The organism is Methylophaga pinxianii, from assembly GCF_020447225.1.
GTDB lineage: Bacteria > Pseudomonadota > Gammaproteobacteria > Nitrosococcales > Methylophagaceae > Methylophaga > Methylophaga pinxianii.
This window is the reverse complement of sequence record NZ_JAJAEO010000176.1, coordinates 1-57,671: the sequence shown is the minus strand read 5'-3', so window position 1 is coordinate 57,671 and position 57,671 is coordinate 1. Positions and strand designations below refer to the sequence as shown.

The window sequence follows — 57,671 nt, the reverse complement described above, 5'->3', positions numbered from 1 at the left end:
ATACTTTCGGTATCTGAAAAACCAATCAGCTCAATTTTCCGTAATAGCTCACCGGTTTTACTCAGCACCACAATTTGTTCAGGGTTATTAACTATGCCGAGGAGATTTCCGGATTCAGGATGATAGGTCAGTCCAGATAAATTATTCTTGATTCCAGCAATCGTCAGTGTTTTGCTGAACTGATACTGTTGCAAATCCCATATTTCATCCTGCGTGATTCTGGCGGAGCTGACACTGCTAAACCAAAGACAACCACTTAAAATCGTGCTGGCAAGCAATGTAACAAACAGTAATCTCGATTTGCTTTTCTTTGAGAAAAAAGCCATGGGTAAGCATCCTTCAACTAAGTTAAATACCAATGTCGTGCATTGGTATAAGGTTCAGATGAAGATAATGCTTACGGCTTAACTCAAACTGAAAAGTCGTTTTGGTGTTAGGTGTTTGACGACGTTATTTGCAATCACTAGATTGATCATTCATCAACATCATCCATATCGGCTTGCCCGGACAGGCGTCGACGAATGTGGGACCATGACATACCCACTGCCAGCACGGCAGCAATTAGGAATAAGATGATGTAAGTAAAGGCCGCGTGATGACGAAGTTCCAAAATACCCAAATCAAATAGCCACCAGATAATAATGGCGAAAAAAGCAAAGGCGAGAATGAGACCAAAACCACCTAAAGAGCGGAAGGTGGCTCTCAGATAAACCGTCCAGCCTATCAGAATAATAACGGTGGCCATGGCAAAAGGTGGTGTGATATTCATACCGCTGCTGCCAAACAAGGCTGCAGTGGCCCAATGATAATAACTGTAACCGCTGGGGTTATAACTAATGTAAACCAACAACACGGCAAACAACAATCGTAATAAAAAGCCTTTACTGTTAAAGCGTTGTGCCATGGCTGTCTCCTTCGTTATTTATCCGCTAGCGAATATCGAATTGGCTAAATTCACCAGTAGCTGTTTGTTCAGTCAATTGAATATCGGTTACTTTTGCAAATTCCGGTCCCTGCCACGCCCATTCGAGCAACTGGCTGAGTTGACTGGTATCGCCTTCAGCCAGCATTTCAACTTGCCCATTAGGCAGGTTACGTACCCAGCCAGTGACGCCCGTTTTCTGTGCTGATAATTGTGCCGACATGCGATAACCGACACCTTGAACGCGACCTTCAATCAAAAAATGATAACGTGTTATTCCCATTCAATCGTAGCTGGTGGCTTGCCTGAGATATCGTAAACGACTCGTGAGATACCATTGATTTCATTAATAATCCGACGTGACACCAGATCCAGAAACTCATAGGGTAAGTGTGCCCAGCGTGCCGTCATAAAATCGATGGTTTCAACTGCACGTAATGCGACCACATAGTCATAACGACGACCATCACCCATTACACCGACGGACTTCACTGGTAAAAATACGGCAAAGGCCTGACTGGTTTTGTCATATAGATTATGAGCGCGCAGTTCTTCGATAAAAATGTTATCGGCTTTACGCAATAAATCGGCATATTCTTTTCTGACTTCACCAAGAATGCGAACCCCCAAACCCGGGCCCGGGAAAGGATGGCGATAAACCATATCACTAGGCAGGCCTAGCTCTACCCCTAATTTGCGAACTTCATCTTTGAACAGTTCGCGTAAAGGCTCAATTAACTTGAGTTTCATATGCTCAGGTAGGCCGCCCACATTATGATGGGTTTTAATCACATGAGCTTTACCGGTTTTAGAAGCAGCTGATTCGATAACATCAGGATAAATCGTGCCTTGAGCCAGCCATTGCACATTGGTCAGTTTTGATGCTTCTTCATCAAAGACTTCAACAAATTCACGGCCGATAATTTTGCGTTTGATTTCGGGATCATTTTCTCCCGCCAACGCGGACAGGAAACGATCTTCGGCATCAACACGAATGACCCTTATTCCCATATGCTTGGCAAACATGGCCATGACCTGATCGCCTTCGTTTTCCCTCAGCAGACCATTGTTTACAAATACACAGATCAGTTGATCGCCAATCGCACGGTGCAATAAAGCAGCCACTACAGAGGAATCGACACCACCTGATAAACCCAGCAACACTTCATCTTTGCCAACTTGCTGGCGGATGGTTTCAATGCTGTCTTCGATGATATTGGCTGAAGTCCACAAGGTTTCACAGCCACAGATTTCGGTGATAAAGCGCGAAATCATCCGTTGGCCCTGTGTGGTATGGGTCACTTCAGGATGGAATTGCACACCATAGAACTGACGCGCTTCATCAGCCATACCAGCGATCGGTGCACTGTCGGTGCTGGCAATGATTTTAAATCCATCAGGCAATTGGCTAACCCGATCACCGTGGCTCATCCACACATCCAGCATGCCAAATCCTTCAGGCGTGGTGTGATCTTCAATATCTTTCAAAAAAGCAGAATGACCATGGGCACGAATTTTGGCGTAACCAAATTCACGATGTGATGAAGATTCAACCTGCCCACCCAGCTGGGTAGCCATCGTTTGCATCCCGTAACAAATGCCCAGCACAGGCACATTCATCTCAAATACACAGCGAGGCGCTGCAGGGGCTGACTCACCAATGGTTGAATCTGGACCACCGGAAAGGATAATGCCTTTGGGAGCAAAATCACGAATCTCGCTTTCACTGATATCGGGGTTGCGTAACTCACAATAAACGCCGGCTTCACGTACACGGCGCGCTATAAGCTGAGTGTATTGTGAACCAAAATCAAGGATCAGAATGCGGTGGTCGTGAATATGGCTGCTCATGAATTTCTCTTACAATCAGATAAGTAAATACCGACCCTTGAGAAAGAGCCGGTATTCAAAATTAATTAACCCGGTAATTCGGTGCTTCTTTAGTAATGGTCACATCGTGCACATGGCTTTCATTCATGCCAGCAGAAGTGACGCGGACAAACTCCGGTTTGGTACGCATTTCTTCAATAGTGCGGCTTCCGGTATACCCCATCGATGCACGTACACCGCCCATTAGTTGATGAATGACCGGGCTCAGGTTACCTTTGAATGGCACACGACCCTCGATGCCTTCAGGAACTAATTTGTCGGCTTCACTGGATTCCTGAAAATACCGATCGCTGGAACCCTGCTTCTGCTGCATCGCACCCATGGAACCCATACCGCGATAGGATTTGTAGGCACGACCCTGGAATAATTCCACTTCACCTGGCGCTTCTTCCGTTCCGGCAAACATACCACCGACCATAATTGCGTGAGCACCAGCTACAATTGCTTTAGCGATATCTCCAGAATAACGCACGCCGCCATCAGCAATCAGGGGGATGCCGGTACCAGCTAATGCTGCGGCGACATTACTGATAGCGCTGATTTGCGGTACACCCACTCCAGCGACGATACGAGTAGTACAGATAGACCCCGGGCCGATACCGACTTTCACTGCGTCTGCACCCGCTTCAGCCAGGGCTTTGGCTGCTGCGGCGGTAGCAATATTGCCACCAATGACCTGAACTTGCGGGTAGTTTTGTTTTACCCAGCGAACTTGATCTAAAACACCCTGTGAATGCCCGTGGGCCGTATCAACAACAATGACATCGACTCCGGCAGCAACCAGTGCATCGACGCGGGCTTCACTCTCTGAACCGATACCAACTGCAGCACCAACACGTAAACGTTCCTGCGCATCTTTTGAAGCCAGCGGGTTGTCGGTTTGTTTTTGAATATCCTTAACGGTAATCATGCCTTGCAGATGAAATTTTTCATCAACGACCAGTACTTTTTCAATGCGGTTGGTGTGCAATAAATGCAGAACTTCTTCACGGCTGGCATCTTCTCCCACCGTCACCAGTTTATCCTTGCCGGTCATGATAGAAGAAACCGGATTGTCGAAATGTTTTTCAAAGCGTAAATCGCGGCTGGTGACAATCCCGACCAAATCATCTCCATCAACCACGGGAACACCCGAAATGTTATGGGCGCGGGTCAGTTCAACCACGGCGCCGATAGAGGTGTTTGGACTGACAGTGATAGGATCGCGTACAACGCCGCTTTCGAATTTTTTTACCTTACGGACTTCGTCCGCTTGTTGTTCGATGGTCATATTTTTGTGCAAAATACCCAGACCACCTTCCTGCGCCATGGCAATGGCCAGACGACTTTCGGTGACAGTATCCATGGCAGCGGATAACAATGGGATGTTAATGGTGATATCACGTGTCAGTTGTGTCGTCAGACTGACATCGCGCGGCAGAACATTTGAATAGGCGGGGACGAGTAAAACGTCATCAAATGTCAGGGCTTCTTGCGCAATTCTCATGAGGCGGGTTCCCGAATTTACTGTAATATGATCGACAAATTATATCAGGAACTTAGTGGTTTATGGCATCACTTATGACATCGGATTCGCAAGTAAAACTCGCTGCCCGTGCTGTCAAGGATGTATATCCGGTATCGCGATTGGTCAGAGAAGTCCGGCTGATGCTGGATGGTTCGTTTCCGCTTTTATGGGTGGAAGGGGAAATCTCCAATTTAGCAATGCCGGCTTCAGGGCACATTTATTTCACGTTAAAAGACTCGGCTGCGCAAGTGCGCTGTGCCATGTTCCGTGGTCGTAACCAACAATTACGTTTTACTCCGGAAAATGGCATGCAGGTATTACTGCGCGTCAAGGTAACGTTGTATGAAGGCCGCGGTGAGTTTCAGCTGGTTGTTGAACACATGGAAGAGGCCGGTAGTGGCGCTTTACAGCGGGCTTATGAAGCTTTAAAAGCTCGTTTGGGACAAGAGGGGTTGTTTGATACGGCACATAAAAAAACATTACCGGTTTTGCCGCAAACCATCGGTATTGTCTCATCACCGGATGGCGCTGCTGTGCATGATATTTTGCATGTATTGAAGCGTCGTTTTCCAGCCATAAAAGTAATTTTGTATCCGGTTGCGGTTCAAGGGGAAGCGGCTCCACGGCAAATAGCTGCGGCTATCCAGACTGCCGATCAACGACAGGAATGTGATTTGTTGATTGTGGGGCGGGGTGGCGGTTCATTGGAAGATCTCTGGAGCTTCAATGATGAGCTGGTTGCCAGAGCATTGTTTGCCTGTCAGATACCGACCATCAGTGCTGTGGGACATGAGATAGATTTTACCATCGCGGACTTTGTAGCGGATGTAAGAGCGCCTACGCCATCTGCCGCTGCAGAATTGGCCGTGCCGGAAGCACGCCAATTAGCATTGAATTTACGTAATTTGTTGCAAAACCTGAGTAGCCGAATTCAACAAAAACTCGCAAACGAACAGCGACATATTCGTTATCTGTCACAACGCCTGCCACGACCACAACAACAGTTAACCCTTCAGCAACAACAGCTGAAACGGTTAAAAACACAGCTGGATTACAGTATTCAGCGGCATTTACAGGGCAAGCAACAGCAGCTGGATTATCTGTCAGTAAGATTACCGCATCCACAGCTGCGAATCAGCTGGCGGCAAACCCGGTTGCAGGACTTAACCCAGCGTTTTGAAAAAGCTTTCTCAGTACAGCAACATCAATTCAGATTACAAAGTCAGAATTTGCATGATCGATTCAAACGCTTGTTACCGGTTACCCGATTAAAGCAACAGCAGCAGCGTGTGGAAGCACTTTCTGCACAATTAAACCGTTTGACCAGACAACAAATCACTGATCATCAAAAACAACTCACTCAATTGATGCGGACCTTAGCTGTAGTCAGCCCATTAAATACACTTGAACGTGGTTATAGCATAACTAGTGATACCCAGACCGGTAATGTCATTTATCGTTCAGATGAAGTGGTAATCGGACAATCCGTGCAGATTCGTCTATTTGAGGGACAATTAGACTGCGAAGTACGACGTAAGAAATGAAGTACATATTTAGCGTGATTTATTGGTTGATGCTTTTCGTCTGCTCAACTGCCTGGGCATTACCACAACAATTGCCTGTACCTGGCGGCGTGGTTGTATTGCCGTTAGATAGCAATGCGAATGTGCCACCAGAAGTTACCTATGATGCGCAACGGGTGCTGGTGGTAAGGCAGGATGCACAATGGTTGGCCATTGTTGGGATTCCTCTTGCCAGTAAACCGGGAACACATAAAATTCTGGTAAATAATCAGGGGACGATAAATAGCGTTTTGTTTGAAATAAAAGACAAATCGTATCCCACGCAACATATCACCGTAACAGATGATCGCAAGGTCAATCCTTATGCTAATGACATGAAACGGATTGAAGCCGAAACAGCAAAGATAAACAGCGCCTTACGGCATTGGCGTGTCAGTGACAGCGTCCCTTTGAATTTTGTCTGGCCAATTGAAGGTCGGGTAAGCGGACTGTTTGGCCGTCGCAGAGTGTTTAACGGGGAAGAGCGTAATCCCCACAGTGGGATAGATATTGCAGCCGCCACTGGTACCAAAATTATGGCGCCTGCCGATGGTGTTGTGTCGGATACAGGGAATTATTTTTTTAATGGTAATACCGTAATGGTAGATCATGGTCAGGGATTGGTGACTATGTTTTGCCATCTGGATCGGGTTGATGTCAAAGCAGGGCAAAAAATTCAACAGGGCGAGATTATCGGCACTGTTGGTGCCACTGGCCGTGTTACCGGTCCACACCTGCACTTGGGGGTGAGTTTGAATAATGCCCGTGTTGAGCCCTTATTATTTTTTCCAGAGCGGGAAGGTTATCCTTCAGTTGAATGAACCTCTGGCTTACTGTATTGATTTAATAATTCCGTCAGCAGGATAAAATTGACCGGTTTGGTGAGATAGGCGGTAAACAAACCTTCGGCTTGTTGTAAATCATAAGGCATCGCCGCCGCCGTTACTGCAATAACGGGGATATGCTGCAATCTGGGGTTGGCCATGATTTGTTCAGTGGCCTGTAAGCCACTGATTCCCGGAAGGTTGATATCCATCAAAATGACTGCCGGAATATTATGTTCCAACCATTCCAACCCGGCTTCAGCGGTTTTGCAGGTTTGTAGCTGGTACTGAGGTAATCGATCAAAAAAGGCTTCCATCAATTTTATATTGGCCGGATTATCCTCGATATGCAAAATGAGGGTAGAGGAATCGGCTAGAAAGGGATTATCGGCTGTAGACACAGGCCCTTGATGATTTAAGCTTTCGCTATGGCTTGCTTGGTTCGTTATCGGTAACTCTACCCAAAAGCGACTGCCTTTATTTTCAGTACTTTCAAAACCAATATGGCCACTCATCGCCTTAATCAGCCTTTGTGTCACAATTAAGCCGACACCTGTGCCTTCAATGCCAGAATTTTCCTGTCCCAACCGATCAAAAGCGGTAAACAGATAAGCTTGTTTGTCCTGAGGGATTCCCATCCCATTATCTTGCACCGTAATACGCAATCTGTTGATAGGCGACATGATTTCCCCGGTGACCAGCACTTCCCCTTTGGGTTGATTGTATTTAATGGCATTACTGATCAAATTAATCAGTACCTGTTTGAGTTTGGTTAAATCAGCAAGTACTAACTGTTGTGGGATCTCGCCGGTGCGAATCGTGACCTGATAGCGATCCGCCAGATTATTCAACATGGGTAAACAATATTGAATGGCATTGCTGATACTCACCGGCTCAATGGAAACTTCGACTGAGCCGGTTTCGATTTTTGCCAGTTCCAATACATCATTGATTAGCTTAAGCAAATGTTCACCACTTTGAATAATCAGTTTTAAACTATCTTGTTGAGTATCGGTAAGCGGATCTTGTTTATCACTTTGCAAGAGCTGAGCAAACCCTAAAATAGCATTCAGTGGGGTGCGTAATTCATGGCTCATTACCGAAAGAAATTCCGATTTTGCCTGGTTGGCTTTTTCGGCTTCTTCCTTGGCGGCTATCAAAGCTAAATGTTCTGCTTTTTGTAAAGAAATGTCTCGGACAATACCGGTGAAAAAATACTGATCTTCCCATTTAAAAGCGCTTAACGTCAGTTCAATCGGAATGATTTGCCCGCTTTTATGCAAAGCTTCCAACTCAACGGGCTGGCCGATAATGGAAGATTGCTCCGTGCGAAGAAAACGGCTCATGCCGTTTTCATGGTGATGTCGATGTTGAGCAGGCATCAGTCGAGTAATATTTTGGCCAATAATTTCGTCAGGTTGATAGCCAAATAGCCTGACAGAAGCTGCGTTAAAATTTTGAATCAAGCCTGATTCATCAATAGTAATAACGCCTTCCAAGGTGTGATTTAATAATGTTTGTAAACGTTCACTTTCGCGCTTGGCTTTATTTTCAAGGACTTTTCCCTTTTCTAATTCCGCTTCAAGTGCAGCTGTTTGCAAAGCAATTTGTTCACTTAAAATTTTGGCATGATGGCGTTTAATAAAATAGCCAATCAGCGTCAACACAATCAAAGCGATAAGTGAATAGACCAGCCACTTAAGCCAGATTGATACGCGAGGTGAAGGGTCGTAAATAAAACCGTCAAGCCGGTCATCATTACTCACCAAGCCCAATTGCTGATAGTGTTCAGCAATTTTTTGCCAACGTTCGATTGTCATATGTCCTAACGACACCGTAGGATATAAACTGAGTTCACTGAGCTTTTGGGCTTCAAATTCCAGATGTGGCCGTGTTTTATTTTGTGTATTGTAATCTTTTAAAATCAAATCAATGATTTCGTGGGGATGTTCCAGTGCATATTGCCAGCCACGGAGCGTGGCCAACGTAAACGCGTCGACAATTTCAGGCTCACGTTTTAGAAAAGCTTCTGAGGTAAAAACAATATCACTGTAAAAATTGATGTTGAATTCATGTGGAGACAATGTGCGGTAGTCTACTTCGCGGCTCATCATCAAGAACGGTTCGTTAGAAACATAGGCTGTAAGTGCGTCCACTTTGCCCGCAATAAGATTGTCAATATCCGCTCGCGTTGGCTCAACAATATTCAGCTGTGACGGGGTAATATTGAATTTCAGTAACATGGCTGATAAGTCATCAGCATAGGACTGACGAGTCACGGTTTTGCCGATGAAATCTGTGGGATGCTTTATTTCGGAATCTGCTCTGACCAGCCACGTGTAGGGACTGCTCTGAAAGATGGCTGCCAGCGCAATAAAGGGACGTCCCTTTAATCTTTCAACGACCAAGCCCGCGCCAGAGACGCCAAAGTCGACAACACCGGTCTCTACTTCATAGAAAGGGGCTTGCTGTCCATTGAGAATAGTAACGTCTAACTCAGCTTCCCGGTAAAACCCTTTTTCTACTGCGGCATATATGCCTGCGAACTGAAACTGATTTTGCCAGTGAAGTTTGATGGTTACGGGAGTCAGCTTCTGATTTGAATCATCAGCTAGCGATGAGCTACCAAATAACAACAAGGCAAGCACGAGCATTCGACACATAAAAAGTACTCAAACAGAGTTCAATTCATCTTACTCTAGAGGTATGCGAAATAGCCAGAAGCTTGTTGTGAAAAAATCCTATAAAGTTACAAACGAAAGTCCCGTCCCAGATACACGCTGAGTACACGCTTATCTTTAAGAATTTCATCGGGTGTACCTTTGGCTATCACCTCACCTTCATTAAAGATATAAGCCCGTTCGCACACGCTCAGGGTTTCACGAACATTATGATCGGTAATTAAAATCCCAATGCCTCGCGCCGCCAGCGCTTTAATAATTCCCTGAATGTCGAGAACCGAAATCGGATCAACACCGGCAAAAGGTTCATCAAGCAAAATAAACTGGGGATCCATCGCCAATGCCCGGGCGATCTCAACCCGGCGTCTTTCACCACCGGATAGCGCCATACCTAATGATTTGCGAATATGACCAATATGAAATTCTTCCAGTAAACGTTCCAGCAAATCTTGCTTGGCATTCAGAGTGAGATTTTTTCGAGTTTCAATAATGGCATAGAGATTATCTTCGACCGATAATTTACGAAAAACCGAGGCTTCCTGAGGCAGATAACCGATTCCTAGGCGAGCACGATTATGAATCGGTTCATGGGTGAGCTCTTGCTGATCAAGAAATATACTGCCGTGATCCACTGGAATGAGGCCGACAATCATATAAAAGCTGGTAGTTTTTCCCGCGCCATTGGGACCCAGCAAGCCAACAATTTCACCACCGTTTACTTCAAGTGAAATATTTTTAACAACCTGCCGATCGCCAAATTGCTTGGCGAGCGACATTGCAGAAAGCTGACTCATTTATATTCCGTGCTTTATTCAGGGTTCATTTGCAGATAACGAGAACTGACCCAACCAATAATAGCTTTATCACCACTCATTCCCCGAACCTGTGACCACTCGGGCTGACGTGTTAATACAATCACTTCGGTATTTTCGACAAAGGCACCAATTCGTTCATATTGTGTGCCGGGACCGGTTCTGACATTTAATGTCGTTTGAGTGACAGCTGTTGGATAACTCATGTCAGATTGTTGTTCGGGTGCTTCTGTGACAGGTTTGGGAGCTTGTTCTGCCGACGGCGTTGCTTTGGTTTTGTTTTTTTCACGCTGACCTGGTGGTTGGATCGTGATATGAACTCGGCCGCTGGATTGCTGCTGACCATCGACTTCGACTGGTCTGGAGTTGGCGATCACAATATTTTTGTCGATATCGTATTCGATATGATTGCCTCGAAATTCATCCCCCGACTGCCAGACATAACCTTGACCTACTAAATAAATACGTTGTTTGCTGGCATGGTATTCCATCTGTAATGCTTTGGCTTTGACCGGTTTGTCGCCTTCTTTATGAACCTGCTCATAGGTAGCGAGATTGCCTTCCGCTATCGCTTTTTCCAATTCACGGTTTTCATCATAAAAGAAGGTAATCACATCACCTTCAATTCGCAGTGTTCCCTGAGTAAGTATGGCATCGCCCTTGTATTGCGTGACGCCGCTTTCATCATCCAACTGCGCGTGATCTGCTTCGATATTGATGGGCTGCTCTCTATCGCTGGGCAAGGCGAGAGCAAGCGATGGCATTATCGTCAGAACCCAAAGCAGATTAATTAACCGGTGGCGCATTGTATTGTCCTCTCACCCTAGAGTGCAGATTGATGGTTTCTTCTTGTAAAGCCGCATGAAACCCGACTGAATGGGTATCGCCATGCGGCGATTTCATTGTAACGGGTTGATCGGTGTAAGCTGTGTTATGAACCGTATCCAGATTAAGAACTTCCGTTAATAACTGAATTTCAGGTTGATCTTTGTTGGTAATAATAACATTGCCGGAGAGAAGAATGTTTTCGCCTTCTCCTTGTGTTTCAGCATGATCCGACTCAATGATCCAATCATTATTTTCCGGCACAATAAACAAGGTATTGGGATTAAATATTTCAGTACGGTCATTTTCCGGGTAATGGTAGAGCGTTTCACCGGTAATGACCCGAGATGGCTTACCATTGATGTCCATGACCGTCAGTTTGAAGTCAGTCATGCCAAAATCAATATTGTAATGTACAGCAGCCTCCGTTTTAGGCGGAGTCGGTTTATCAAACAGCATCCACAAACTGATTACTGCAAGCAGCAGCAAGCCAATTTTGAGATAGCTAGGAATATTAAAGATGGCGTTCAATTTGGTCCTGCAGGGTTCCCTGTCCTTCCATAATTAATTCACACACATCGCGTGCTGCACCTTTACCGCCTCGAGAGGGAGTAATCCAGTGAGCATGCTTTTTCACCACAGCATCCGCATCTTGAACTGCAATGGCTAATCCCACTCGGCTCATGATGGATAAATCCACCCAATCATCACCCACATACGCACATTGTTCCGGTTTCAATTTAAGCGTTTTTAACAATTCTTCAAATGCAGGCAATTTTACTTTTTGTCCCTGATAGACAAGATTAATGCCCAGGCTTTGCATACGATGTTCGACAACTCTGGAAGTGCGGCCAGTAATAATAGCAATATCGACACCAGTGTACTGCAGCAGTTTCATGCCGTGTCCATCACGCGAATGGAATGCTTTGTATTCTTCGCCATCATCACCGATGATAATGCTGCCGTCAGTCAGTACGCCGTCGACATCAAAAATCACCAGTTTAATTTGTTTGGCGCGAGCCGTTATATCTTGCATTTTTTTTCCTAAAAATCAGACTACGCCAGCACGCAATAAATCGTGCATATTGAGCGCGCCAGTTAAGTTATGGTTTTTATCAGTAATCAACAAGCCGCTAATTTTATATTGCTGCATCATTTGTAATGCTTCAGCAGCCAGCATCTCTGCTCGACCCGTTTTGCAATCTCGGGTCATATGTTCTTTAAGATGAGCGGTCAGAATATTGACTTCCTGAGCCAGCACGCGACGTAAGTCACCATCAGTGAAAATACCTACCAGTTTGCCATCATTATCTACTACAGCCGTCATGCCCAGACTTTTGTTAGACATTTCGATCAGAGCGTCACGCAATAAAGCCTGTTCATTCACCTGAGGGATCGCGGTTCCGCTATGCATAATATCACTGACTCGCAGCAATAAACGTCGCCCCAGATTGCCACCGGGATGCGATAGTGCAAAGTCTTCCGCAGTAAATCCGCGTGTTTCCAACAATGCAATAGCCAATGCATCTCCCATGACTAATGCCACCGTGGTGCTGGAAGTGGGGGCTAATCCAAGTGGACAAGCTTCTTTGAAGACACTGACATTAATCACAGCGTCGGCACAAGATGCAAGCGTTGAGTCCATCCGGCCGCTCATGGTAATCAGTGGAACACCAAGCCGTTTAATCAAAGGCAAAATGGTCAGGATTTCGGCGGTTTCACCTGAATTGGATAATGCCAGTACCACATCTTTATCGGTAATCATGCCCAAGTCACCATGACTGGCTTCACCGGGATGCACAAAAAAAGCCGGGCTCCCCGTGCTTGCTAATGTTGCCGCAATTTTACTACCGATATGGCCGGATTTTCCCATACCAATCACCACAATACGGCCCTGACATTGTAATAAATATTCGCATGCACGAACAAAATCATCATCAATGCGATCACGCAGCAGGGTTACCGATTCCAGCTCGGTATCGATGACGGCGAGTGCCAGTTTTTTTAATTTATCCGAATCAATTTTCATATACCGTTATGCACACCTTGATAGGCCAGCAAACTCATGTAGCCTGCATAAACCAGAAGTAGTAATAATCCTACCGGACGTCCCAATCGACCTTTTAAACAAAAGCGTGCAAACCAATACAACACGATTGTCAGCCCAATCATAAAACTAAAATCGCGGGTTAGCAGCAGCGTATCCACTTTTGAAGGTTGAATCAGTCCTGGCATGGCCAGAACGGCAAGCAAATTAAAAATATTTGAACCCAGAATATTACCCACCGCAATATCATGTTCGTTTTTTAATGCTGAGGAGATGCATGCGGCCAGTTCCGGCAAGCTGGTTCCGATAGCGACCACCGTTAAGCCGATCACTAAGTCGCTTATGCCCATAAGTTGAGCGATACCCGCCGCACCCCAGACTAAGAGTTTAGATCCCCCCAGCAGACCGGCTAATCCGGTAAAAAACAACAGGGTAGATTTTTTTAGAGAGAGTTTTGGCTGATCATATTGCTGGGTAAATTCAATTTTCAGCGGGTCATCCTGCGCACTTTTCATTGCCAGCCACGCCATTCCCGCCAAAGTCATTATGAAGCCGGAAAACAGGAAAACGCCATCAATGCGGTCCAGTTCCATATCCCAAAGTAGCAATAGCAGCGCGAGGAACATGATGAAAACCAGTAGCGGGAATTCTCTTCTTAAGGTAACTGAGTGAACCACCAATGGCGTAATAAGAATTGTCATACCCAGCACCAGACCAATATTGGTGATATTTGAACCAATAGCGTTACCGATACCTAACGCCGGCGCACCGTCAAAAGCCGCCAATGCAGAGACCATCATTTCCGGGGCAGACGTGCCAAACCCGACGATAGTCAATCCAACAATCAATGGGGCTACACCAAGATTTGATGCAATACCTGCTGCGCCATCAATAAATTTATCCGCACCCCAAATCAGTAGTGCAAAACCACTGACAATAGCGATGATAAAAACAATTGAAGTCATTTAAAAACCGATGATGGAACGTTAAAAATAAAAAAGAGCCGGAATAAATCCGGCTCTTTGCATTATAACGATGAGAAAACGTTATGTCCCTAAGGGCTGTTAATCTTTCATGTCACCATCGTGGTCGTAATGAAAGCCCAACCGTTCTTTACTTATTCATCATCAAACAAATCATAATCATCTTCATCTGGTGGATTGCCATCGTAAACCAGATATTGACGACGTTGCAGATAGGCATTTCTGACGTATGCATACTCGTCATCCGTTGCCTCATCCAACACACGCTCAGATTTCAACAGGTTGGCACGTGCATCAATTACACGGGTTGCGGTAAATGCATTACGTGCTCCTGGACCCTCTACATACATGACCGGATCGGTAAACATATCGCCAACCAGACCAAATGAATCACGTACTGTCCGTGGACCAAAAAACGGCAATACAACATATGCACCGGGTTCAGCACCCCACGTGCCGAGCGTTTGACCGAAGTCTTCGTTACGCTTACGGTTACCGGCATGGCCTGCCACATCAAAAATACCCGCGACACCCACTGTACTGTTTAACAGGAAACGGCCTGTATCATCGGCTGCCTGACTAAACTTGCCCTGCAGCAGACTGTTAATGGCAACTGTAATGTCATTGAGGTTGCTGAAAAAGTTACTGACGCCCCAGCTGATGGCATCAGGAACCACAACATCGTAACCTTGGGCAACAGGTTTGATTACCGCACGGTCAACGGTATCGTTAAATTTATACATTGCGCGGTTATAACTTTCGAACGGATCGCGTTCGTCAGGATTCTGTACAGTGGCGCAACCGGTAAACAGAACAACCATACTAACCAGGCTGAGTCTGAATAAACTTTTGAGATCGAACATTGTGGCATTCCCTGAAACAAATTTAATGGGAATAATCGCATGGCAGTTCCAGGCTAATCAAGTGATCTGTTGTACCAATACCAAGAAAGTATGACGGTGTTGTCACTATACAACATGCGAATGAGAGCGTTTTAACTTTTCTCACCAAGTATTTGCGTAGCTTTCACCTGACTTGTTGCATGATTGTCATGCATAAATCCGGCGAATACTTCACTGCATTTTTGCCAGCTATTTTCTCGAGCATAAGCGATACAATCCGTTTTTTTGAGATTCAGCGCATTTAAAGCAGCTTTTTGCAGATCCCAGTCGAGCACACCCGTTTTGCCTGGAACAAGAATATCTTTCGGGCCGGTCACGGGATAAGCAGCAACGGGAAGTCCACTGGCCATTGCTTCTAATATCACTAAACCAAACGTATCAGTCTGACTGGGAAAGACGAATACATCACCGCCAGCGAGATAGGCAGCCAGATCTTCAGCAAACCTGGCACCGGTAAACAGCACGCCGGGATAACGCTTTTGCAACATTTCCAAGTCTGGACCATCGCCAATCACTACTTTGCTGCCGGGTAATTTCAAGTCCAAAAATGCTTCAATATTTTTTTCCACCGCCACCCGGCCCATATTGATGAAGATGGGACGAGGCAAGTCATATTCTTTGGCATGATCGGGCGTAAATATCTGTGTATCAACTCCCCGACCCCACACATAAACATCCCGAAAACCATGTTGCTGCAAGCGTTGCTGTTGTGAAATGGTGGGCACCAGGGTACGCGCAGCTGGTCGATGAAAACGTCTTAGCCAGGCATAACTCCAACTGAGCGGGATTGGTAATCGTAAGCGTAAATACTCGGGGAATTGGGTATGAAAGGAAGTGGTAAATTGGATCTGATGACGTAAGCACCATCGCCGGGCTGCCATCCCCAGGGGGCCTTCCGTCGCAATATGTACCGCATTGGCCTGAAGATTATCCAGCATATTGGCAAGTTTGCGATAAGGCAGCAAGGCAAGACGAATAGAAGGATAGGTCGGACAGGGAATGGTTTTAAAATTCAATGGGGTGATCATGATCACTTCATACCCCATTTGCTGAAGATGTTCGCGCGTTTTCCCTAATGTACGCACGACCCCGTTAACCTGGGGTTCCCAGGCATCCGTGACAATCACCAGTTTCATTAAGCGGCTTTGGCGAGTAAGACTTGTTGATTCAATAATTCTGCCCAGGGAATGATTTCCATCTGGCCATCTGGATGCTCTACCAGTGCGGTGCAGCTTTCTACCCAGTCACCACAGTTGTAATAATCAATGTCGTGTATGCGGGTGATTTCAGCCCGGTGAATATGACCACAAACCACACCATCCACCCCTTGTTTAGAGGCTTCATGCGCCACGGCTTCTTCAAAGTTACTGATGTATTGCACGGCATTTTTGACTTTGTGTTTTAAAAACGCCGCCAAGGACCAGTAAGAAAATCCCAGCTTACGACGGAAATAATTGACCCAGCGATTGGCGCGCAGTAAAAACTCGTACAACCGGCTGCCGATTTTTGCCAGCATCGGTGATATTTTCACCACACTGTCAAATTGATCGCCATGGATAATCAATAATTTACGTTTATCTGCAGTGGTGTGAATAATTTCATTATGAATCTGCACATTGCCGAACACCGCCCCATCGTAATCCCGCAAAATCTCGTCATGATTACCTGGGACAAATATAACCTTGGTGTTGTGTTTGGCTTTACCGAGAAGAGTACGGACAACGTTGTTATGAAGCTGAGGCCAGTACATGCGTTTTTTCATTTCCCAGACGTCGATAATGTCACCGACCAGGTAGAGATACTCGCATTCCACATTATGTAAGAAGTTAAGGAGGAGCTCAGCACTGCAACCCCGGAACCCCAAATGGATATCCGAAATGAATACTGTGCGAACTTTCAGCTTTTGCTTGTGACTTAGTTGTGTTTGCATAAGGCACTCTTTCACTTAAAATTCTGAGCGAACCTTAGCTAATGCATATTGCAGTGTGATGACTGTTTTGTTGCGTTACCATGACAATACCTTCATACGTCGCAATGCGGGCGATACCGAACTTAATCAGGACAAAATTATGAGTAACCCACTATTGGAAAATCACCGTTTACCGCCATTTTCCGCAATAAAAGCAGAGCATGTTGAGCCTGCGATTGATCATGCATTAAGCACGGCGCGCAATAAAATTGACACCATTCTCAGCACGTTGACAGAGCCCACCTGGGATAACTTGGTACAACCAATGGAAGATATGGACGCATTGATTGACAGTGTCTGGTCACCGGTCAGCCATATGAACTCAGTGGTCAATTCTGAAGCATTACGTCAGGCCTACAATGCATGTTTGCCAAAGCTCAGCGAATTTTCTACTGAGCTGGGCCAGAATGAAACCTTGTATCAATCCTATAAAGCCATTGCCGAAGGCGCGGAATATCAGAAGCTCGATACTGCGCAGAAAAAGGTGATTGATAACGCGGTTCGAGATTTTCGTTTGTCCGGGGTGGAGCTGGAGCAGCAGCAACGTGATGAATTCAAAAAGCTGTCACAGCAAATGACCGAACGCACCGCCAAGTTTGAAGAAAATTTGCTGGATGCCACTCATGCCTGGCGCAAGCTGATTACCGACGAATCTTTGTTGTCTGGTCTGCCACCATCAACCATTGAGATGGCACAACAAATGGCCAAACGTGAAGGAGAAGAAGGCTGGTTATTTACGCTCGACTTTCCTTCTTATATGCCGGTTATGTCCTATGCCGATAACCGTGAGTTACGCGAAGAAATGTATACCGCCTTTGCTACCAAAGCATCGGATCAAGGCCCAAATGCCGGTAAATGGGATAACACTGAAGTGATGCTGGATATTCTTAATCTGCGTCATAAACTGGCCAACCTGCTAGGTTTTGCCAATCATGCCGAACGTTCGCTGGCCACCAAAATGGCGCAATCACCACAGCAGGTGTTGGACTTTTTGCAGGATCTGGCCAAGCGCTCAAAACCGATTGCGGAAAAGGAATACGCCGAATTACGTGCTTTTGCCAAGGAGACTGCCAATCAGGATCAACTGGAAGCCTGGGATGTGACGTATTTTGCTGAAAAGCTGCGTCAGCAGCGTTATTCAATTTCACAGGAAGAATTAAAACCGTATTTCCCTGAAGACAAAGTAGTGAATGGCCTGTTTGCCGTGGTCAATCGTTTATACGGGCTTGATATCCGTGAACGTAAGGACGTGGATGTCTGGCACAAAGATGTCCGCTTTTTTGAGATTGTTGCTGAAGATGGCAGCATACGTGCCCAGTTTTATCTGGACTTATATGCCCGGCAACACAAACGGGGTGGAGCATGGATGGATGAATGCAAGGCGCGCCGTCGAACTGCTGAAGGCATCGAAATCCCTGTTGCGTTTTTAACCTGTAATTTCTCTGAACCGGTCGGTGATAAACCGGCACTGTTTACCCATGATGAAGTTACTACTTTATTTCATGAATTCGGTCATGGTCTGCATCATATGCTGACCAAAATTGAATATGCCGGGGTGTCCGGTATCAATGGGGTGGCATGGGATGCGGTCGAGCTGCCCAGCCAGTTTATGGAAAACTGGTGCTGGGAACGTGAAGCCTTGGATTTGATTTCTGGACATTATCAGACGGGTGAAAAATTACCTGATGATCTGTTTGACAAAATGATTGCTGCTCGAAATTTCCAGTCAGCAATGATGATGTTACGTCAGCTCGAATTCTCGTTGTTTGATTTCCGTCTGCATCTGGAATTCAACCCGAATGAACCGAATCAGGTCGAAAAAATTCTGGAACAGGTGCGCAATGAAGTGACTGTGGTGAAACCACCGAAATTCAATCGGTTTGCGCACAGCTTTGCCCACATTTTTGCTGGTGGTTATGCTGCTGGTTATTACAGCTATAAATGGGCAGAAGTACTCTCCGCTGATGCCTTCTCCAAGTTTGAAGAAAATGGCATCTTCGATCGGCAAACCGGTCTGGAGTTTCTTCAAGCAATTCTGGAGCAGGGTGGTTCACGTGAGCCGATGGAATTGTTTATTGAGTTTCGTGGCCGCGAACCGCAGATTGATGCGTTATTAAGACACACTGGTATTGCGGCTTAATCAGTCGAAAAGAAATAGAAAAGGGGCGAAAGCCCCTTTTTTGTGTTGAACATTAAACAACTTAACGTAACTGGCTATCTTTACTGCCACGGCGATTAAACAGATTGAAAGCCTTGTTTTCCTTATCTACGATTTCCTGACATTTCACGCAAAGACGAACACCTGGAATCGCTTCCCGGCGTGCTTGTGGAATCTCTTTCTCACACTCTTCACAATGTGTCAGGCTCTCACCTTTCGGTAATCGGGATCGCACCTGTTGCACACCATCTTCAACACTTGCATCAATCTGATCCTGAACCGCGCCATCACGAGACCAACCTCCAGCCATAACAACCTCCAACCGATTGTATTAACAGCTTTATTTAACCACACAAAGCTTATAATAAGTAAGACTTGTTATTCGGCCAATAGATTCATTTAAATAAAGAGTGAAGCAGAAAAAATTGCGCAAAAATGCAGCAGCCTATTGAGTCAAAATTCAACTGCTGTGTTGGTCTAATGGGAGAGTCCAGAGTAACAGTGACAACAAAGTGGCGTGAACACTCGTCCAGCACTATATATGTTTTATTTTGCATAATTTAAGCGCTCATAAACCAGTGAGGAATTATTTCCTGATCAAAGAGTCATTATTGATATATAGCGGCTTTAGTTATTATAATTTAACTAAATCGCAATGATCAGAAATATGTTAAATATTGCATATTTAGCAATACCCAATGGCATTATTCGGCCTAATCTGATCTCACAAATACAATAATCAGCGAAAAAACTCAGTGGCGTGCCAGAAGAAATGTGGTTTTAGCATTTGATTGGTTCGCGGCGAACTATACATTTTTCTCGGAGAAAAACTTTGAGTCATTATAAACCCTACAATGGTCCAGCAGCAGGTTGGGGCGCTTTAGTCAGCGTGACCAAAAATTGGCTAGGCAGTAAAAATGCCATGCACAACATTCGTGCGATGCTGAAAACCAATCAGGATCACGGACTGGACTGTCCCGGATGTGCCTGGGGTGAAACGCCTGAAAAAGGCATGATTAAATTTTGCGAGAATGGCGCTAAAGCTGTTAACTGGGAAGCCACCAGTCGTCGAGTCGATCCGGCTTTTTTTGCTAAACACACCGTTACTGAATTGCTGCAACAAAACGACCATTGGCTGGAATCACAAGGTCGTATTACCCATCCCATGCGTTACAACGCAGAAACAGACCACTATGAACCAACCACTTGGCCACAGGCCTTTGAACTGGTCGCCCAGCATCTAAAAAACATGGATTCACCACACCAGGCCGAGTTTTACACTTCGGGTCGTGCCAGTAATGAAGCCGCATTTTTATATCAACTGTTTGTTCGTACTCTGGGTACCAACAATTTCCCTGATTGTTCAAACATGTGCCACGAAGCCAGCGGTATCGCCATGTCTGAAACTTTAGGTGTCGGTAAAGGCACTGTTGAGTTTGAAGACTTTGAACATGCAGATGCCATTTTTGTTATCGGACAAAACCCCGGGACAAACCATCCCCGTATGCTGGAACCTTTACGTGAAGCGGTAAAACGTGGCGCACAGGTTATTTGTTTTAACCCGTTAAAAGAACGTGGTCTGGAACGCTTTCAGCATCCGCAAAATCCATTTGAAATGCTTAAAAACGATTCAGAGCCCACCAATACGGCCTATTTCAGACCGGCACTCGGCGGTGATATGGCGGCTATTCGTGGTATGGCTAAATTCCTTTGGGAATGGGAAAAACAAGCGCTGGCCAATGATGGTGCTGCCGTCTTTGATCGCGAGTTTATCGCCGAGCACACCAGTGGCGTAGATGAGTACCTGGCTGAGCTGGACAATACCAGCTGGCAGCATATTGAAGCCCAATCAGGCCTGAGTCTGGCAGAGATTGAAATGGCTGCCAATATGTATCGCAAAGCCAATCGGGTCATCATGTGTTGGGCCATGGGGATCACCCAGCACGTGCATTCGGTATCCACCATTCATGAAATTGTCAGTCTGCAGTTATTACGAGGCAACGTGGGCAAACCTGGTGCGGGTCTGTCACCTGTCCGTGGTCACAGTAATGTGCAGGGCGATCGCACCATGGGCATTGATGAACAGCCACCTGAGTGGTTACTCGATGCACTGGAAAACCGCTTCAAAATTAAAATGCCTCGTGAGCATGGTCATACGACGGTCAAAGCCATTGCCGCAATGGAACAAGGGGATATCAAGGTCTTCTTTGGACTGGGTGGTAACTTTGTGCAAGCCGCGCCAGATACTCCACGTACGCACGCCGCGATGAAAAATTGTGACCTGACAGTCCAGATTTCCACTAAATTAAACAGAAGCCATTTAGTCACCGGTAAGGATGCTTTGATGCTGCCTTGTCTGGGACGGACGGAAATTGATTATCAGATGAGTGGTAAACAGGGTATTACCGTAGAAGACACCTTCAGCATGGTGCATATTTCTTATGGTCAATTGAAACCTTTTTCCCCATTAATGAAATCAGAGTCGGCGATCATTGCAGGTATTGCCGAAGCGACTTTAGGCAAACATCCGGTGGACTGGAAATGGTTGGTTGAAGATTATGATCGGATTCGTGATCTGATCGATGACGTGATTCCAGGATTTAAAAACTTTAATGAGCGTATTGCCAAACCAGGCGGCTTCTATCTGGGTAACCCAGCCGCTGAACGTCAATGGCAAACGACCACGGGCAAAGCACGTTTTATGGCGAATGCTCTGCCAGAATCGCTGATTCACCAACAGATTTCAGATACCGGTGAAAAACCAGATTTGATTCTGCAGACCATGCGTTCACATGATCAGTACAACACGACCATTTACAGCATGAATGATCGTTATCGTGGGGTATATGGCATGCGTGATGTGATCTTTGTCAACAAAGCAGATATTCAACGTCTGGGACTGGAACATGGCCAAAAAGTGGATATTTATTCCTTGTGGGATGACGGCAAAGAGCGTCGCGTCAGCGATTTCACCATTTTGAGTTTTGATGTGCCACAAGGTCAGGCGGCGGCCTATTATCCGGAAACCAATCCATTAGTACCGCTGGATAGTTATGGTGACCATACCTTTACTCCAACATCCAAGTTTGTTGCGATTAAGATTACGCCTAGCAAGGCATTGAATGCGGCTTAAGCCTTGAATTGATTAGATGAGTAGTGGCGGAAGCAGGCTTATATCCAGGGTAGATTGGGTAGAGCTTGCGAAGCCCAACAATTAGTACACTTTTCAGTTTCGACTTAATGTCGAGTCAGGGGAATGCGTGCCCATTCCCCTAACAACCCCAAGGCACCCCTTGTGTTGGCCTGCGGCTCCACTGCGTTGCGTTTTTTGTCAGGGAGACTCACCAAACTCGCTTCGCTCAAACAGGTAAGTCTCTAATCCTGACAAAAAGCCGCTACTCGTCAACACAAAAGGGGAATTCAGCTCCGACCTGAAAATTTATCCCTTGATTGCCCTTATACGAAGCCGAGCATCGCATAGCTTCTCGGATCAGCATGAGAAGCGCAGGGGAACCCGCAGGGCGAGTATGGGCTGGCCTTTTTTGGTTCGTTTTTTGGCCACGCAAAAAATGAACAGCGGGCTTTAGTTCGCAATTAAAAATCAAGTTTTATGGAATTTAACGATGATCGGATGCTTGTTGTGTGCTCACTATGATCATGGGGGGAAGGGCAGAAAACTATAGAAAAATATTGCTTTAATAGTCGAAATTTTCAGTCTCTCAATGGCGAATTAAAAATAATTCAATAGAGATTGCTGCTAAGCCAAATCATGTCTGAAGCTGGTAAGCTACACCATCCTGGTAAAAACAAACAACAATCCATGAAATACACCGACCTAAGAGACTTCATCACCAACCTGGAAAAACAGGGCGAGTTAAAACGCATTACCACTGAGGTAGATCCCCATCTGGAAATGACGGAGATTTGTGATCGGGTATTGCGTGCTGGTGGTCCGGCGATTCTGTTTGAGAATCCCAAGGGCAGCAAGATTCCGGTATTGGCCAATTTGTTTGGTACACCTAAACGTGTTGCATTGGGCATGGGGGAGGATTCGGTTGAGGCGTTACGTGAAGTCGGTAAGTTGCTGGCATTTCTGAAAGAGCCGGAACCGCCTAAGGGTATGAAAGATGCCTGGGATAAGTTGCCGATCTTTCGTCAGGTGTTGAATATGGGCCCGAAGGTGGTGAAAAAAGCACCTTGTCAGGAGCAAATAATTGAAGGCGATGCAATTGATTTGGCTGAGTATCCGATTCAACTCTGCTGGCCGGAAGATGCTGCACCATTAATTACCTGGGGTTTGGTGGTCACTAAAGGTCCGCACAAAACCCGGCAGAATTTAGGAATTTATCGTCAGCAGGTGATCGGTAAAAACCGGGTGATTATGCGCTGGTTATCACATCGCGGCGGGGCGCTGGATTTTAAGGAATGGCAGCAAACCCATCCTGGCGAACCGTTTCCGATTGCTGTAGTGCTGGGGTGTGATCCGGCGACTATTCTAGGTGCGGTGACGCCTGTTCCCGACACGCTTTCCGAATATGCCTTTGCGGGTCTGCTACGTGGCAGTAAAACTGAGCTGGTCAAATGTATCGGCAGTGATTTGCAGGTGCCTGCTCAGGCGGAGATTGTGTTGGAAGGTTTTATCTACCCCGATGATATGGCACCGGAAGGACCATATGGTGATCACACAGGGTATTACAATGAAGTGGATAGCTTTCCGGTGTTTACCATTGAACGCATAACCCAGCGTAAAAATCCGATTTATCACAGCACCTACACTGGTCGTCCACCGGATGAGCCGGCCATTTTGGGTGTGGCACTTAATGAAGTATTTGTGCCGATATTGCAGAAGCAGTTTCCGGAGATTGTCGATTTTTATCTGCCACCTGAAGGCTGCTCATATCGGATGGCAGTGGTCAGCATGAAAAAACAATATGCCGGTCATGCCAAACGGGTGATGATGGGGGTGTGGTCGTTTTTACGACAGTTTATGTATACAAAATTCGTCATCGTCGTTGATGATGATGTGAACGTCCGCGATTGGCAGGATGTGATATGGGCGATTACTACAAGAATGGACCCGGCGCGCGATACTGTTTTGGTCGAGAATACGCCGATAGATTATCTGGATTTTGCCTCACCAGTTTCGGGGTTGGGCTCCAAGATGGGAATGGATGCCACCAATAAATTGCCTGGTGAAACCAACCGTGAATGGGGCAGACCGATCGAGAAAGACCCGGCAATTGTCGCTCGGGTTGATGCCTTGTGGTCTGAGTTGGGATTAGATAATGAAACTGATTCAGCTGGCTAACTGAAATCCGGCAAAAGCAAACAGATTCAAAACCGCCATAATGATCAGTAACCACAATGTCATTTGCATGCCTATGATTCGACGACTGATAATAGCTTTGCTGACTCCGTAGGCGTGAATCAATCTGCCGATAATAAACATGCTGCCCAGTAGGTGGAGCAACCAGATAGGGCCTTGATTGAGTTCGAATATCAATAACAGCAGCAAACCAATTGGCAGGTACTCCACCGCATTGGCATGGGCCCGAATCGCTGCCAGTAAATCGCCATTGCCACCATCGCCCAGCGCGACTTTATATTGCCGACGCAAACGTATGACGTTTCGCGCTAATCCCACAATCAATAATGCTGCCAGGGCGGCATAAATTCCACTAATCATGACCGGTACCTCAATGCTTTAGCTGTGTTGAGCAGCTTTTGTCGCGTTATTCGTTTTGTTTTCAAAAAACGATGCTAGAAATCATCACTGTAATTATTTCGCTTGTAAAGTTACCTGCTTGATCTGTTCACTAGGCAATTTATCCAACATCATCGCTGATAATACGGCCGTTTTTAATTGTCAGGACATGCTGACCAAATATCGCGACATCTTCCGGATCATGAGTAATCATGATTATGGGAACCTGCAATTGCTGTTGTAATTGATCCAGCTCCTTGCGCATTACATGGCGTAAATCGGCGTCGAGCGCAGTAAAAGGTTCATCCAGTAATAATGCCTGGGGTTTAGCTACCAATGCACGAGCCAAGGCTGTCCGCTGACGTTGACCGCCGGAAAGCTGATCAGGAAGTTGATCTGCTAATGTTTCCAGCTCAAATGCTTCAAGCCAGTAATTCACTGCTGCAAATGGTTTTTTTGGGGCAGGATTTAACCAGCCTTTAGTTAAACCGAAGCTGATATTTTGTCTTACCGTCAGGTGTGGAAAAAGTGCGTAGTCCTGAAACAAGTACGCTAAATTGCGTTGTTGTGGGGTGAGAGAGATTTTTTTATTTCTGTCGGTCAAGACTCTGGAGTCCAGACGGATATGTCCTTGATCAATTTTTATCAAACCGGCAATTGCTTTCAACGTGAGACTTTTACCAGAACCCGAAGGGCCAAAGATAACGATTCGCTGGCTATCGGATTGAAACCGTACATTTAATTCAAAATGACGATTGGCCGAGCTAAAGGTTTTTTGTATGTCTACATCAAGATACATTGTGGGTTCAGCCTCGATAAGCAATGCGACCCGGAGCGAGGTAGCTGGCTGATAATAAAACGACGATACAAATGAAAGAGGTAATCAGCACAAATAGTGTGGCCAAATCATCCTGACCAGCCTGCACTGCTTCATAAATCGCAATGGAGAGAGTTTGAGTTTTGCCGGGAATGCTACCGGCAATCATCAGGGTTGCGCCGAACTCACCCATTGCTCGTGCAAAAGCGAGCAACAGGCCAGCCATAATACCGCGCCAGGCCAGTGGTAGGGTTACCCGGAAAAACAGGCTTATTTCAGATAAGCCCAATACGCGAGCAGCTTGTTCTAATTGTCCATCGACGCTTTCAAACGCTGCTCTGGCAGGTTTGAACACCAGTGGAAACGAAACAATGGTGGCAGCGATAACGGCACCTTGCCAGGTAAATATTAATGAAATTCCATAGCCTTGCAGCCAGAAGCCAATAGCTCCTTCACGACCCAGCAGAACCAGCAGGTAATAACCCAAAACCGTGGGAGGAAGAACCATTGGTAAAGTTAAAAAGCTGTCTACCAGATCACGGCCTCTAAAATTCACTCTAGCCAGAAAATACCCCACACTGACGCCCAGAATCAGGGTGAAAAAAGTAGCCCAGCCGGCCACTTTCATTGACAGAAAAAAAGCCGGCCATACCGGGTCGAGTGACAACATCATCTATTGCTGCTCAAGGTGCGTTAAATCCGTACTGAGCGAGGATTTTCTGTCCAGCAGCCGATAATACGTAGCGGATAAAGTTTGCTGCTTCAATTTTATTTGTCCCATTACGGGTTATCGCGATTGGATAATGGACATTCTCCTGCATATCGACAGTAAGGGCGATCTGAACCTGGTCTGGAGTGAGCATAGCGTCCGTACGATAGACAAAACCTGCATCGACTTCTTTTCGGGCAACATAATCGAGTGAGTGACGAACATTTTGTGTGCGGATGGTTTTCTCCTGCAATACCTCCCACAACAGATTTTTCTGCAAGGCAATTTTTGAATAATGGCCCACGGGCACACTGTCCGGGTTGCTGATGGCAATACGTTTAATAGCTGGTTGCTGTAGATCGGACAGATCGGACAACCTTATTTTAGAGTCAATAGGGGTAATGACGACCAATTGGTTTTTGGCGAAGAGCTGCAGTGAATCATTTTGAATGAATTGCTGTTGAACCAGCAGATCCATAGTCTTTTCATCTGCTGAGGCGAAAATATCAACGGGTGCGCCATGAGCGATTTGCTGTTGTAACACACCTGATGCCGCAAAGTTCAAAAATACTTTAGAGGCTGGATTTTCTGTTTGATATTGCTCGGCGATATCTCTAAAAGCATTGGTCAGGCTGCTGGCCGCCGACACAGTTATTTCATTTGCCCACACATTGCTGGAGATCAGAATGAGCAGTATGAAAACTTTTGGAAAACAGCGCGACATATTTCACATTACCCCAGAGGACCGATATATTCTGTTAAATATTACGTTAGCCAAGTGTAATTATCAAAACTAATCACTACTGTTTAGTGAAGCCGTTGAAGACTGATAACGTGCTAAAAATCAAGGTATAAATGATAAATAAGCCGAGAAAGAAAACACATATCCTTTTACGCAAAAGATGAATACGTAACTCAAAGCAACGTATTCATCAATTCGTTTTTTACGATAAAGCTTGATGAGCTAAAGGCTATTTTTTATCAGACAAAAAATCAGGGTGGCTGTTTTCCACGTGGTGTTTGGGGTGCACCGGACGCATCAGCCAGTTACTGATTAAGGCCACAATCAATAAGCCAGCCATCATGTACATGGTGGTGTTATAAAGACTAGGCGTAGGATCCATCGTACCGGGAGGAACAATTTCCATCATCGATGTAATGGAAACTGTGCTGGTTTGAATCAATGTATCCAGCTCAGATAAAGGGGCGCCAAAGCGATTCATGAATACCTCAGGGTCTACCATGCTTGCGAGGTTATGAATGGCTTTGTAAATAGATTGTTCGCGTAATTGCGTGAGTAATACCGGCCCTAAAATACCGGCAGCACTCCAGGCTGTCAGCAGACGACCATGAATACCACCGACATGCAATGTGCCAAAAATATCGGCCAGATAGGCAGGAATCGTGGCAAAACCACCGCCATACATGGTGAAAATCAGCATGGTAACGCCATAGAACATCACTAACCACATAATGGCCGGATTCACGCTGGCCTGCATCGCGATTATCGGGATGGAAATATACAACAAGGCGCCGAGCATAAAGAAAATATTGTAAGTGGTTTTGCGACCAATATAATCTGACATTGAAGACCAGAAAAAACGTCCTCCCATATTGAAAACACTAATCATCAATACGTAAGTCGCAGCGAAACTGGCATCTACGATCCCCGGCAAACTCGGGCCGAAGATATCGCTCACCATGGTTTTTGCTACACCAATCACACCGATACCTGCCGTGACATTGAAGCAAAGCATTAACCATAACTGGTAGAACTGAGGTGTTTTTAATGCCTGATCGATATGTACATGATTTTCAGAGATCAGTGAACGAGCCGTTTTTTTCGATTTGTCAGGCTCCCAACCTTCTGGTTTCCAGTCAGCTGGCGGGACGCGGAAACTGAAGGCAGCAATAACCATCACCACAAAATATACGATGCCGAGCGTCAAAAATACGGAGGTTGCGCCCGTGCTTCCAGAGCCAACAACATAAACACCTTCGGGCCCTACAGTCGGCATTGCTGCCATATCTTTGGCGGTAGCGACCACCACTTCTACTTTATTCCCGGCCATTTCGACAAAACGTCGGCCATTTTCAGTAATTAACGCAAGGTCAGTGGCTTTTCCCAGATAAGTCGGCGCTTCATAAAAAAGTGATAAAAGGTAGCCTTTTAATGGCGCACCGATTATGGCACCACCACCAAAGCCCATAATGGCAATACCCGTCGCCATGCCTCGTCGATCAGGGAACCATCGAATCAAGGTACTGACCGGCGTGACATAGGCCAGACCAAGACCGCAGCCACCAATGACACCATATCCGAGATAAATCAACCATAACTCATGGAAATAAAGCCCCAGGCTGCTGATAATAAAACCACCACCCCAAAGACAGGCGGCAAGAAAACCTGTGGCCCTGGGACCCACTTCTTCCAGCCATTTACCACCAATTGCAGCGGCAAGACCGAGAAATACAATGGCGGTGGAGAAAATCCACACAACTGAAGAAAATTGCCAATCATCAGCGGCACTGGCCACCACACCCAACTGCTTAACCAAAGGGGGATTGAACATGCTCCATGCGTAGACTGAACCGATACAAAGATGAATAAAAACTGAAGCCGGGGCTATCCACCAACGATTAAACCCGGGTTTGGCAACGATATGACGTTTATGAAGGTGGGCCAGCATGTTGTTTTATCCTTCTTACACATGATTTAGCCGTTAGTCAGCGGGTTGACTAACAGTTATTATTATTTGAATTAAGCGGTTTGTTGAATGTTCTGGTTGTTTTGAAGCAGATTAATCGCGTTACGTGCCAATGGCGAAATATCTCGTTCAGTTGTCGCCGCAGCGATCAGATCCTGGCGCATTTTGGGTGTCCAAAAACGTGTGAGATGTTGAGCAATCCGTTCGGAAGCTTCAGCGGGCGCATAAGCACTCAGGTTAGCCGCTATTTGATTGACCATTTTGATCAGGGTAGCGGTTTGATTATTGTGTTCACTCATGTGTTACTTCTCTTAAATCGCGTGGCTAAGGGGGTCAGAAGCGAAAGGGTCGTTATAGATAACATGCTTGTTTGAACGAGCAAAACCAACTAATAACAGCCCGGCCTGTTTTGCCTGCTCTATTGCTAAACTGGTAGGAGCTGAAATGGCCACCAGACAGCCGATACCAGCCATGCAGGTTTTCTGAACCATTTCGTAACTGGCTCGGCTGGTTACCAGCACAAAACCAGTTTTTGGGTCAGCTTTTTGTGTAGTGAGAGCACCGATTAGTTTATCCAATGCGTTGTGCCGACCCACATCTTCGCGGACCAGTTGTATGTCACCTTCAAGTGAACACCAGGCAGCAGCATGGGTTGCACCGGTTAAATGATTGATTGCCTGTTTCTCGCGAATCGCTTCAAGTGCTTGTTCGATGGCCTGATGGCCAACAGAGGGAGCTTGAACAGCGGGAATAGGACGGATAGCTTGCTTAAGGGTTTCTGTTCCACACAGCCCACATCCCGTTCGCCCGATCATGTTGCGCCGTTTGGATTTCAGTTCTTCAAAATCTTCGTCGGCAATTTGCATCCGAATGGTGACCCCTTCAGGACCTGGCGTAGCATGGACTGAATAAATGTTTTCCCGTTTACTGACGATTTCTTCTGTCAGACTAAAGCCGATAGCAAAGTCTTCCAGATCAATCGGAGTAGCCATCATCACGGCATGTGACAAGCAGTTATAACGCAACGCCACCGGCACCTCGACTGCCACCTCATCCTGAGACAAGGTGGTTTGTCGAGTATGACTGTCATATTTTTCAACAGTACATTTCTGTGTGGTAGCTTGCGATTCAAACATTAGGCATTCCCAACAGAATTTTCCTGACCCGCATTCAGCAGTTTCAGTTGAAGTGCGTCAAAACTCTGAAAGTTCTGCTGCCACTCAGATGGTTGTGAAACTCGTTCCACCTGCACCGCTGTCACTTTATATTCAGGACAGTTAGTCGCCCAATCCGAATTATCTGTGGTAATCACGTTTGCACCACTACCCGGATGATGGAAAGTGGTGTAAACCACACCGGGCAGTACCTTATCCGTAATGCGGGCCCGTAAGACTGTCTGACCGGCACGGCTGGTAATACCTACCCAGTCATTTTCCTTGATGCCACGAACTTCAGCATCATGCGGGTGAAGATCCAAACGATCCTCATCGTGCCAGACCTGGTTTTGAGTACGACGTGTTTGCGCACCAACATTATATTGAGACAGAATACGACCAGTGGTCAGTAATAATGGGAAACGGCTGGTAGTCCGTTCATCAGTTGCCACGAACTCGGTCACACTGAAGCGACCTTTACCGATTGGGAAATCGTCAACATGCATGGTTGGTGTACCAATTGGATAATCATCATTACATGGCCATTGGATACTACCCAACTCATCAATGCGTTTGAAGCTGACTCCGGTAAAGGTTGGTGTTAATTGCGCAATTTCATCCATAATTTCTGAGGGATGGTTGTAATGCATTGGGTAACCCATCGCATTGGCCAGATCCATAGTGACTTCCCAGTCTTCCTTACCTGCCAAGGCGGGCATCACTTTGCGAACGCGATTGATCCGACGCTCTGCGTTGGTGAAAGTGCCATCTTTCTCCAGGAAAGAAGAGCCAGGCAATAAAACATGCGCAAATTTTGCGGTTTCATTGAGGAAAAGATCCTGCACAATCAGACATTCCAGTGAACGCAGGGCACTTTCAACGTGTTGCGTACCCGGATCAGACTGAGCAATATCTTCACCCTGCACATACAAACCTTTGAATTCGCCAGAAATGGCGGAATCAAACATATTTGGAATGCGCAGACCCGGTTCATTATCCAGCTGCACACCCCATACCTGTTCAAACCGGCCACGAGACACATTATCTGAAACGTGTTGATAGCCTGGCAGTTCATGCGGGAAAGAGCCCATATCACATGAACCCTGCACGTTATTCTGACCACGTAACGGGTTTACCCCTACGCCCTCCCGACCAATATTACCGGTCGCCATGGCTAAGTTGGCAATCCCCATAACCATGGTGGAACCTTGGCTGTGTTCGGTAACACCCAGACCGTAATAGATGGCACCGTTGGGTGCATTGGCATAGGTTCTGGCGGCTTGACGAATAGCTTCTGCCGAGACACCGGTGATTTCTTCCAATGCTTCAGGAGAATGACGAGGATCTTTAATAAATTCGCGCCACTTGTTGTAGCTTTCCATATCACAGCGTTTTTCGACAAACGCCATGTCTTCCAGTCCTTCTGTGACTACAACATGTGCCAGCGAATTGATCAGTGCCACGTTGGTGCCAGGTTTCAAGGGTAAATGCTGTGCTGACTTGAGATGCGGTGTTGCCAGCAGATCAATATGTCTTGGATCGGCAACGATCAGTTTGGCACCTTCCCGTAAACGACGACGCATTAATGAACCAAATACCGGATGGGCATCGGTTGGATTGGCACCAATCACTAAAATCACATCGGCTTTCATCACCGAATCAAAGGTCTGTGTACCTGCTGATTCACCCATTGTCATCTTCAGGCCATAACCTGTAGGGGAATGACAGACACGTGCACAGGTGTCGGTATTGTTGTTACCAAATGCGGCACGAACCAGTTTCTGAACCAGATAGGTTTCTTCATTGGTACAACGTGAAGAGGTAATTCCGCCAATGCTGTTGCGGCCATATTTTTGCTGAATTCCTTTCAGTTTATCGGCAGCAAACTGAATGGCTTCTTCCCAGCTGACTTCCTGCCAGGCATCCGTGATTGATTCACGAATCATCGGTGCTTTAATGCGATCTTTGTGTGTGGCATAACCAAAGGCAAAACGCCCTTTCACACAGGAATGACCATGATTGGCATCGCCACCTTTATAAGGCACCATGCGAATAACCTGATCGCCTTTCATTTCAGCTTTAAATGAACATCCCACCCCGCAATAGGCACATGTGGTCACCACACTGTGTTCCGGTTGGCCCCATTCGACAATGCTTTTTTCCATCAAGGTCGAAGTTGGGCAGGCCTGGACACAGGCACCACAGGATACACATTCAGAATCCATGAAGTCCTGATTCTGACTGGGTGAGACTTTGGATTCAAAACCACGACCTTGTATGGTTAATGCAAAAGTACCCTGGACTTCTTCACAGGCACGTACGCAACGTGAACAAACAATACATTTGCTGGGATCGAAATCAAAGTAGGGATTGGAATGATCGGTGACGGCATCAAGGTGATTTTCACCGGCATAACCATAACGTACATCGCGCAGTCCCACTGCGCCAGCCATGTCCTGTAGTTCACAGTTGCCATTGGCAGGACAGGTCAAGCAATCAAGCGGATGGTCAGAAATATACAATTCCATGATGTTGCGTCGCAGGTCAGCCAGCTTTTTATTCTGGGTGGTGACCTTCATGCCCGCTTCAACGACAGTAGTACATGAGGCTGGATAGCCGCGTCGTCCTTCTATCTGCACCGCACAGAGACGGCAAGAACCAAAGGATTCCAGGTTATCTGTGGCACAAAGCTTAGGAATATTGATATCCAGAAGTGATGCGGCTCGCATTACTGAAGTGCCTTCCGGAACGGTGATTTCCACACCATCAATTTCTAACGCTACCAATTTCTCGGATAACCGAGCAGGGGTACCATAATCTTTATTGGGATTAAAACGTTCAACTTTCATGTCTTCACTCCTGACGCGCGCTGCGCAGTTCGTCGGGGAAAAATTTCATTACACTCTGAACGGGGAATGGTGTCATCCCGCCCATTGCACATAGCGATCCATCAACCATCGTGTCGCATAAATCTTCCAGTAATTCCCAGTTTTTATCCTGGTTTTCACCAGCACGGATTCGGTCGATCACTTCAACGCCGCGGGTCGAGCCGATACGACATGGGGTACATTTACCGCAGGATTCAAAAGTACAGAACTCCATGGCAAACCGGGCCTGCTCACCCATGTCGACCGTGTCGTCAAACATCACAACACCACCATGGCCCAATACCGCTTTCTCAGCTGAGAAACCTTCGTAATCAATCAATGTATCCCATTGGCTTTCAGGCAAGTAGGCGCCTAATGGGCCTCCCACCTGAACGGCTTTTAATGGTCTGCCGCTACGCGTACCACCACCAAAATCATTCATTAGTTCGTTGAGAGGAATACCAAAAGCCAGTTCGACCAGGCCACCATATTTCACGTTGCCAGCAAGTTGAATAGGCATGGTACCTCTGGAGCGGCCAATACCATATTCTGCATAAGCCTCTCCACCATGATGGAGGATGTAAGGTATGGCTGCGAGAGAAAGTACATTATTAACCACGGTAGGCTTACCAAATAAACCCACGATGGCAGGTAAGGGCGGTTTGGCACGGACCAGGCCACGTTTCCCTTCCAGACTGTCCAGCAGCGAGGTTTCCTCACCGCAGATATATGCTCCGGCGCCCAAACGCACTTCTAAATCAAATTGACGCCCGCTTCCCAGAATGTCTTTGCCCAGATAGCCATTTTCGTATGCCGAGGCAATAGCTTGATTCATGATGTCAAAAGCAATGGGATATTCAGAACGCAAGTAGATATAGCCCTGATTGGCATTGACGGCTAGGCCAGCGATAGTCATTCCTTCAATCAGCATAAACGGGTCACATTCCATGACCAATCGATCAGCAAATGTGCCTGAGTCACCTTCGTCAGCGTTACAAACAATGTATTTTTGTTCACCGCTGGCATCAAGTACTGTCTGCCATTTGATACCAGTTGGAAATGCAGCACCCCCACGACCACGCAAACCTGAAGTCTTCACTTCATCAACGATTTGCTGCCCAGAAAGGTTTAATGCATTTTCCAGACCTTTGTAGCCATCATGAGCCTTATAGTCGGCCAATGAAACAGGATCTGTAATACCCGAGCGGGCAAAGGTGAGACGTTGTTGTTTTTTCAAATAAGGAATTTCTTCCACCAAACCAAGGCAGCTAGGGTGGGTTTGATTGCCGTGATAAAAGTGTTCATTAAATAAAGCAGAGACGTCTGATTCTGTGACGGGGCCAAAACCAATCCGCCCCTCGCTGGTTTCCACTTCGATTAAGGGTTCGAGCCAAAACAGACCGCGAGTGCCATTACGCACGATCTCTATATCCAGACCTCTGCTGGCCGCTTCTGCCTGGATCAACGTGGCAATCAGATCGGCACCCAATGAAATCGCTGTTGTATCACGTGGTACAAAAATTCGGGTCGTCATTAACCTGCCTCCTGCATCGTATCTCGGCAGTCAGCCATTAATTCATCAAATCGATCTTCACTGACTCGGCCGTAGATGCTGTCATCTATTCTGACTGATGGTCCGGTGGCACAGTTCCCTAAACAATAAACTGGTTCAAGAGTGACGCTGCCACAAGAGGTAGTTTGCTCGAAGTCGATACCTAATGTGGCTTTAGCATGCTTTTCAAGGGCTCGGGCGCCGACTGACTGGCAAGCTTCTGCACGACAGATTTCGACAACATGACGACCGGTCTTGTGAGAACGGAAATGATGATAGAAACTAATCACTCCATGGACTTCTGCCCGGGTAAGCAACATTTCTTTCGCCACGACGGGCACGATAGAATCAGGTAGATAGCCGATATAATCTTGTATGGCATGCAAGACAGGAAGTAACGCACCTGGCTTATGTTTGAGTTCCTGGATAATTGCTCTGACATCATCCATTCGCCAATCGCTATGTTTTGTCATCTTCATAAAATTCTCTCTCGCTTATATGCATAAGCTTTCATATTAGATGGTTTTGTAACCACTTAACCGGACAATATCACAGGGAATTCATGAATCAAAATATGAATAAAATATCCTATTTGTTCACTATGTGCTCATGGATGGCGGATCGACCGCAAGGGATATATTTCCCGCTTTTATGCTGATGTTTTCACGATATGCTTTTTTGAATGTTATTCAGGCGCTCAGGAAAGATTGCGCAATATTGGCTAAGATACAATCACTGTTTGTGGCATCAGGAGAATCAGATTACCTCAATGATACTTTGAGTGCCCTTTGAAGCAGGTCATTTCATTTCTTGAAAAAAATACTCTCGAAATCGACCGCCTCACCGCAGCGATCCATTTCATATCCCTCCAAGCCTGCAAGCTCTTCAAGATAAGCAGGACTTTTCAAACACTCCAACAGGGTCTGCATATTGGGTTCAAAATATTTTTCACTATTTACCGCTAAACAATAGTGCTCCCATTGCAGAGGAATAAAGTCCAAGCCAAACTTCCTCGCTGCAGCGGCCAGACCAAAACCACAATCAAAGGCATTACTGGCGACCATTGCGGCCACCGCCATATGGGTGTATTCCACTTGATCAAAACCGGTGATCTGGTTGCTGTCGATCTGATGATGTTCAAGTAACTTATCCAGCAACACCCGTGTAGCAGATTGATTTTGCCGATTGATAAAACGACAACCAGACGAAACAAGGTCGGATAAAGAATGAATCGATAACGGGTTACCTTTGGCCACCATCAGGCCCTGTAGCCGGCGCACGAGGTAAATCAGACGATGCTGGTGTGGATTCAAATAACTTTGATACGCGATAGCGAGTTGTTGTCCGACTTCCCCCTCCGGCAAGTGAAAGCCTGCTATATCACATTCATTAGCATGTAATGCCCGCAGGCTTTGCAAACTGCCATGGAAGTGCAATTCCACCGGCAACTCTTGAAGACGGTTCAGATTATCTCGAAGCGCACTGACAGCCAGACCATGACTGGTAAAGAATTTCAGCTGATTATTGTCGTGTTGTCTGAGCTGGGTAAGTTCATGAGTCAGATCGGTTGCATGATTGGCTAATTGGGGAGCATAACGGGCATGTAATTGCTGATGGGCTTGAACCAGCTTTTCACCGAGGGGAGTCAATTGAGCACCCCGGCCACGTTGCTTACTTAACAGGGGGGAGCCGAGCAGATTTTGCCATTTTTCCATCAGACCCCAGGCATGCCGATAGGAGGTTTTGCATTGAAGCGCAGCTTGTTGCAATGAACCTAATGATTCAATAGCCACAAGTAATTCAAATAATAACGGTTCAATGCTGACGCTTTCATCGTTTAAATTGATTTTCCATAGAAAATTTATCTGGATATTCACTGCAACAGAAGCTCCACTAAACGATGACTATTTTCGGCAAGACTAACGACTGATTTATAAACCATCAGTGTTTGAAACTACCCAGCGTTCTCCCTGGCCGGAGCTTTCCTTTTTCCAGAAAGGGGCTTTGTATTTGAGCTCTTCAATTAGCCAGTTGCATGCATCAAGAGCGGCCCGGCGGTGAGCCGACCAGCAGCCGATTAACACAATTGCTTCACCGGGAAAAATCTTACCCACACGATGCACTATCAGGCAATCATTCAGCGGCCAGTCTGTTTTAGCTTGTGTTGCTAATTTTTCAAGGTAGCGCAAGGTCATGGCGGGATAATGCTCCAGAGTCATGCTTCTGACCGTAGCATCTTCATTATAGTCACGCATGGTTCCGATAAAGCTGGCCGAGGCACCATCTCTGCCAGCTGGCATTTGCTGGGCAAACTCACTGAGCCACTGATAGGGTTGAAAATCCTCGTCAAGAATATGCGTAGCCATTTGTATTTATCCTCCGGTGACCGGTGGAAAAAAGGCGACTTCATCACCTTCTTTCACTGGACTCTGCAAGGTAGCGTAATCAAGATTGACAGCTACCAGCAGATTGTTTGGTGGGGTTGCCGACTGGGTTGCCATGTCCCAAACCTCAGCCACAGTGACAGCGTCTTCTACTGTGGTCTCACTCTGTCCCAGAGTTTCTCTGAGACTGGCAAAAAATTTGACTTGAATAGACATCTGGTTGATCGTTTCCTAATTCAAAGTATAAGGATAACACCCAAAATGGCAGAGTTGACGCATTTTAACCAGGCCGGCGAAGCACACATGGTTGACGTGGGTAATAAAGCGGTGACCCAGCGTAAGGCGATTGCCAGTGGTCGAATTATTATGTTGCCGGAAACCTTGAAGTTGATTGAGCAGGGCAATCATAAAAAAGGCGATGTACTGGGGATTGCTCGCATTGCCGGCATAATGGCGGCTAAACGTACCGCCGACTTGATTCCTCTTTGTCATCCATTAGCGCTCAGCAAAGTAACAGTTGAATTTGAACTGGATACCGCCAATCACGCAGTAAATTGTCAGGTCGAAGTGGCCACCGCAGGGCAAACCGGAGTTGAAATGGAAGCACTCACTGCAGTTCAAGTGACGTTACTGACCATTTACGATATGTGCAAAGCGGTGGATCGTGGCATGGTTATGAGCGATGTTTGTCTGCAGGAAAAAGCCGGTGGTAAATCGGGCCATTGGCAACGTTCTCTATAGATTTTCTTCTGTGTAAGCTACTTTAATTTCTTAAATTAAGTTTGAATTCAGTAAAGGTTGCCTAAACTGCGTAGGAGATTTTCCTACACATCGGGATGAGTTTTTTCCCAATCCTGCAACTTAACGCTGAGTTTTTTAATGTCCCAATTTATTCCAAAACTGCTTTGTGTGTTATTTCTCGGCTTGCCATTGGTAAGTCACGCTTCAGAATTACGTTTGTTAATTGATATGTTGCATGAAAATGACATGATCAGTGAGCAGCAATATGACCGACTATTGGCTGAGTTGGAACAGAATCAACAGCACGCAGCAAAAGAAAAACAGCAAATTGTCGAAAAGCTTGAATTAGCTACTCAGCCGTCGGAAGTAGAAGTTTCCGCGAAAGGTGGATTGCGGATCAGTTCTACTGATGGAGAGTTTGAAACCCGGATACGTGGCCGTTTAATGATTGATGCGGCAGATTATGATGGCGCGCCGCAAATTGCTGATGGTACGAATATTCGTCGTGCCCGTCTTGCCTGGTCGGGACGAATTTATCGGGATTGGCTATTTAAGCTGGATTACGATTTTTCCGATGGCGGTGAATTAAAAGACTCTTATATCGGTTACAGCGGTTTTTCTCAAGCTCGTCTAAGAATGGGGTTGATGGAAATTCCGTTAGGCCTGCAGTATCGCAGCAGTTCGGCCAATTCACAGTTGATTGAACGCAGTTTATTAGGCGCTTTCGGTGGCGATCGCTATATCGGCGTGATGGCGGATACCAAACGTCAGCATTGGAGTGCAGCAGCTGGGGTTTTTGGTGATGATGCCAATGAACAACGCGAAAGAAACGATGAGGGCTGGGGAGTCGGTGCACGCGTCACGATGGCACCGTTCAACCATAACAATAACGTGTTGCATTTTGGACTGGCTTCTTTTTACCGGCATTTGAATGATCAGGCGACATTACGCTTCGATGAGCAACCTGAAGCACGGGTTGCCGGCTTTGATATTGTCGATACCGGTATTATTCCCGGAGCACGAACCTATACCAGAACCGGTCTAGAGTGGGCCGTTGTCCATAACCGTTGGTCGGCACAAGCAGAATATATGCTGTCTGATGTAAGTCGAGAAACCGGACAAGATATTACGTTTTCAGGCGGCCACTTTCAAAGCGGCTTTTTCCTCACAGCAGATTCATTAAATTATGAAAATGGCGACTTCGGCAGTCCTCAACCGAATCAACCTCTTGGGGAGGGAGGTATAGGTGCCTGGGAATTGGTGGCCCGTTACAGCTCACTGGATCTAACTGACAAAGATGTGACTGGTGGCGAAATAGACAGCCTGACTTTTGGACTGAACTGGTATCCCGTCCCCATGCTCCGGTTTTCTGCCAATTACGTTAATGTTTTGAATGTTGATGGCGGACCAAACGCTGGACAAGAGCCGCGTATTTTTCTAGTGCGAAGTCAATGGGCCTTTTAACAGAAATATTACAATTGAAATTGTTGCACCAAGTGAATAGTTAGTTTTCGATAAATTAAATCAATAATTTTGGAGTAACTTTATTAAGGAATAAATAAAGTTTTAACCAAATCTAAAAAAACTGCCTGGTTTGTCAGGGCTCAAGATTGTTTATTGAACTTTTTTTCTAGATTTGGACTGTTTCACAATAGAAAAAACTTACTGTTTTTTTCGCAAAAAATATTAATGCTGGTTTCAAATGTGTCGATATTATTACAGAAATTTATTGACCTTTAAAAAGGAACACAGTTATGCGATTCAAAAAACATCTTCTGACAGCTGTCATCGGCTTGACGCTCAGCTTTTCCACGAATGCATCCGAATTGGAAACACTAATTAATATGCTGCATGAAAACGGTATGGTGACCGACGAACAATATGGTCGGTTAATGGAAGAACTGGCAGAAAATAAAGCAAGCAATGAACAACAAAAAGCTGAGTTAGATGAAAAACTGGCTGAGGCGACCAAACCCTCTGCTGTAGAAATATCAACAAATGGCGGCCTAACCCTGGAAACTCGTGACGGCCAGTTTTCGACCAAAATCGGTGGTCGTCTACAAGTCGATGCTGCAGCCTATGGTGGTTCCCCTGATATGGGGGACGGTACCGATATTCGTCGTGCTCGTTTATATCTCGCTGGGACGCTATATCGTGACTGGGGATACAAGCTGGAATACGAATTTGATAATAGTTCGATTACCGATGCTTTTATCTCGTATGACGGATTTAAAAATTATCAAATCATGGCAGGGCATTTCAAAGATCCATTCAGTCTGGATTATATGATTAGCGCGAGTAACACCATGTTTATGGAACGCGCTTTACCGACAGCTTTTAATGCTGGTCGGCATGTCGGTGTCATGGGCGCTCGTAATAGTAAACATTGGACTTTGGCTGCAGCTTTGATGGGTGACACTGCTAGCAGTACCCGAGAAGCCGATGAAGATGAAGGTTGGGGCTGGAGTACCCGTGGAACGCTGGCACCGATTAATGAGTCCGGTAAGTTACTGCATCTTGGCTTAGGCTTTAATTACCGGGATTTACAACCCAGCAATACGGTTCGTTTTAGCCAGGCGCCTGAAACGAATGTGTCAGGTGTACGCATTGTGGATACTGATATGTTGGATAATGCCGACACAATGTTGAAATCTGGACTGGAACTGGCCACGGTGGTCGGACCTTTCACAGCACAGGCTGAATATATCCGCACCTCTGTCAAGCGTGACAATATCAGCGATGCCGATTTTGATGGCTGGTACCTGCAAAGCAGTTATTCGCTTACTGGCGAATCCAGACCATATAAAGACGGGGTATTTGGAGGAATAAAACCAAATCGTCAGGTTGGTGATGGTGGTATCGGGGCATGGGAAATGGCGATTCGTTACAGTTCACTGGATCTGAATGATGGCGCTATTGAGGGCGGAGAGGCAGACTCTATGACGTTGGGATTGAACTGGTATCCGATTTCGATGTTACGTTTTTCTGCAAACTATGTTCATGTTCTGGATGTCGACGGCGGTACCTACGATGGCCAGGAAGCCGATGTGTTCCAAGTTCGCAGTCAGTGGGCTTTTTAATCCGGAACTTGATCATACGCTTCTATCAGAAATTGCCCTGCCAAGTTAGGCAGGGCAGTTGAACAGGCTAAAATCGATTTAGCTAAAAGTGGCCTTGCCTGAAAGCAGAAGTTTCTTAGCGAAGGTTAATAAGAGAACTAATTTTTTGATTCAGAAAAGGACGCTTTCAACTGCTCCGAAAGGCTGTGAAGTTGTTGCTCTACTGCTCGTTCAGCATCATATTGGGCTTGACGATACTGCGTTAAAATCAGTTTTCCCAATTCAGTCACTTCAGCTCCACCACCATGACTGCCGCCTTTAGCGGTTATGACCACCGGCTGGGTAAAACATTCGTTCATGGTGTTGACCAGATCCCAGGCACGCTTATAAGACATTCCCATGGCTCGGCCCGCAGCTGAAATAGATCCATGCTGTACGATAGCATCAAGTAAATCCGCTTTCCCCGGACCCAACGCGACTTTATCATTGAGATAAAGCCGAATTTTGACAGAGGATTTGTATCGCATAGGCGACTGACCCGTTTGAATATTAAAGGCTGATCTTAACCTTGCTCAAGCAAACGCCGCAGGTCAATCATTGCTGCATTAGCTCGCGATACATATGACGCCATTACCAGTGAGTGATTGGCAAACAACCCAAATCCACTGCCATTCAAAATGATAGGGCTCCAGACTGTCGCTTGCGTGGCTTCAAGTTCGCGAATAATCTGACGAAGACTGATAAGCGCGTTTTTCTTCTGTAATACGTCAGCAAAATCGTGTTCAGCGGCTTTAAGCAAATGAATCATTGCCCAGATCGATCCTCGCGCTTCATAAAAAACATCATCAATTTCCAACCATGGTGTTTTGGTCACTTTTTCCAGCTGGGCAAATGTGGATTGATGTGCTGATGGATCGCCTGCCAGATCTGTATTAACCCGAACCTGACCCACGCTGGCACTAAGACGTTGTGAAAGACTACCTAAGCGTTTTTCTGCAATTCCCAACCAGGCAGCAAGATTATCGGCTCTGGCATAAAACTGGGCTTCATCACGCTGTTCATCCGTGAGACGTGTCAGATAACTTTCCAGCGCTTTAATACCTTTCCGGTACTCACTTTCAGTTGGTGGAAATAACCATGAGTCGGAATTAAAATTAAACTGCGGCTCGGCAATGATTAAATCTTTATCTTCTGCAGATTGTGATTGGGAACGGCTAATATCATTACGCAATGCGCGTGAGTAATCGCGAATTTGCACCAGCACACCGAACTCCCAATTGGGCATATTGTCCATCCATACCGAAGGCGGCATGACATCATTGGTGAGATAACCTCCGGGTTTATCCAGCAATGTGTTGGCCAGTGTGATTAAGGTTGCGGTGGAGGTGTAGCCGACCACGAGATCCTGCTGTTTTTCTGCGGCCATGTCGCGGGCTTTATTTTGAGGGTCAAATGCGCTTGGGGGTGAACTCCACCAAAGCATGATCAGCAAAAAAATAAGCAGGATGATGGCAATAGCCAGAATTAAAGCTTTGGATATTTGTCTACGGCTGTCAGGGTCTCGAAAGGAATCGATAATATCCCACCACAACTGTCGGCTGCGCTGAACAAATGAATTTGTGGCCATAAAGTATCCAAAGAAAGTAATTGTAAAATTTCACCATAGCGTATTTTGGACTGCAAAAAAATATTTAGAGCCTGTTTATCATTCATACCACTTCGGTTATGAGTAAAAAATAGCATTGTTAGGCGCTGACAATGAAGTTTATTCAATGTTTTATATCTATATCGCTGCTTGGGGCCGGAGTCCAGATCCAGAAGCGGCAGCAGGCAAATAGCTCAGTGTGATATCAGGCATCTGCTTGACACAGATATTTTATAGCTATTCGAGATATTGAGTGCGTCGTATCAGGAAATATTGTCTGATGTCCAATGAAGTCGACGCAGTTGAGGCGTATGAGTTGGAAATGATGTAATCACTATCGCATCATTTCAGCCTTGTTCAGCTCAATAATCGTCTTGTGTTGGCTGGGAGTTATAGGAAAAAGAACGCCGAATGCCCGTCGGGAGTGCTTTCCTGTAAATATGCGGGATATTTTCCTGAAAACTTTGCAGTATTAAGCTTGACGTAATAGCGAATGGGGCTGAATAATGCCCGGTTTGAAAATGCTTTTGATGAAGCGGGGGACGCTTTAAGTATGACACTCAGAGTTGAGATTGAAGATCTGGCTAAGCATTTTGGCGAGATTAGAGCTGTAGATGGTGTGACATTCTTGGTAAGTAAAGGCGAAGTACTTGGTTTTCTTGGCCCGAACGGCGCCGGTAAATCCACGACGATGAAAATGATAACCGGCTTTTTGGCTCCGACCCGAGGTACTGTTCGAGTCTGTGGTTATGACGTTTCCACCGATCCCATTTCCGTAAAAGCGAACCTTGGATATCTACCCGAAGGCGCACCAGCTTATGCGGATATGACACCAGACAGCTTCCTGAAATTTATTGCGGATATTCGCGGTCTATCCGGCGCAGCTAAGAAACGTGCTGTAGCCTCTGCCGCTGAACGGGCGCGCATACTGAATGTGATGTATCAACCTATTGAAACATTATCTAAAGGTTATAAACGTCGAGTTGGTCTGGCCCAGGCTATCTTGCATAACCCTCCGGTTCTGATTATGGATGAGCCGACAGATGGTCTGGATCCCAATCAGAAACATGAGGTTCGTACCTTAATAAATGAAATGGCGGAAGACAAAGCCATCATCATTTCGACGCACATTCTGGAAGAAGTAAACGCCTTATGTACCCGCAATGTCGTCATTGCCAGCGGTAAAGTGGTATTTGATGGAACCCCTGCAGAACTGGAAGCGAAATCGCGTTACCACAATGCCGTGGTATTAACAGTCAATGCGATTGATAACGGTAAGCTGCTGCAATATGTGACTTCACTGGAATTTGTTACCGACGCAGAACCTTTAACGTCAGCCAATGGTATCCGTGTCTTCCCGAAAGACGGTCAACATATCACTATTCCATTATCAGAAAAAATTCGTGAGCAAGGGTGGGAAATTGCATCACTCTATGCTGAAAGTGGTCGTTTGGATGAAGTTTTCCGCAGCATCACGTTGCCAAGAACTGCAGGAGTCAAATGATGAATATGCTCAATATCTGGTTCATCATGAAACGTGAGTTTGGTGGCTACTTTGCTACCCCCGTTGCATATGTTTTTATTATTATCTTTTTACTGTTAGCAGGTTTCTCGACCTTTTATGTGGGAAATTTCTTTTCCCGTGGCGAAGCGGATTTATATCCGTTTTTCTCATTGCATCCCTGGTTATACATTTTATTAATCCCGGCGATTTCGATGCGCTTGTGGGCAGAAGAGCGTAAAAGCGGATCGATTGAATTGCTTATGACCTTACCGGTATCGGTTTTTGAAGCGGTAGTGGGTAAATTCTTTGCGGCCTGGGCATTTACCGGGCTGGCACTCATCCTGAATTTTCCGTTGTGGATCACCGTAAATTATCTGGGTAACCCGGACAATGGGGTGATATTCACTGGTTTCATTGGCAGTTTCTTAATGGCGGGTGGCTTTTTGGCCATTGGTTCGTGTATTTCTGCAGTGACCAAAAATCAGGTAATTGCGTTTGTACTCAGTCTTATTGTCAGTTTGATTTTTGTTCTGGCAGGTTATGGCATCGTACTGGATTTCTTTAGCAGCTGGGCTCCACAACCACTGGTTGATGCCATTAGTTCGTTTAGTTTTCTGACCCACTTTGATGCGATTTCCAAAGGGGTGATTGATTTACGTGACATGTTGTATTTCGCAGCGCTCATCGCTATCTGGTTGTTTGCCAACGCCTTGATAGTGAATGCACGTAAAGCCGATTAGGAGTACGAGTCAGCAATGAATAAACAATTATTATCCAAAACCGGTCTGATTCTGGCCATCATACTGTTTATCGCATTTATTATAGTGGTCAACGGGAATTTCAAATCGGCCCGTGTCGATTTAACAGAAGACAAACTTTATACGCTGTCAGAAGGCTCGTTGAATATCTTGTCTTCATTACAGCAACCCATCACCTTGCGGTTTTATTATTCCGAGCAGGTGGCTCAGGCATTGCCATCATTGAAGGCTTATGCTCAAAGGGTGCAGGAGCTGCTGATGGAATATCAGCGTGCTTCAGACGGCATGATTCAAGTCAAAATCATCGACCCAAAACCTTTTACGGATCATGAACAGCGCGCTAAACAATATGGTTTGCAATCCATACCTATTGAAGGTGAAACCGATCCGTTATTTTTTGGGGTAGCGGGTACCAATATACTGGATGGTCTGGAACGTATTCGTTTCTTTCAGCCTGAAATGGAAGATGTGCTGGAATATGATCTGACCCGGATGATTTATCAATTGTCAGATGCTGAACGTAAAAATGTTGCCGTGATGAGTTCGTTGCCGATCGATGGCGAAGGTTATGATCCGCTTAAAGGTCAGCTGGATACTGAGGGTGGCGCAAAACCCTGGGCGGTGATGGGCAAATTGCGTGAGATGTTTAATGTTTCTGTATTGCCGGAAGATATTCGCCGTATCCCCTCTTCGGTGGATGTATTGATGGTGGTGCATCCCAAGGAGCTACCGCAGCAAACATTGTATGCGATTGATCAGTACGTATTGCGAGGTGGCAAATTAATTACTTTTGTCGATCCTTTTGCAGAAGTGGATGTCCCGGAAAAAGATCCTGATAACCCAATGGCGGCAATGGTCGCCAACCGTAGCTCCAATATGCCGGAGCTGTTGAGTAACTGGGGCGTGGAACGTGATGCGTCAGATGTAGTTGCCGATCGCAAAACCGCCCGTCAGGTAGATTTTGGGGCTCGCAGCAATAATCAACCGATTGAGTATGTGTTGTGGAATGCGCTCAATGAAGAAAATATGAATCAAGAGCAGCGCATTACCTCTAAATTACGCAAAATCAATGTCGCGACCGCCGGTTATTTTAAAATTTTAGAAGATGCGACAACCGACGTGACCCCACTTTTGAGTTCCAGTAATGAGGCGATGCTGGTAGATAAGCGTGTTGTGCAGTTTCGAAATGATCCAGTTGCACTGTTAACCAAATATGAGAGTGGCACTATCAGCTATCCGTTAGCTGTACGTATCACTGGTAAAGCAGATTCAGCTTTTCCAGAAGGTGCTAAAAGTGATGGTGGTGCGATGGTGAAAATGCCGGATCATATTGACCAGGCTGAAAATGGTATTGATGTCGTGGCGATTGCGGATGTGGATCTGCTGGATGATCGTTTCTGGGTCATTATGCAGGATTTTTATGGGCGGGACCTGGCATTCAATACCTCAAATAATATCGACTTTGTGCATAACGCGATTGAAGAATTAACCGGGGCGGAAGGCTTGATCAGTGTGCGTTCACGCACAGGTTTTACTCGTCCATTTGTCCGGGTTGAAGCATTGCAACGCGAAGCCGAGAGACTTTATCGGGCAAAAGAGCGTGAGCTGGAAAATAAATTGCAGCAGACACGGCAACGTATTGCCCGCATGCAAGTTGAACAACGTGGTGATGGCGAAGCAATAACAACGCCGGAACAGCAAAAAGAAATCGCGGAATTCAGAGCCATTGCCGATCGTACAGAACTCGAACTACGCGCTGTAAAAGGTAATCTGCGTAAGGATATCGATCAGCTGGAAACAGTGGTGAAATTCATCAATATCGGTTTGATCCCGATTATTGTGGCGATATTGGCATTGATCACAGGATGGTTAAGGTTACGTAAACGTTCACGTGGTCGTTTCCAATCGTAAATTCTGCATGCGTCAGATGACGTTGCCCAACTGAACAGACAGGTTCTACAGATGCTGAAAAAACTAAATAGTCTCTCCATTCTCGCTATCCTAACTGCAGTGATGGTGGTCTGGATGTTGATCACAATCTATCAGACAGAGGACACCAGCGATGACTTTTCGTTGTTGTTTCCTGAGCTATTTGAACAACTCGATGATGTGGACAGAATCACTTTCAAAAGTGAGCAGGATGAGTTTACGCTCAACAACGACGGTAACAGCTGGGTGATTGCTGATTATTATAATTATTCTGCTGATGAATCATTGATCAGAAGAATGTTAGTGGATATGGCGGATGCTCGGATACTTGAGCAAAAAACCGATGATCCCGAGCTATATCCCGTGTTGGGTGTTGAGGGAACTGAGGTTGAGGGCAGTTCATCATTTGAAATTAAACTGTTTAATGACGAGCAAGTGATCGCCGGATTAATTCTGGGACAAGCGCGTGATTTAAGTTCTGAGTCAGCGGGACCGCAACAATATTATATTCGCCGAATAGGTGATGAGCGCAGCTATCTGGCAGAGGGCTATTTCCAATTGAGTCCTATGATGCTGAACTGGATTGATGGGCAAATCATGGATATCGCACGTGAAAGGATCGCCCGCGTGGATATTATCCAGCCTTCAGGCGAAACCGCCACCTTGGTTAATCTTGGCCAGAAGGATAAATTTGGTACGCCGGAAGATCGCGAAAAAACCATCTTTCGTTATGAACAGCTTGGCTATGATATTGCCGGGTCATTATTCCAATTGCGATTGGAAGATGTTCAGCCGGTAGATGATTTTTCTCGCGGCGATGCAGAAGTGGTTCGTGCGGAATTTCTTACCTATGATGGGTTAAGAGTAATCGCTGAAACGTCATTTAATGATGGTTTTTACTTTTCGACTTTCCAGGCTGAGTTTGCCCCCGACGCAGTCACTCAAGTACCAGAGGCGATTGCCAGTTTGGATGTTTTAAAAACGCCTGAGCAGGTACAGGCTGAAGTCGACGAAATTAATCAACAGGTGAAACCCTGGGTTTATCGTCTGGGTGGTTTTGTTGGTAATAACTTGATGCGTGCCAAAGCGGACATGGTTACGGAACAGGATCAGGTTATTCCAATGCCAAGCGGTTTTGGTCCATAAAATATTATGGTGGGCTGAAGTGATCCGCTTCAGCCCCTAAAATCTGTTTTTATATCTGGGCTTTTGCTTAGAATCGATATGGTTCAGGCAAGCCACTAGGTAGAGTTGCTTTCTTGGGTTTGCCGGTGCTGTGCAATAATCTCCTTTGCCAGCTCTCCGATGGGTTGCCGGCGCTCCATCGCCTGTTGTCGCATTGCCGAATAAGCGTTTTCCAGACTGATGCCTTGAGACTGGCTCAGGCACTGTTTCGCTTTTTCAATATGTTCACTGGCACTGAGCTTTAACTCCAGATTGCGGATGGTTTTCAGCATTGATCGGGTTTGTTTGTATTCTTGTAAGCTCAATAATAAGTTGCTCATGACCCCCATTGGGTGAAAGGGTAAACCAATGATGGCCTGAGCATTTAAGCTGAGCGAATACTGTAAAACCAGCGGATTTTCATAATCCACTACCAGTACCAAAGCGGCTGGAGGGTGGCTGACATCCCAGTGGAAGGCATGTTTTAGCTGAAGACAGCATTGGTTTGCAGCAGAGTTGGATAGTTTTGCGTGAGCAATTATTCGGCACTATGCCATTACCCAGACGAAAATAACCCTCACATTATCAAAGTAAATTCAGCGGTTTAAAACTGCATCGATTAAGTGAGATAGAAATAACCGCTAACTTTTTTTGTTGAACAGCTGTGATTACGACAGTTGTTCTGCTTTTTCACGCCATTCTTCTAATAAAGCTTGCACAGTAATCGCAAGATCATCCGGGGCAAACTTGGCGATAAATTTATCAGCGCCTACTTTTTCCACCAATGCATTATTGAATGTTCCACTCATGGAGGTATGCAGCAGGATGCGGATATTTTTCAGGTTTGGATCCTGACGGATAGCAGTCGTCAGGGTATAACCATCCATTTCGGGCATTTCAATATCGGAGATCAGCATGGCAATATGTTTGCTGACATCAATGCCTTCAGCTGCCCATGCTTTTAATTTGTCTAGCGCCTGCTTGCCATCATTCACAATAGTACAACTGACACCAATTTGTTCCATTGTTCGACGAATCTGGTTGCGTGCAACGCTGGAGTCATCCGCGACCAGGATATGATGTTGGTGCTCAGCATTGGCTGCTGCGAATTGCGAAACTAACTCATCTGAGACCTTATCTTCGATGCCAAGCACTTCGGACATGACTTTTTCAACATCGATTATCTGGATCAGCTCATCATCAATCTTTGTGACAGCCGTCATGTAATGGTTTGAACCTGAGGCAGAGGGCGGCGGTAAGATATCTTTCCAGCTTATATTGACTATTCGATCCACTTGACTGACCAGAAATCCCTGCACATTACGGTTATATTCAGTAATGATGACAAAATGTTCCTGAGGATTAACCACCGGCCGTTTGCCAATCCCTTGAGATAAATCAAAAATGCTGATGGTTTTATCCCTGATACGTGCAGCCCCGCGTACCACAGGATGTGCATGAGGCATTTGTGTCAACGCCGGGCAAGCAATGGCCTCTCGAACTTTAAACACATTAATTCCATAGCGTTGTGTACCGCCCAACTTGAACAGTAAAAGCTCTAACCGGTTCTGACCTGCAAGTTGCGTGCGTTGGTCAATGCCATCAATCATGCTTGCCATAAAAGCTCTCCAAATAATTACCTGCAGTATAACGGCAGCCCGATAAAATTCTGAACTCTAATTATCGGAATGAAATTTGCTAATGATAATGATGTTTATTGCTATACCGCGCTAATGCCGGAGGGGAACAATGTATAAATTTGTCATGAATTTTCTATTGATATTAAGTGTCAATTTATTGACGGTTTCGGCTTACGCCACCAATCTACAGTCCCTGGCGGAGGTCGAACATACAGCCTACACCTTTACTTTGGCTCAGGCACAAGCACGGTTTAATAACCCGGAAATTACCTTAACCCCCATGGATAAACGCTTAAGACTGCAACATTGTGAAAGTGGGCTGGAAGCATTTTCAAACCGGGCTATAACCAAAGCTGGCAATGTCACTGTTGGGGTTCGCTGTCATCAGCCCGTCGCTTGGACTGTGTACCTACCTCTGCAAATCAAGGTAATGAAGCCGATGGTAGTGGTAGCGAGACCTGTCTCCGCCGACCATGTTTTAACTGAACAGGATCTGCGAATTGAACATCGTGATATTGGAAGTCTTCGGCAAGGCTATATGGCAAATATTGCCGCCGCAGTTGGACAACAGACCAAATATTCATTGGGTATGGGCACGGTGATTCAAAGCAATCATTTGCGACCTCTCAATGTGGTTAAGCGGGGTGAATCTATTGTCTTGGTAGCCAGTGCGGGAACTATGGAAGTACGCATGCAAGGTACGGCGATGTCGGATGCCAGCCTGGGCGACCGTGTACGCGTGAAAAACCTTTCTTCTGAGCGGGTGGTGGAAGGGATCGTCGACGCGCCAGGGGTCGTGCGGGTTACAATGTAAATAAAATATAGATCGAGTCACATTTTATTCAAGTTTATTGAACTCGGTCCGATAACTTATATAGAAACAATATGGAGACATTTTTATGTCGGATATTAATAATATAAAACCCCCTTTCCAGGGCGGTGTGAGCGCGACACGAAACGTTAGTATTGAAGAAAAGCGTTCAGATGCGACTCCCAGCCAGGTTAAGTCAGGTGGAGATGCCGCGACCGATAAAATCAGCTTGACCGCGACGGCAACACAATTGCAATCGTTACAACAAGAAATTGCCGCTTTACCGGTGGTCGACGAACAGAAAGTGGCTGCTTTACGTGCGGCGATTGAAGATGGAAGCTATCAGGTAGATAGTCAAAAGTTGGCACGAAACATGATTGATTTTGAAGGTAACCTATAATTATAAGGAACCTTCATCATGGCTATGTCACCCGGGCAACAACTCCGTAGTGTTTTACAATCTGAATTAAATGTTGCCAGTCAATTAGCCGAATTATTAGCCGCTGAACGGGAAGCCCTCGCTTTATCGGCACTTGATACCATCAACGAAATAAATACCAAAAAACAACCTTTGATCATGAAGCTGGAACATCACGGCCGTCAGCGTGATGCTTTATTGATGTCATCGGGCTTTCCATCCGGCAAACAAGGTCTGGAAGCTTTTATAGATAATCAAAGTGAAGAAGAGGCAATAGGCCTTAATCAGTTGATTACAAACTTAAAAGTAGTGGCTAAAAACTGCCAGCAGCGTAATCAGGTAAATGGCGGTATTGTCAGTATCAACCGTCAATATCTGCAACGAGCTATCTCAGTGCTTCGTGGAAGAGATCCTGAATCCAGTGCCTATGGACCGGGTGGTGAATATACCAGTGCCGTGGTGCGTCAACCGCTTATTGGACGCGTCTAGTTCAAGATGCTTCGCACCACTGGGCTAACAGATCGACCCAGACAGGATCATCATTCAGGCAGGGGATCAATGTTAACGAACGTCCCCCTGCTTCGATAAACACCTCTTCAGCCCTGATAGCAATTTCTTCCAGAGTTTCCAGACAATCAGTCACAAAAGCCGGGCACATGACCAGTACATTCTTTGTGCCATTCTGTGCCAGTTCAATCAACCTGTCTTCGGTATTGGGCCCAAGCCATTTTGCTCGACCCAAGCGTGACTGGAAAGCGACAGAGTAGGACTCTGGATTCAGCTGTGCTTTTTTGGCAAATGCTGCTGTTGTGGCCATCACCTGATGACGGTAACAGGTCGCATGCGCCGCATGTGGTCGGGTACAGCAATCGGGTTGTTTCAAACAATGTTGGCCACTGGGATCGCGTTTTAAAATATGCGATTCGGGAAGGCCATGGTAACTAAATAATAAATGATCATGTTCTTCCATTAAATAAGGACGTGTCTGCTCTATCAGAGCATTGATGTAACCGGCCTCTTGATAAAAAGGTGGTTTTACCGTTAAAGAAATATCCAAATGATGTTGTGAGATAACCTGCTTGGCCATTTCGATACAGGTCGTCACCGTGCTATCGGCAAAATGAGGATAAAGTGGAATAAATAAAACTTCTTTAATACCTTCTATCTTTGCCAGTTTTAATAAACCTGCTTCAATGCTGGGATTGCCATACCGCATGGCTAACTCGACTGGCATATCCAGCTGTTTTTGAACAGCTTTATGCAGATTTTCAGATAATGCAATTAGCGGTGAACCGTCTTCTGTCCAAACACTTTGATAAGCCTCAGCGGATGCCTTTGGACGTGTCGGCAACACAAAAAGGCTCACGATCATTCGGCGTATAAGCCAAGGCAATTGAATCACGTAGGGATCCATCAAGAACTGGTTTAAATATCGTCTGACAGCGGGAACATCAGGATGATCCGGGGAGCCAAGGTTGACTAATAAAATGGCACGTTGATTCATGATAATAATTATTTTGAGTTAGAAGAGTTAATAACATCGCTTAGCGCACTATGGATGTCAGTATAGAGAAATTCAAAGCCAGCAGCCTGGGCTTTTTCTGGGATCGCCCGCTGTCCACCGAGTAGTAAATCAGCCATTTCACCCATTGATAATTTTAAAACGCATGCTGGAACACGAAAAAAAGCCGGTCGATGCACTGTTTTAGCTAGGGCTTCACTGAAATGCTGATTAGTTACAGGTTGAGGTGCTGAACCATTAAAAACGCCATTAAGTGAACGGTTCTCCGCCAAAAATAAAAACAAGCGACAGATATCATCCAGATGAATCCATGGCATATATTGTTGACCATCACTAATAGCACCGCCTAAACCCAGTTTAAAAGGCAGGATCATTTTGCCAAGAAAACCACCTTTCGGAGCGACAACAAGACCGGTACGTATTATCGCCACACGTATTCCCAGTGACTCTGCTGTTAAAGCGGCATCTTCCCATTGTTGACACAATTCATGACTGAATTCGGGCTTAAAAGAGCTGTCTTCAGTCAGTATGGTCTCGCCCTGATCGCCGTACCATCCCACTGCAGAACCACTGATTAAACTGTGCGGTAAGCTGGAACGTTTAGCCAGCTGTTGGATTAAATCTCGTGTATAAATGGCCCGACTTTCAAGAAGCTTTTGTTTGCGTTCTGCCGTCCAGCGTTTATCGGCAATCGGTGCACCGGCCAGGTTAATCACGACATCAATATGGCGTTCTGCCGGTAACGCATTGACGGATTCAACACATTGCACTTGTGAACCCAGAATATTTGTTGCTTTTTGACAGTCACGGCTTAATGCAAAGACTGTTTCACCATTATTTAAAAGTCGTTGACACAGCGCTTTTCCGATGAGTCCTGTTGCACCGGTGATGAGATAAGCCGCCATGATAAATCCCCTGAATAATTATGATTATTGCTTGTATAGAGTCTTAACTGCTGGCAAAGTTTACCGAAAGCTTAGATAAAACCTTTTATGATTGATTTAACGAGTGATTGATGGGAATTAAAGTCGGAATCAGCAGTTGTCTTTTAGGGGAAAATGTTCGTTTTGATGGCGGACATAAACATCTGCGGTTATGTACGGAAAGTCTGTCGCGCTTTTTTGATTTTGTACCAGAGTGCCCTGAAGTTGGCATCGGCATGGGAATTCCTCGCAAGCCCATTCGTCTGGTGGGAGATGTTGCCTCACCACAAGCCGTGGCCGTGCATGATTACCGTTTGAACTACACCGAGAAACTCACAGCTTTTGGCCAGCAAAAAGCCCATGAACATAGCGATTTATGCGGCTATATTTTTATGAAGAATTCACCAAGTTGTGGTTTATTCCGGGTTAAGGTGTATCAGGAAAATGGTTATCCCGCCGCTGAGGCGGGAAGAGGTCTTTACGCAGATGCATTAAAAAAAGCCCATCCATTAATGCCAATGGAAGAGTCTGGCAGGTTGAATGATCCTTTATTACGCGAAAACTTTATCAGCAGGGTGTTTGCTTATTATGACTGGCAGCAGCTGGTCAAAAGTGGTTTAAGTCATCACAAGCTGATTAATTTTCATACCCGATATAAATATACGCTCATGGCACATTCACCCAAGGATTATGGTGAACTTGGCAGGATGCTGGCGGATGCAGGAAATCATGAGGTTGAAGCCATAGCAGAACGTTATTTTGCTGCGTTAATGGCCGTTTTATCGACCATTGCTTCTCGGAAAACCCATACAAATGTATTGATGCATATACAAGGTTATTTGAAGAAGAAACTTTCCAGTGCGGAAAAACAGGAACTTGCTGACATCATCGATCGTTATAGAACTGCTGAGCTGCCACTGATTGTGCCGATTACCTTACTGAAACATCATTTTAATAATCACCCAGACCCTTACATTGCTAAACAGGCTTATTTACAACCGTACCCTGATGCATTAAGCCTGAGAAACACGATATAAAAATGCATCAGCTAATCGGCTAGATTGCTGAAAAGGTATCAATAGTCATTGTGAATAAACGTGATTTAGCGCGTTTGTTTTTTTACGAAAAGGGCTGAAAAGCATAATTGAAATAACGATTTTGAAATACCCTGTATGTGGGTTATTTTATTTTAAAATCGAATAGATGGAAGCCGGTTCGGGATATCAGATATGCAGCGTAGGGATTTATTGAAACTTGGTTTACTGGGTGCTGTGAGCACTAAGGCTTCAGCAATGGAGCAAACGGCTTTAACAGGACTGGTGCTGGATCCCGGCTTTGCTGAACATCATATTATGCCTCAGCATCCTGAGTCTCCAGCCCGGTATGAACGGCTACGGGATGAGATCGAAGTCAGTGAATTATTGTCCAAGGTCACGTTGTTAACGCCGAAAAGGGATATTGAATCAGAGTTATTACTGGTACATTCGGCCACCCATATTGCGTCAATAAAGCGTCACGACCCTGCTGCACATCAGGCAGCTGTTTTAGCTACCGGAGGAGTATTGGTTGCTGTAGATAGTGTTTGTAACGGACTTTTGGATAATGCATTTTGTGCTTCAAGACCGCCTGGGCATCATGCAACAAATACTGGTAAAGAAGAAGGCTTCTGTTATTACAATCATATCGCTATAGCTGCCCGCTATGCCCAGAAACGATATGGACTGAAACGAATTCTGATAGTGGATTGGGACTATCATCATGGTAATGGCACAGAGTGGGCTTTTTATCATGATGCTTCGGTACTGTTTTTTTCCACCCATGATGCTGAAGCCTATCCAGGAACGGGGTCGCCCGAAAAAACCGGTACCGGAGAGGGCAGAGGCTTTAATATAAATGTCCATCTACCCTGTGGTTCCGGTGATAAAGACATTGTGGCGGCATTTGAAGACAAGCTTATTCCCGCCGTGGCCAGCTTTAAACCAGAGTTGATTTTGATTTCAGCCGGCTTTGACAGCCGTGAGGATGATCTGCTGGGATGCCATAAAATCACTGATCAGGGGTTTATCCAGCTGACAGAAATCATGCTGCGATTAGCCAAGCAATATTGTGATGGCAAACTGATTTCAGTATTGGAGGGGGGCTATAACCTGACCGGCAATGCGAAAGCGAGTGTGGCGCATTTAGCGACTTTGCTAAAAATAATCTGATTGTAGATTTCACGTTTATCATTAACGGCACACTTCGTGCTAAACCTTAATTGAATTCATATTTAGTGACAAATTTCAGTCACTTGTTGATTGGCAGCTCAAGCCCTTTTAAGGAGAAAATGATGAACGCTGTTGTGAAACTCAGAGACGAGAACGAAGCTGGACTAGACCAGAATCAGGCGAAGCAATATCAACATCTGAATACTTATTATGATCCGACCTATAAGATTGGCTGGTTCATGATGGATGCGGCCCCCCGGCCTTGTTTTACCCCAACCCTATTAAACGAATTATCAGACTATCTGGCGAACATTAAAGCCGAAATGCAACAAACCAATCAAGAAAAATATGATTACTTGGTTGTCGGTTCAAGTGTAGATGGAGTGTTTAATCTGGGTGGGGATTTGAATCTTTTTACCTCCCTGATTGAGAAACGGGATCGTCAAGCATTATTGGCCTATGCCATCCATTGTGTGGATATCCTCTACGATAATATGTTCCATTTTAATTGTGATTTGACCACGGTCAGTCTGATTCAGGGCGATGCGCTGGGTGGCGGGTTTGAAGCTGCCTTGTCGAGCAATATTATTATTGCTGAACGTGGGGTTAAGTTGGGTTTACCTGAAGTATTGTTTAACTTGTTTCCAGGAATGGGGGCTTATACGCTGCTATCTCGAAAAGTCGGTGCAGCCAACGCAGAAAAAATGATTCTGTCTGGCGCGCTTTATACAGCAGAAGAGCTGTATGAAATGGGCGCTATCGATATTCTGGCTGAAAAGGGAGAAGGCGAACTGGCTTTGTACAAATATATTAAAGCCGCTAAAAAATCACCCAACAGTTATAAAGCCATGTCTCGCATTAAAGATCTCTGCAACACGGTCAGTTATGAAGAGCTGGTCGCGATCGCAAATATTTGGGCTGATGCCGCGTTAAATCTGACGAGTAAAGATATTCGAATGATGACTCGTTTGGTGAATCGTCAAACAGCGAAATCAAACATCGACGGTTGATTTCCAAGTGGTTAAGGCGGATTGGAGTTAGTGATCCGCTTTTTGTGATGGCATTTGAGCTTTAAGGGCTGATTCTAACTCTTTCAATGTCTGCAAGAAGGCATGTTCCAGTTTTTCGGTAAGTCGCAGTAACTGAATTGAGCCAATATCGAAGGGTTTATACGCTTCTCCCTGACGACAAAGCTCGGCAACGCTATTAGCACCTAATTCAGATGATGATCCTTTCAATGCGTGCAAGCTTTCGCGATAGGTCAGGTAGTCATTGTGGGCTGCTTGACGAATCAACTGGAGATGCTTGGTACCATCTTCTTTATACCCATTGAATAAAAGCTTGAGAAACGCTTCGCCACCACCCAACTGAGATAATTCAATCAGAATTTGGGGATCACACCATTGGTGAGAAGCAGTCGAAGATTGATGTGCCGGCTTACGTGTTTTGGCATTATCCTGAGTATTCTGTGCCAAACGGGCAATCGACTCAAGTAATGAGCGGGAATCAATAGGTTTGGTGAGAAACTCATTTGCTCCGGCTTCAATACAGCGTTGTTTGGCTTGTGGAGTTGCGTCTGCTGTCAGGATAATAATCGGGATATCATGACCGGTATCCATATAGCGCATGGCACGAATGACTTCAGGACCACTGTAATCAGGCATGTTCATATCCAAAATCAACATTTCAATACTGTCAATTTGTTGACTCAGAAGATCCAGGGCCTGCTCGCCACTGCTGGCAAGTAGTACATTATGTCCAGCATGACGCAGGATGCCTTCCAGTACTTGCTGATTTACCAAATTATCTTCAGCAATCAAGATGTTTAATGACTTGGCATAGGATTGAGACGCATAGTGCTGAGCGAGGGGGATGACTTTTTCATCTTGAATCGCATGGTTACTTTGCGCTGCATGAATAGCATTAAACAAAACGGGTTTAATCTGAACATCCTGCACAATCGAAATGAAATGGTGACGTAACCGTGGATCTTGTTTACTGAAATCTGAAGGATTTAAGAGTATTAATGCAGTATTAGCGAGCAGCGGTTCACCATGGATCATATTGGCAAACTGAATGGGATCGATGTCATGCATGCAATCCTGATCAATCATCACTGTCTGGAAAGGAGTTTGACTTTCAGCGGCTCGGATCAAAGCCGAAAAAGCTTTGGCTGTGCTGTCGACATGTTGGTAATTCACTGACCAGCCATTGATAACAGGCTTGAGTAGGTCATGCAGTGAATCGGTGCTTAAAATCAGCATAGGGCTCTCAGATAAAGTTAATTCATTTGGTTCATTCGTGGTGAAGGGTAACTCGAACCAAAAAAGCGTGCCTTCTCCCACTTCGCTTGATACGCCAATTTCCCCCCCC

Annotated in this window: 54 protein-coding genes (1 of these 54 running past the window's edge); 18 read left to right on the top strand and 36 right to left on the bottom strand. The window is 45.7% G+C overall.

Translation table 11 applies throughout. The annotated features are described in order from the left end of the window. The 5 genes from LGT40_RS10180 to guaB form a co-directional block, all read right to left on the bottom strand. Window positions 1–326: the start of an SdiA-regulated domain-containing protein gene (locus LGT40_RS10180; RefSeq protein WP_226071701.1), read on the bottom strand. Its footprint begins 541 nt before the window's first position; 326 of the gene's 867 nt are visible here — the first part of the coding sequence; it begins with the start codon at window positions 324–326; its stop codon lies beyond the left edge, outside the window. 146 nt (window positions 327–472) lie between these two features. Then, window positions 473–904, bottom strand: a complete 432-nt coding sequence (locus LGT40_RS10175) for a DUF6524 family protein (protein WP_226071703.1) — start codon at window positions 902–904, stop codon at window positions 473–475. A 25-nt stretch (window positions 905–929) separates the two neighbouring features. Further along, the gene (locus LGT40_RS10170) at window positions 930–1,205 is read right to left on the bottom strand and encodes an acylphosphatase (protein ID WP_226071704.1); all 276 of its coding nucleotides are present in this window, start codon (window positions 1,203–1,205) and stop codon (window positions 930–932) included. Next, the gene (gene guaA, locus LGT40_RS10165; protein WP_226071706.1) at window positions 1,196–2,773 is read right to left on the bottom strand and encodes a glutamine-hydrolyzing GMP synthase; all 1,578 of its coding nucleotides are present in this window, start codon (window positions 2,771–2,773) and stop codon (window positions 1,196–1,198) included. The genes LGT40_RS10170 and guaA overlap by 10 nt, the downstream gene beginning before the upstream one ends. 61 nt (window positions 2,774–2,834) lie before the next feature. Beyond that, entirely contained in the window at window positions 2,835–4,298 is a 1,464-nt protein-coding gene (guaB, locus tag LGT40_RS10160) for an IMP dehydrogenase (RefSeq protein WP_226071708.1), read from the bottom strand. Between the two features lie 62 nt (window positions 4,299–4,360). Between guaB and xseA the strand changes: the two genes are divergently transcribed. After that, window positions 4,361–5,863 (top strand): exodeoxyribonuclease VII large subunit, encoded by a 1,503-nt coding sequence (gene xseA / locus LGT40_RS10155; RefSeq protein WP_226071710.1) that lies wholly within the window; start codon window positions 4,361–4,363, stop codon window positions 5,861–5,863. Continuing rightward, a complete protein-coding gene (locus tag LGT40_RS10150) occupies window positions 5,860–6,702 on the top strand; it encodes a peptidoglycan DD-metalloendopeptidase family protein (RefSeq protein WP_226071711.1) in 843 nt (280 codons plus the stop codon). The genes xseA and LGT40_RS10150 overlap by 4 nt, the downstream gene beginning before the upstream one ends. On the opposite strand, the gene LGT40_RS10145 is transcribed toward LGT40_RS10150, so the two are convergent. From LGT40_RS10145 to LGT40_RS10100, 10 genes are all read right to left on the bottom strand, one after another. Further along, the gene (locus LGT40_RS10145; protein ID WP_226071712.1) at window positions 6,684–9,368 is read right to left on the bottom strand and encodes an ABC transporter substrate-binding protein; all 2,685 of its coding nucleotides are present in this window, start codon (window positions 9,366–9,368) and stop codon (window positions 6,684–6,686) included. The two genes, LGT40_RS10150 and LGT40_RS10145, sit on opposite strands and share 19 nt — an antisense overlap. Window positions 9,369–9,454: 86 nt before the next feature. Beyond that, window positions 9,455–10,180, bottom strand: coding sequence for an LPS export ABC transporter ATP-binding protein (gene lptB, locus LGT40_RS10140; RefSeq protein ID WP_226071713.1), 726 nt, complete (start codon window positions 10,178–10,180; stop codon window positions 9,455–9,457). A gap of 14 nt (window positions 10,181–10,194) precedes the next feature. Next, window positions 10,195–11,004, bottom strand: a complete 810-nt coding sequence (gene lptA, locus LGT40_RS10135; protein ID WP_226071714.1) for a lipopolysaccharide transport periplasmic protein LptA — start codon at window positions 11,002–11,004, stop codon at window positions 10,195–10,197. Beyond that, window positions 10,985–11,554, bottom strand: a complete 570-nt coding sequence (gene lptC / locus LGT40_RS10130; protein ID WP_226071715.1) for an LPS export ABC transporter periplasmic protein LptC — start codon at window positions 11,552–11,554, stop codon at window positions 10,985–10,987. The genes lptA and lptC overlap by 20 nt, the downstream gene beginning before the upstream one ends. Beyond that, a complete protein-coding gene (kdsC, locus tag LGT40_RS10125; protein ID WP_226071716.1) occupies window positions 11,538–12,059 on the bottom strand; it encodes a 3-deoxy-manno-octulosonate-8-phosphatase KdsC in 522 nt (173 codons plus the stop codon). Before kdsC ends, lptC begins: the two co-directional genes overlap by 17 nt. Window positions 12,060–12,074: 15 nt before the next feature. Beyond that, window positions 12,075–13,052, bottom strand: coding sequence for a KpsF/GutQ family sugar-phosphate isomerase (locus tag LGT40_RS10120; protein ID WP_226071717.1), 978 nt, complete (start codon window positions 13,050–13,052; stop codon window positions 12,075–12,077). Next, on the bottom strand, window positions 13,049–14,035 hold the full coding sequence (locus tag LGT40_RS10115) for a calcium/sodium antiporter (RefSeq protein ID WP_226071718.1): 987 nt from the start codon (window positions 14,033–14,035) through the stop codon (window positions 13,049–13,051). Before LGT40_RS10115 ends, LGT40_RS10120 begins: the two co-directional genes overlap by 4 nt. Before the next feature lie 152 nt (window positions 14,036–14,187). Next, a complete protein-coding gene (locus tag LGT40_RS10110) occupies window positions 14,188–14,916 on the bottom strand; it encodes an MlaA family lipoprotein (protein ID WP_226071719.1) in 729 nt (242 codons plus the stop codon). A gap of 131 nt (window positions 14,917–15,047) precedes the next feature. Next, entirely contained in the window at window positions 15,048–16,091 is a 1,044-nt protein-coding gene (locus tag LGT40_RS10105) for a glycosyltransferase family 4 protein (protein ID WP_226071721.1), read from the bottom strand. Next, entirely contained in the window at window positions 16,091–16,885 is a 795-nt protein-coding gene (locus LGT40_RS10100; RefSeq protein ID WP_226071723.1) for a UDP-2,3-diacylglucosamine diphosphatase, read from the bottom strand. The genes LGT40_RS10105 and LGT40_RS10100 overlap by 1 nt, the downstream gene beginning before the upstream one ends. A gap of 139 nt (window positions 16,886–17,024) precedes the next feature. Between LGT40_RS10100 and prlC the strand changes: the two genes are divergently transcribed. After that, window positions 17,025–19,064: an oligopeptidase A gene (prlC, locus tag LGT40_RS10095; protein ID WP_226071725.1), complete on the top strand. Its 2,040-nt coding sequence runs from the start codon at window positions 17,025–17,027 to the stop codon at window positions 19,062–19,064. Window positions 19,065–19,125: 61 nt separating this feature from the next. On the opposite strand, the gene LGT40_RS10090 is transcribed toward prlC, so the two are convergent. Further along, window positions 19,126–19,392 carry a DksA/TraR family C4-type zinc finger protein gene (locus LGT40_RS10090; RefSeq protein ID WP_226071727.1) on the bottom strand — a complete coding sequence of 89 codons (267 nt, stop codon included), beginning with the start codon at window positions 19,390–19,392 and terminating at the stop codon, window positions 19,126–19,128. A 522-nt stretch (window positions 19,393–19,914) separates the two neighbouring features. On the opposite strand from LGT40_RS10090, the gene LGT40_RS10085 reads away from it, so the two are divergent. Next, window positions 19,915–22,215 (top strand): FdhF/YdeP family oxidoreductase, encoded by a 2,301-nt coding sequence (locus LGT40_RS10085; protein WP_226071729.1) that lies wholly within the window; start codon window positions 19,915–19,917, stop codon window positions 22,213–22,215. A 687-nt stretch (window positions 22,216–22,902) separates the two neighbouring features. After that, window positions 22,903–24,390, top strand: a complete 1,488-nt coding sequence (gene ubiD / locus LGT40_RS10080; RefSeq protein WP_226071837.1) for a 4-hydroxy-3-polyprenylbenzoate decarboxylase — start codon at window positions 22,903–22,905, stop codon at window positions 24,388–24,390. Here ubiD and LGT40_RS10075 read toward each other — a convergent pair. From LGT40_RS10075 to LGT40_RS10015, 13 genes are all read right to left on the bottom strand, one after another. Beyond that, window positions 24,379–24,768: an MAPEG family protein gene (locus LGT40_RS10075; protein WP_226071730.1), complete on the bottom strand. Its 390-nt coding sequence runs from the start codon at window positions 24,766–24,768 to the stop codon at window positions 24,379–24,381. The two genes, ubiD and LGT40_RS10075, sit on opposite strands and share 12 nt — an antisense overlap. Window positions 24,769–24,907: 139 nt before the next feature. Continuing rightward, window positions 24,908–25,585 carry a sulfate/molybdate ABC transporter ATP-binding protein gene (locus LGT40_RS10070; protein ID WP_226071732.1) on the bottom strand — a complete coding sequence of 226 codons (678 nt, stop codon included), beginning with the start codon at window positions 25,583–25,585 and terminating at the stop codon, window positions 24,908–24,910. 7 nt (window positions 25,586–25,592) lie between these two features. Further along, entirely contained in the window at window positions 25,593–26,276 is a 684-nt protein-coding gene (gene modB / locus LGT40_RS10065) for a molybdate ABC transporter permease subunit (protein WP_226071733.1), read from the bottom strand. Window positions 26,277–26,286: 10 nt separating this feature from the next. Then, on the bottom strand, window positions 26,287–26,961 hold the full coding sequence (gene modA, locus LGT40_RS10060; RefSeq protein WP_247363610.1) for a molybdate ABC transporter substrate-binding protein: 675 nt from the start codon (window positions 26,959–26,961) through the stop codon (window positions 26,287–26,289). A gap of 322 nt (window positions 26,962–27,283) precedes the next feature. Then, window positions 27,284–29,002, bottom strand: a complete 1,719-nt coding sequence (locus LGT40_RS10055) for an OFA family MFS transporter (RefSeq protein WP_226071735.1) — start codon at window positions 29,000–29,002, stop codon at window positions 27,284–27,286. 71 nt (window positions 29,003–29,073) lie between these two features. Beyond that, on the bottom strand, window positions 29,074–29,319 hold the full coding sequence (locus LGT40_RS10050) for a formate dehydrogenase subunit delta (protein ID WP_226071736.1): 246 nt from the start codon (window positions 29,317–29,319) through the stop codon (window positions 29,074–29,076). 12 nt (window positions 29,320–29,331) lie between these two features. Next, window positions 29,332–30,156: a formate dehydrogenase accessory sulfurtransferase FdhD gene (gene fdhD, locus LGT40_RS10045; protein ID WP_226071737.1), complete on the bottom strand. Its 825-nt coding sequence runs from the start codon at window positions 30,154–30,156 to the stop codon at window positions 29,332–29,334. Then, window positions 30,156–33,023, bottom strand: a complete 2,868-nt coding sequence (fdhF, locus tag LGT40_RS10040; protein WP_226071738.1) for a formate dehydrogenase subunit alpha — start codon at window positions 33,021–33,023, stop codon at window positions 30,156–30,158. The genes fdhD and fdhF overlap by 1 nt, the downstream gene beginning before the upstream one ends. A gap of 4 nt (window positions 33,024–33,027) precedes the next feature. Further along, the gene (locus LGT40_RS10035; protein ID WP_226071740.1) at window positions 33,028–34,575 is read right to left on the bottom strand and encodes a formate dehydrogenase beta subunit; all 1,548 of its coding nucleotides are present in this window, start codon (window positions 34,573–34,575) and stop codon (window positions 33,028–33,030) included. After that, window positions 34,575–35,072: a formate dehydrogenase subunit gamma gene (locus LGT40_RS10030; RefSeq protein ID WP_226071742.1), complete on the bottom strand. Its 498-nt coding sequence runs from the start codon at window positions 35,070–35,072 to the stop codon at window positions 34,575–34,577. The genes LGT40_RS10035 and LGT40_RS10030 overlap by 1 nt, the downstream gene beginning before the upstream one ends. Before the next feature lie 324 nt (window positions 35,073–35,396). Beyond that, the gene (locus LGT40_RS16375; protein WP_226071750.1) at window positions 35,397–36,470 is read right to left on the bottom strand and encodes a substrate-binding domain-containing protein; all 1,074 of its coding nucleotides are present in this window, start codon (window positions 36,468–36,470) and stop codon (window positions 35,397–35,399) included. A gap of 54 nt (window positions 36,471–36,524) precedes the next feature. Then, on the bottom strand, window positions 36,525–36,959 hold the full coding sequence (locus LGT40_RS10020) for a molybdenum cofactor biosynthesis protein MoaE (protein WP_226071752.1): 435 nt from the start codon (window positions 36,957–36,959) through the stop codon (window positions 36,525–36,527). Between the two features lie 6 nt (window positions 36,960–36,965). After that, window positions 36,966–37,193 carry a MoaD/ThiS family protein gene (locus tag LGT40_RS10015; RefSeq protein ID WP_226071754.1) on the bottom strand — a complete coding sequence of 76 codons (228 nt, stop codon included), beginning with the start codon at window positions 37,191–37,193 and terminating at the stop codon, window positions 36,966–36,968. Window positions 37,194–37,238: 45 nt separating this feature from the next. Here LGT40_RS10015 and moaC point away from each other — a divergent pair, with 45 nt between their 5' ends. The 3 genes from moaC (at window position 37,239) to LGT40_RS10000 (ending at window position 40,798) form a co-directional block, all read left to right on the top strand. Continuing rightward, complete coding sequence (gene moaC, locus LGT40_RS10010; RefSeq protein WP_226071758.1) at window positions 37,239–37,718, top strand: cyclic pyranopterin monophosphate synthase MoaC; 480 nt, start codon at window positions 37,239–37,241, stop codon at window positions 37,716–37,718. A 138-nt stretch (window positions 37,719–37,856) separates the two neighbouring features. Further along, window positions 37,857–39,182 carry an OprO/OprP family phosphate-selective porin gene (locus tag LGT40_RS10005; protein WP_226071760.1) on the top strand — a complete coding sequence of 442 codons (1,326 nt, stop codon included), beginning with the start codon at window positions 37,857–37,859 and terminating at the stop codon, window positions 39,180–39,182. Window positions 39,183–39,472: 290 nt separating this feature from the next. Continuing rightward, the gene (locus LGT40_RS10000; RefSeq protein ID WP_226071762.1) at window positions 39,473–40,798 is read left to right on the top strand and encodes an OprO/OprP family phosphate-selective porin; all 1,326 of its coding nucleotides are present in this window, start codon (window positions 39,473–39,475) and stop codon (window positions 40,796–40,798) included. Window positions 40,799–40,935: 137 nt separating this feature from the next. On the opposite strand, the gene LGT40_RS09995 is transcribed toward LGT40_RS10000, so the two are convergent. After that, on the bottom strand, window positions 40,936–41,304 hold the full coding sequence (locus LGT40_RS09995; RefSeq protein WP_226071771.1) for a winged helix-turn-helix domain-containing protein: 369 nt from the start codon (window positions 41,302–41,304) through the stop codon (window positions 40,936–40,938). Between the two features lie 35 nt (window positions 41,305–41,339). Further along, the gene (locus LGT40_RS09990) at window positions 41,340–42,404 is read right to left on the bottom strand and encodes a DUF2333 family protein (RefSeq protein ID WP_226071773.1); all 1,065 of its coding nucleotides are present in this window, start codon (window positions 42,402–42,404) and stop codon (window positions 41,340–41,342) included. A 571-nt stretch (window positions 42,405–42,975) separates the two neighbouring features. On the opposite strand from LGT40_RS09990, the gene LGT40_RS09985 reads away from it, so the two are divergent. From LGT40_RS09985 to LGT40_RS09970, 4 genes are read left to right on the top strand one after another with little or no spacing between them, the layout of a single operon-like run. Next, window positions 42,976–43,926, top strand: coding sequence for an ABC transporter ATP-binding protein (locus LGT40_RS09985; RefSeq protein ID WP_226071838.1), 951 nt, complete (start codon window positions 42,976–42,978; stop codon window positions 43,924–43,926). Further along, window positions 43,926–44,666 carry an ABC transporter permease subunit gene (locus tag LGT40_RS09980; protein WP_319000264.1) on the top strand — a complete coding sequence of 247 codons (741 nt, stop codon included), beginning with the start codon at window positions 43,926–43,928 and terminating at the stop codon, window positions 44,664–44,666. The genes LGT40_RS09985 and LGT40_RS09980 overlap by 1 nt, the downstream gene beginning before the upstream one ends. Window positions 44,667–44,681: 15 nt before the next feature. Beyond that, entirely contained in the window at window positions 44,682–46,595 is a 1,914-nt protein-coding gene (locus LGT40_RS09975; RefSeq protein WP_226071777.1) for a GldG family protein, read from the top strand. A gap of 51 nt (window positions 46,596–46,646) precedes the next feature. Further along, window positions 46,647–47,759: a DUF4340 domain-containing protein gene (locus tag LGT40_RS09970; protein WP_226071779.1), complete on the top strand. Its 1,113-nt coding sequence runs from the start codon at window positions 46,647–46,649 to the stop codon at window positions 47,757–47,759. 95 nt (window positions 47,760–47,854) lie between these two features. On the opposite strand, the gene LGT40_RS16370 is transcribed toward LGT40_RS09970, so the two are convergent. Both LGT40_RS16370 and LGT40_RS09960 read right to left on the bottom strand, forming a co-directional pair. After that, a complete protein-coding gene (locus tag LGT40_RS16370; RefSeq protein WP_369075674.1) occupies window positions 47,855–48,316 on the bottom strand; it encodes an ANTAR domain-containing response regulator in 462 nt (153 codons plus the stop codon). Window positions 48,317–48,445: 129 nt separating this feature from the next. Beyond that, window positions 48,446–49,396 (bottom strand): chemotaxis protein CheV, encoded by a 951-nt coding sequence (locus tag LGT40_RS09960; RefSeq protein WP_226071782.1) that lies wholly within the window; start codon window positions 49,394–49,396, stop codon window positions 48,446–48,448. Between the two features lie 130 nt (window positions 49,397–49,526). On the opposite strand from LGT40_RS09960, the gene flgA reads away from it, so the two are divergent. The 3 genes from flgA (at window position 49,527) to LGT40_RS09945 (ending at window position 51,135) form a co-directional block, all read left to right on the top strand. Further along, window positions 49,527–50,231 carry a flagellar basal body P-ring formation chaperone FlgA gene (gene flgA / locus LGT40_RS09955; RefSeq protein WP_226071784.1) on the top strand — a complete coding sequence of 235 codons (705 nt, stop codon included), beginning with the start codon at window positions 49,527–49,529 and terminating at the stop codon, window positions 50,229–50,231. Window positions 50,232–50,316: 85 nt separating this feature from the next. Further along, a complete protein-coding gene (gene flgM / locus LGT40_RS09950; RefSeq protein ID WP_226071794.1) occupies window positions 50,317–50,628 on the top strand; it encodes a flagellar biosynthesis anti-sigma factor FlgM in 312 nt (103 codons plus the stop codon). Window positions 50,629–50,646: 18 nt separating this feature from the next. Further along, window positions 50,647–51,135 (top strand): flagella synthesis protein FlgN, encoded by a 489-nt coding sequence (locus tag LGT40_RS09945; RefSeq protein WP_226071796.1) that lies wholly within the window; start codon window positions 50,647–50,649, stop codon window positions 51,133–51,135. Between the two features lies 1 nt (window position 51,136). Here the strand turns inward: LGT40_RS09945 and hemH are convergent, their stop codons facing one another. Together hemH and LGT40_RS09935 are read right to left on the bottom strand one after the other, a co-directional pair. Beyond that, window positions 51,137–52,150 carry a ferrochelatase gene (gene hemH / locus LGT40_RS09940; protein WP_226071798.1) on the bottom strand — a complete coding sequence of 338 codons (1,014 nt, stop codon included), beginning with the start codon at window positions 52,148–52,150 and terminating at the stop codon, window positions 51,137–51,139. A gap of 8 nt (window positions 52,151–52,158) precedes the next feature. Next, a complete protein-coding gene (locus LGT40_RS09935; protein ID WP_226071800.1) occupies window positions 52,159–53,073 on the bottom strand; it encodes a TIGR01777 family oxidoreductase in 915 nt (304 codons plus the stop codon). Between the two features lie 110 nt (window positions 53,074–53,183). Here LGT40_RS09935 and LGT40_RS09930 point away from each other — a divergent pair, with 110 nt between their 5' ends. The 3 genes from LGT40_RS09930 (at window position 53,184) to LGT40_RS09920 (ending at window position 56,308) form a co-directional block, all read left to right on the top strand. Continuing rightward, window positions 53,184–54,128, top strand: coding sequence for a YbgA family protein (locus LGT40_RS09930; protein WP_226071802.1), 945 nt, complete (start codon window positions 53,184–53,186; stop codon window positions 54,126–54,128). Between the two features lie 192 nt (window positions 54,129–54,320). Further along, entirely contained in the window at window positions 54,321–55,298 is a 978-nt protein-coding gene (locus LGT40_RS09925; RefSeq protein WP_226071804.1) for a histone deacetylase family protein, read from the top strand. A gap of 119 nt (window positions 55,299–55,417) precedes the next feature. Continuing rightward, a complete protein-coding gene (locus LGT40_RS09920; protein ID WP_226071806.1) occupies window positions 55,418–56,308 on the top strand; it encodes a crotonase/enoyl-CoA hydratase family protein in 891 nt (296 codons plus the stop codon). Window positions 56,309–56,335: 27 nt separating this feature from the next. Here LGT40_RS09920 and LGT40_RS09915 read toward each other — a convergent pair. After that, on the bottom strand, window positions 56,336–57,671 hold a 1,336-nt coding region (locus LGT40_RS09915), incomplete at its 5' end, for a response regulator (RefSeq protein WP_226343198.1).

Bases quoted from the DNA above. Each gene is read 5' to 3' on its own strand.
- LGT40_RS10175 (WP_226071703.1), bottom strand. From the start codon at position 904: ATGGCACAACGCTTTAACAGTAAAGGCTTTTTATTACGATTGTTGTTT.
- LGT40_RS10170 (WP_226071704.1), bottom strand. From the start codon at position 1,205: ATGGGAATAACACGTTATCATTTTTTGATTGAAGGTCGCGTTCAAGGT.
- guaA (WP_226071706.1), bottom strand. From the start codon at position 2,773: ATGAGCAGCCATATTCACGACCACCGCATTCTGATCCTTGATTTTGGT.
- guaB (WP_226071708.1), bottom strand. From the start codon at position 4,298: ATGAGAATTGCGCAAGAAGCCCTGACATTTGATGACGTTTTACTCGTC.
- xseA (WP_226071710.1), top strand. From the start codon at position 4,361: ATGGCATCACTTATGACATCGGATTCGCAAGTAAAACTCGCTGCCCGT.
- LGT40_RS10150 (WP_226071711.1), top strand. From the start codon at position 5,860: ATGAAGTACATATTTAGCGTGATTTATTGGTTGATGCTTTTCGTCTGC.
- LGT40_RS10145 (WP_226071712.1), bottom strand. From the start codon at position 9,368: ATGTGTCGAATGCTCGTGCTTGCCTTGTTGTTATTTGGTAGCTCATCG.
- lptB (WP_226071713.1), bottom strand. From the start codon at position 10,180: ATGAGTCAGCTTTCTGCAATGTCGCTCGCCAAGCAATTTGGCGATCGG.
- lptA (WP_226071714.1), bottom strand. From the start codon at position 11,004: ATGCGCCACCGGTTAATTAATCTGCTTTGGGTTCTGACGATAATGCCA.
- kdsC (WP_226071716.1), bottom strand. From the start codon at position 12,059: ATGCAAGATATAACGGCTCGCGCCAAACAAATTAAACTGGTGATTTTT.
- LGT40_RS10120 (WP_226071717.1), bottom strand. From the start codon at position 13,052: ATGAAAATTGATTCGGATAAATTAAAAAAACTGGCACTCGCCGTCATC.
- LGT40_RS10115 (WP_226071718.1), bottom strand. From the start codon at position 14,035: ATGACTTCAATTGTTTTTATCATCGCTATTGTCAGTGGTTTTGCACTA.
- LGT40_RS10110 (WP_226071719.1), bottom strand. From the start codon at position 14,916: ATGTTCGATCTCAAAAGTTTATTCAGACTCAGCCTGGTTAGTATGGTT.
- LGT40_RS10105 (WP_226071721.1), bottom strand. From the start codon at position 16,091: ATGAAACTGGTGATTGTCACGGATGCCTGGGAACCCCAGGTTAACGGG.
- LGT40_RS10100 (WP_226071723.1), bottom strand. From the start codon at position 16,885: ATGCAAACACAACTAAGTCACAAGCAAAAGCTGAAAGTTCGCACAGTA.
- prlC (WP_226071725.1), top strand. From the start codon at position 17,025: ATGAGTAACCCACTATTGGAAAATCACCGTTTACCGCCATTTTCCGCA.
- LGT40_RS10090 (WP_226071727.1), bottom strand. From the start codon at position 19,392: ATGGCTGGAGGTTGGTCTCGTGATGGCGCGGTTCAGGATCAGATTGAT.
- ubiD (WP_226071837.1), top strand. From the start codon at position 22,903: ATGAAATACACCGACCTAAGAGACTTCATCACCAACCTGGAAAAACAG.
- LGT40_RS10075 (WP_226071730.1), bottom strand. From the start codon at position 24,768: ATGATTAGTGGAATTTATGCCGCCCTGGCAGCATTATTGATTGTGGGA.
- LGT40_RS10070 (WP_226071732.1), bottom strand. From the start codon at position 25,585: ATGTATCTTGATGTAGACATACAAAAAACCTTTAGCTCGGCCAATCGT.
- modB (WP_226071733.1), bottom strand. From the start codon at position 26,276: ATGATGTTGTCACTCGACCCGGTATGGCCGGCTTTTTTTCTGTCAATG.
- LGT40_RS10055 (WP_226071735.1), bottom strand. From the start codon at position 29,002: ATGCTGGCCCACCTTCATAAACGTCATATCGTTGCCAAACCCGGGTTT.
- LGT40_RS10050 (WP_226071736.1), bottom strand. From the start codon at position 29,319: ATGAGTGAACACAATAATCAAACCGCTACCCTGATCAAAATGGTCAAT.
- fdhD (WP_226071737.1), bottom strand. From the start codon at position 30,156: ATGTTTGAATCGCAAGCTACCACACAGAAATGTACTGTTGAAAAATAT.
- fdhF (WP_226071738.1), bottom strand. From the start codon at position 33,023: ATGAAAGTTGAACGTTTTAATCCCAATAAAGATTATGGTACCCCTGCT.
- LGT40_RS10035 (WP_226071740.1), bottom strand. From the start codon at position 34,575: ATGACGACCCGAATTTTTGTACCACGTGATACAACAGCGATTTCATTG.
- LGT40_RS10030 (WP_226071742.1), bottom strand. From the start codon at position 35,072: ATGAAGATGACAAAACATAGCGATTGGCGAATGGATGATGTCAGAGCA.
- LGT40_RS10020 (WP_226071752.1), bottom strand. From the start codon at position 36,959: ATGGCTACGCATATTCTTGACGAGGATTTTCAACCCTATCAGTGGCTC.
- LGT40_RS10015 (WP_226071754.1), bottom strand. From the start codon at position 37,193: ATGTCTATTCAAGTCAAATTTTTTGCCAGTCTCAGAGAAACTCTGGGA.
- moaC (WP_226071758.1), top strand. From the start codon at position 37,239: ATGGCAGAGTTGACGCATTTTAACCAGGCCGGCGAAGCACACATGGTT.
- LGT40_RS10005 (WP_226071760.1), top strand. From the start codon at position 37,857: ATGTCCCAATTTATTCCAAAACTGCTTTGTGTGTTATTTCTCGGCTTG.
- LGT40_RS10000 (WP_226071762.1), top strand. From the start codon at position 39,473: ATGCGATTCAAAAAACATCTTCTGACAGCTGTCATCGGCTTGACGCTC.
- LGT40_RS09995 (WP_226071771.1), bottom strand. From the start codon at position 41,304: ATGCGATACAAATCCTCTGTCAAAATTCGGCTTTATCTCAATGATAAA.
- LGT40_RS09990 (WP_226071773.1), bottom strand. From the start codon at position 42,404: ATGGCCACAAATTCATTTGTTCAGCGCAGCCGACAGTTGTGGTGGGAT.
- LGT40_RS09985 (WP_226071838.1), top strand. From the start codon at position 42,976: ATGACACTCAGAGTTGAGATTGAAGATCTGGCTAAGCATTTTGGCGAG.
- LGT40_RS09980 (WP_319000264.1), top strand. From the start codon at position 43,926: ATGAATATGCTCAATATCTGGTTCATCATGAAACGTGAGTTTGGTGGC.
- LGT40_RS09975 (WP_226071777.1), top strand. From the start codon at position 44,682: ATGAATAAACAATTATTATCCAAAACCGGTCTGATTCTGGCCATCATA.
- LGT40_RS09970 (WP_226071779.1), top strand. From the start codon at position 46,647: ATGCTGAAAAAACTAAATAGTCTCTCCATTCTCGCTATCCTAACTGCA.
- LGT40_RS09960 (WP_226071782.1), bottom strand. From the start codon at position 49,396: ATGGCAAGCATGATTGATGGCATTGACCAACGCACGCAACTTGCAGGT.
- flgA (WP_226071784.1), top strand. From the start codon at position 49,527: ATGTATAAATTTGTCATGAATTTTCTATTGATATTAAGTGTCAATTTA.
- flgM (WP_226071794.1), top strand. From the start codon at position 50,317: ATGTCGGATATTAATAATATAAAACCCCCTTTCCAGGGCGGTGTGAGC.
- LGT40_RS09945 (WP_226071796.1), top strand. From the start codon at position 50,647: ATGGCTATGTCACCCGGGCAACAACTCCGTAGTGTTTTACAATCTGAA.
- hemH (WP_226071798.1), bottom strand. From the start codon at position 52,150: ATGAATCAACGTGCCATTTTATTAGTCAACCTTGGCTCCCCGGATCAT.
- LGT40_RS09935 (WP_226071800.1), bottom strand. From the start codon at position 53,073: ATGGCGGCTTATCTCATCACCGGTGCAACAGGACTCATCGGAAAAGCG.
- LGT40_RS09930 (WP_226071802.1), top strand. From the start codon at position 53,184: ATGGGAATTAAAGTCGGAATCAGCAGTTGTCTTTTAGGGGAAAATGTT.
- LGT40_RS09925 (WP_226071804.1), top strand. From the start codon at position 54,321: ATGCAGCGTAGGGATTTATTGAAACTTGGTTTACTGGGTGCTGTGAGC.
- LGT40_RS09920 (WP_226071806.1), top strand. From the start codon at position 55,418: ATGATGAACGCTGTTGTGAAACTCAGAGACGAGAACGAAGCTGGACTA.